The following is a 49,658-nucleotide window of genomic DNA, read 5'->3' as shown; positions in this document are numbered from 1 at the left end:
CTTTCCGGTTGCATCCGGTGTCCATTCGACGGAGTAGTTCTTTGTCTCGTCGACACCGAGGGGCTCGTCAACGACTTTCTGAGCCACCACGTCACCGCTCTGAGCATCAATGATTTCGATGGTGAATCCGCTGACGGCCTTGTTGCCCTCGTTGGTGACGTCGACACCGAAGGAGTAGGGCGCGTTGACATTTGCTGTGGCACTGCCCTGGACGTTCTTCAGACTGACGTCGGTGGCACTGTACTCACGGATGTTCACATCTTTAAGATATATCACGCCGCAGTCGGCATCGGAGCAGGCGAGGAATCCGACGTATCCGTCGCCGCTCTTAGGCTTGAACGTGCTCTTGCCATAGAGGTAGTTGCCACTGGCTGTGTGGAACTCTCCGAGGTCGTCGATCATTGTGTTCAGACCGGCTGCCGTAGCCTGCTGGCCATAGTAGACTTTCATCTTCTCCATTATCGGCGTATGGTCGTCGGCGGTCACCCAGTTGGACGAGTAGTAGGTGTAGCGCACCTGATACTGCTTGTTGCCGTCGAAGTTCATGGGCGGTGATACAAGGAAGTCGTTGGCTGCGCTGAGTGAGTAGTAATAGTTGGTTACCTTGTTGCCCTCGTCGAAGAACCATGTCGTGCCGTCGTTGTTGACATCGATGGCCTTCCATTCGTTGAATGCCGGCTTCGTGTTCAGCGAGTCGGTGTACGGGATCTCCACCGATGGACCGAACTGCTCGACCTTCGAGCTGACGGTGTCGCCGGTGCCTTGTGCGTTGGACGGTATGACCTGATAATAATATCCTGCATACTTCGACACATTATCGGTTACGGTGCTGTCGGCAGTAGCCTCGCTGACTACTTTTCCGTCGGGCTGACGGACGACCTTATAGCGCAGCGATGCCTTGTCGTACCATCCGTCGTTCAGGCCCTTCTCCGGACTGTTCCACGACAGTGTGGCTGTGTTGCCATTAGTGGCTAACGCAATGTTGCGCACCTTTCCCGGTTTGTCCTTGCCCACGAAGATGCGGGCTTCCTTGTATACACCGTCACCGGCAGTGTTGTAGCCCTGTACGCGGTAGGTGTAGTAGCCGGGTTCGCTGATAGTGTTGTCGGTGTAGGTCTGAGCAGTCTCTGCCACCGTTCCGTCAGCGGTGTGGATGAGGTTGCCGTCGCGGTAGACGCGTACTCCCGAGAGCTCGGTGAGGGCATCGCCCATATAGTCGGTCGAAGGGTTGACCCATGCGAGGGTAGCCTCGTTGCCGCCCTTGGGAGCCGCGGTGGCCGTGAACGACCGCGGATATGACGGTGCCGTGGCCTCTACCTGCTGGTAGGGGATGGCAAGTGACGTAATCTGTGCCTGCGAGTTGAAGAGATATTTCGACTTCAGCTTTCCTGTCTTGCAGTCGACCTCGGCGAGATAAGGATTGCCGCTGCTGCTCTGCGACAGCCACCATAAGCGATGGTTCGTGCGGTCGAACTCCATGCTCTGCTGGTAGTAGACGTTCACCCCGAGTTTGGTGTTCGCAGCTACGGGTGTTGCCGTTGTCCGGCCTGCTGCGATGGTGTCGGCGGGAATCTTCACGAGGAAGGAGTTGTTGTTGTCGGTACTCTCCACATTCATGTCGCGTGCAATGCCATAGAGGTTGCCGTCGACATCGGAGGCGATGGTGTAGAGCAGATAGCCGACCTGTCCGATGCTGTCGGTCTCGCCCGTTCCAGGGTCTATGCGGTACAGATTGGAATAGCTGTCGGCGGGCGACTCGGTATTCTCATTGAACTGTACGCCATAGATTTTTCTCGTCACCGGGTCGTAGGTCATATCGTTGATGAGCAGACCGGAGGCTACATTCACCGATCTTATCGGACTGAAGGCGCCGGTGAGTGGGTCGATGGTGCCGACGGCATAGGGTACGAGGGCTCCCGGACCGTAATAGGTGCAGGCATAGCCGTAGAGCGTGTTGCCGGCGAAGGTTGCTGCCGTGATGACCTTCGACACACCGAGCTCCTGACGATAGTCGTTGAGCATGGAGTAGGCGTCGGGGTTGTCGGTGGTGAAATCGACAACGGCGTTAGTGCGGTAGCGGTAGTCGAACTGGAGGAATCCCCACACCTTCGCTTGTCCGTCGGCTTGGTCGAAGAGCATGGTGGGTGCTGATGCCGGAGCGAACTTTACGGTTCCCGACTTCAGCAGAGGATTCTGGCATACCGCCGGGAGGTCGGCCGCAGCCGTAGCGTAGGGCATGGCCTTACCTTGCCGAGCTGTATTTCCCTCCTGGGCATGCATCTGTGCGGTGCCAAGGATTACGGCTGCTGACAAGAACATGATTGATGTTTTTCTTCTCATTGTTTTTGTTCTGTGTTGATAAAATAAAAGCGGGGAAAGCCGATGCCGGCAATCCCCGCGGTATGATTATGATTTATTTTGCGCTTTCGGTGATGGTCAGACCGCGGTGTGCCCAGCGGGCGTTCATCGTAGGAGCCTTTCCGTTGAATGTCATTGTAGTCTGCGCCTTTCTCGTAGCTATGCGCGGAGCCTTTGCCGATGTCGAGTTGCCCGATGTTGTCGTAAACTCAACCTTTGCGAGCGGACCCCATTCGTCGTTGATATTGCGTGCGATGGAACATGCCACATACTGTGTGTTGGGATCGGCATTCCATGTTGCGTTGTCAACACCATACTGATTCCAATAAGGATCCTTGCTGTTGTCGGCCTTCAGATAATCGATGACACCCTGCTCGCCCCACTGTGCGTAAGCCTCGGCGGTGATGAGCATGTCGCGGTGCAACGATGTCTGGTCGTTAGGAGTGTAGGTGACCTCCTGGTAGTTGCCGTTTTCGGTTGTGACATAGTTGCCGATGGTGATAGTCACCATGGCTGTGCCGGTGCCTCCCTGCTTGGCCGTCGAGGCGTGGGCGATGACCATTGGCGCATAGTTGCCGTTGGCATCCATGGGCAGAATGTACACCTCGTATTTCGTATCCGGTGCTAACTGGGTCCAGGTGTTAGTGTATTCAGTGGTATATGTCGTTCCGCTGAACTGCTTGATCATATCACCCATATTGACGAAACCGAACATCGGTGCCCACTGGTCGAACTGCTGCTGAGCCTGTCCGGCCTCGAAAAGGCAGATGGCGTAACCCTTACAGTCGGCGTTAGGCGTGAACTTCATCGACAGTGTCGTCGTTGTCGAATCGGTGGTCTGGCATGCCACGGTAGGACTGCCAATGAGTGCTGCCGCAGGAGTGGTGAAATCGGTCTTGGAAATCTTGCACGCTGTGTTGTACTTGTCGTAGGCCAGCGTGACGAGCGAATACTGTGATGCGGCCTCAAAGGGCTGGTCGAAACCGGTCATCTGTGCATTGGTGAATCCCTGATAATAGCGTGCCGCATTGATATTGTTGAGATAAGCATCGAGGGCTGCCGACGATGTGATGGCGTTGGCCCTTACTGTAGGCATGCAGGTGATGCGGTAGGAGGCACAGTCGGCAGTGGGCGTGACGGCCACCCAGAGGGTGTCGCCTGTTGATGATGTGCTTACCTTATTGACAGTCACTGTGGCAGCGACATCGTCACCGACATGATCGAAGTATATGCTGTCGACATTATCTATTGCGTAGCCCTGTGGGTTGCCCGACTTCGGCTGTACTATCAGTCGGTCGATATTCTGGGCACTGGCTCCTGCCACGGAGACAAGAGCGAGGAGTAGGGTAGTGATGGTTTTCATGACTTTCATTTTATGAATTTGAATGATTGGTTGTTGGCTTTAAGAATATACAGTCCCGGTGTCAGCTGTGTGGTGCTTATAGGTGTTCCGGTCCAGCGGCTGCCGCTTATGACGAGCGAGCCGTCGGCGGAGTAAACCGCGAAACGGCCTTCCCTTCCATTCCATCCGCTGACGGTTATCTGGTCACCATTGTTTGCGAATGACAGCTTTCCATCGGTCGACCGCAACTTCCCGATGCCTGTTGTGGCCGGAATGAATTTGATGCTCCGGATGTCGGAGAGGCTGATGGCCGACACCTTGCCGAGCCGTGACTTCACGTTGAGCACATCATCGGAGGGCATCAGCGATAAGATGCTCTCTACGCTGTCCTCCAACAGATGTTGTCCGCTATGGCCGTAGACCACCATCACCTTCTGGGCATGTGATGACAGCGGCAACAAAGCCGCTATGCCAAGGGCGATAAGTAATTTTTTCTTCATATTCCACAGTGTTTAGTTACATTGATTGGTTGTTAATTCTATTTCTGTTGTCTTATAAGAGGATTAATACTGTCTATCTGACGACATACTTGACGGTTGTTGTCCTCACACCGTCGGTGACCTTCACGAGGTAGAGACCCCGCTGCAAACCTTGGTTGTCCACCTCTTGGCCGGCCTGATTGTATACGGCTACGACCTTGAATCCGTTGGCAGTGGAGAATGCCTTGCCGTCGCAGAACACTGTCGGGCGCAGCTTTTGGACGGTCGTCTGATAGATGCCGTCGGTGATGCCAAGCTGGCACTGTGCTGAGTTGAACACCGAACAATTGAGCGGTTGACTGCTGTCGTAGTTGCTCAGGAAAGCAACGATGCGCATGTTGTTGACATTCCATGACGGATCGATGTCGAGGTTGGCCGTTATCGAGTCGGCATGGTTGCTGACATCGACTTGGTCGCCCCACGCTCCGTTGATGAACTTCCGCACGATGCCATTCTCCTTGTCGAGTCCGGGGGTTAGTTCCACGGAGTCCTCGACGGCGAGCAACGTCATACGCAGCGACTTCTGATGTGGCATCTCCCTAACCTGACTCTCCACCTTCGCCTTGATGTTTGCCACGGTGTGCGCGTCGTTGAGAGTGGCACTGACATCGACCGTGGCAAAAGTCGGGATGCCGGAGCACTGGTCGAGCAGATAGGTGAGCAGTTCGTTGTACTTTACGAAGTATGCCGGACCGCGGTTCTCCATGTCGGAAAACTCCTCCCTGTCAATCATCATTGCCGGAGTGAATGTGCCATCGCTGTCGAAGAACCACGAATAAGATGATACTCCCGGCACTGTCTTCTCCATGTGGTATTTCACCCAGATGACGTCGTCGCGGTCGCTGACGGCAATGTTGTAGACACTGTCGGCCAATAGCGACTCTCCATTCTTCGTTGTCGTGAACTCCTCAAGAAGAATCTTCCGTTCCTGCGCCTCAGCATTCTCCGGCACGATATATGCATAGGAGCTGCGCACATTGTCGGACGTGTCGGCGTCGGCACCTCCGTTGATGCCGGTGATATTCACCGTGAAGTCGTTGTTACCTTCGAGGGGGAATGTGAATCCGTCGATGTCGACCTTCTTCATCTCGTTGTGGGCCAGTGCCACACCGGAGACTTGTTTTGTGGCGAAGGTCTGCCCGTCTTTCCGAGCCTCAATGGTGAATCCGTCGACGGTGTCGAGACCGTAGTTCGTTATCTGTACGCTCATCGTCGTCGGCGTGTTCTGCCTCACCATATTATAATTGTCGATACGGTCGAGGCCGAGGTCGCGCGGCGGCTTGTTGTTGCCCTTGGCATAGGCACGGATGCAGAAATCGTAGTTGATGAGGTCGACTTTCGTTTTCCACCATTGTCCGTTCATCCCATACCAATCGACATCGGGTGTGCCTCCTGAGTTGAACTCCATGGTGAGAATCTCACTGTTGTCGGCCTCGATATGGTTTGGATAGGCCACGTAGCCGACATAGATTCCTTCCTCGCCGGTTATGACATACGGCTTTTTCAGTGTGATATTGTTCCATCCTGCGTGATGGTCCCTCACCGTCTGAACGATGCCCTGCTTGCTGTAGAGGTCGTTTTTGATGAATACGGTCATCGACGACCCTACCTTGTCGGTATTGGCATAGCTCACCTGATATATGGTGTCGCCGACATATTTCTTCAGTATGTCCTTCGAGATGTATATTGCGGCGCCAAGTTCGTTGTCGTCGGTCTCAGTGCCCTGGGCACGTATCGACGCCCCGAGCTTGTCGCCGTTGCAGAATCCGAGTCTCACATCCTGCGTCTGTGCCGACAGTCCAGCCGTTGAGAGGACTGCCGCCGCACAGAGCGAGATAGTGTTTAAAAGAGTTTTGTTCATTTACCAAGAACTATTTTAGCTGTTGAGACAGCACCATTTTCATTCTTCATTCTTACGAGGTAGAGTCCGCGGTTCACGTTGATGCCAACCATTCCGCTGACGTTGCTCATCGCGGCCACCTTGCGGCCGCTTGCATCGTAGACTTCGATGGTCTGCATCTTCTCGTTGAGAAGGAGTCCTCCAGGAACAACGACGAACTTCCGGTCTTTCCCTGTTACCACCTTTGCGATGCCGTTGGCGAAGTTGATGGAGAACAATGCCACCGGTTTTCCGCTGACGGGATAAGAGCTCTGAGTATAGTCGAACGGATCAGTACCGTTGTATCTCAGCATTCTGAGCTTCTGCCAGTTCTCGCCGCCATAGATGTCGAAGAGTGCCGGGAACATCTCTGTCGTTGTGCCTTCCTTCCATACCTGCACGAGCAGATTCTTCGTGTGGTCGTAGTTGAACGGAGTGGTGAAGATGAAGTCCATGAGCTGTGTGCCTCCGGTCTTCACGGTCTGCTGTCCGTCGTAGACAAGTGTGAGGTTGTCGGCGTTGACCCATCCGTCGGAGGTGGTATAGAGGTCCTCGCTGTCGGTTGTACCCATGTAGATCTTCACGTTGACCGGCTCCGTCTCGGCATAGAGGTCGTTAGGAGTATACTGGAAAGCCATTCCGTTGATCACTCCGTCGTCCTGTCCGAGTTCAGCAGAGGTGTATACCGTCTGTATCGTCGAGCAGGTCTTGAAGAACGTCATCGGCTCCGTCGTCGACTGGCTGAGGTCGTTGTTCTTGCATGTCACATTGTAGTCGAGACCGGTCTCCTTAACCTTTACCGTCACTGTATCGCTGATGTCGTTGCTGCTGTCCTCATCGCCGTCGAGGGTGACCTTAGCGTAGAGGCGCACGGTGCCGACCTTGTCGATGACTACCGGAACCTCGACATCCTTGTATGCCTGCGACTCTATTGTCTCGTCGACATCCTTCGAGCTGAGGACATCGCCGTCGGCATCGGCAACAGTCACTTTATACTTGTTCTGCACCTTCGATCCGGCGTTCATAACCTTCACGGTGACAGCAGCTTCCTTACCGCTGACAATCTCAGACGGCGGTGTGATGGCCGTCACAGTCAGGTCGTTGTCGTAGACTTTCTCAACCTTGAAGTTGCGCACGGCGAAATAAGAGCCGTACTGAGTCTTGGGACTCATACAATGGACTGAAAGATAATAGTCGCCGTCGGCAGCCGGTGTGAATACATCGGCGAACTCCTGGAGATCGTCGTTCTGAGTCGGGGTGATGTCGTCGTGGGTAGCTATCACCGTCTTCTGGGCGTCAGCAGTGGCAGCGGTGCCCATGGTGAATGCAAACTTGTGAGTCTCCTTGTCGCTGCCGAGCTTCGTGAGTGCCGAGACACGGTATGCATGACCACCGAGAAGATGCACCGGTGGACTGACAAGATAATCGTCGAGATCGTCATAGTAGGAGAGGTAAACGCGGAAGTCCTTGAAATACTCGTATCCACCGCCAGAATAAGCGAATGTCTTTCCGTCGTAATTGTTGTCGATGGTCTGCCATTTTGCAGCTTTGGCAGCATTGTCGAAATCCTCAAAGAATGTTGGCTCATAACCCTTTCCGGCGAGGAGCTGTGCCGATGTTGTGCTGTCGCCGACACCGGCTTTGTTCTTTGCCACCACGGTGTAGCTGTATTTGTCGAAGAAACCGAGGTTGTCGTCAACGTAGCTGTTGCCGGTGAGGTCGGATTTTATTGTCTCATTGCCCGGATTACGGATGATGTCGTATTTCAGCGAGGCCTTGTCGTAGCCCTTTCCCGTGTGACTGGCCGTCGGCTCGTCCCACGACAGAGCAACATTCTTGTCCTGCACTGATGCCGTGAGGTTGCCGACATTACCCGGAACGTCGCTGCCTACGAACACTTTCACGCTGTCGACGAGACCCTTCTCACCGCTCTGGCGGTAAGGAGTGAGATAATAGGTGACAACGCCTTTCTCTGGATTGTTGTCGGTCCAAGTGCATTTCTCTCCCGCCTTGCTCTCTATCGTCTTCACGACATTGTCGCGGCGGTCGCGGCTGACGGCCACCTCCTTGAACTCTTCGAGACTGTCGCCGCGCCAGTTCACGCTCGGGTTCGTCCATGACAGGCTCACCGTCTGCTCGTCATCGTCGGGAGCCACGGCCTTCAGGTCGGTCACCTTTCCTGCCGCGTCACGGCTGTCGGCACCCTCGAAAGGAATGTACAGTCCCACGACGATATCGTTGGGCAACGTGCTCTCTTTCGTTATCGAGCCCGTCACGGGGTTGATGGCGTAGACGCGCTGATAGGCATCGTTGCTTGTGCCGAGCCAGTAGAGGGTATTGGAGTTATGGTCGAACTCCATGGTGTGTACATAGTTTGATGATACCGGCTGTCCGTCGAGTTTCAGTTCCTTGCTCTCAACCTCGCTGAAAGAGTCGTTGGGGTCGAGTTGCGTGAGATACGACCCGGTGTTGTCGCTATTGCTCTTGATGACATACACGTTGCCGTCGTAGTCGGCGGCCATACACCAGGCATAGAAGTCGAGCGACGCCACCTTCTCCGATGATCCGTCGGTGAGGTTCACCTTGTAGACATCCGACAGGTTGTTGTCGTCGGGATTCGATGCCAGAGCCCAGCATGTATGACGACTGTAGTCGTATGTCATGTCGTAGATGAGGAAATCGTCGGTCGAACCGGAGTCATCGGTTATCGTCGTCACCTTTCCCGTCTTGAAGTCGATGGTGACGAAGGCCAACGGTCGGACGATATAGGTATACATCTTCACCTTGTAGCCATAATACTTGTCGCCGCAGAAAGCTCCGCAGCGCAGCCGGTTGATGTGTGCACCGTCGTCGGCAGAGTCGACATCGGCTATCCAGTGAATCTTGTCAGCATTCTTACTGTAGAACGAGACATAGGGAGCGGTCCATAGGCGTCCTGCCCTGTGGCTCCATACATCAGCACTCCCTTGTCCTCGTTGAGATTGACGCTCTTCAGCACGGTTTTTCCGGCGGGGGCGTCTTTTTTCGTTTCCGGCGGCAGCTGGTTGCGGTGCACCTGAGCCATAGCCGTCTGACTGATTAGGAAAAATCCTAAGCTATATATAATAAGGTGTAAGTAGTTTCTCATAAATGTTCGTGGTTGTTGGATCTTGCTTGCCGTCCGATTGGATTCTGTCCTTGTGGCGCAAAGCCTCCTGATGTTATGATGAGCACTGCCGGACGGCAGCGTGTTGTCCGGCCGACAGTGCTATAGAGTCTAAAATACCACTTTCACGGTATTGTCCTTAGTCTTCACGATGTAGGCACCGCTCTTCAGCGGGAGGGCCATGGTGCCGTCGACGGTGCGTCCGTTGTAGACCATCTTTCCGTCGATGGTATAAACGCTCACCGGTCCGTTGCCGTTGACCATCAGCTTACCGTTCTCCACGAGTACGGATGCCCGGCTCAGACCGACACTCTCGATGCCGCTGACGATGCCCACCTCCTCGGTGTCAGAGAATCTGCTCTCCTTGATCTGGTATGTGCTTGGATTCGTCTTCACTGCGCTAACCTTGTGGGTTATCGGGCAGCCGTAAGCCTTTGCCGGTACGGTGATGCTGTCGTCGGTAGTCTCGAGCCAGCGTCCGTAGACGAATGGGTCGACGAATGTCTCACCGGCTTTGTAGTTCTGACTGACAACGAGGTTCTTCATATACAGATGAGCTGGTGCCCATACAGCGTAGATGCCGATCTTCGAGCGTGCCGAACCCTTTGTGAGGTTGATGGTGTAGTCGCCGAAAGCCTCCGGCGAGATGCTGTCGGTGTACTGCAACTCAGCCTGACGGTAGTCGCCGATATTGTCGTCCCAGTTGAAGAGTGCCACGGCACAACGTGTGTAGCGTGTCTCCTTCGTTCCGTCGTTATACCATACGTCGCCCTTGTCGCCGCGCAGCTGTACCTTCACTTTCACCTTTCCGCCATCTTTCGAGAGGTCGAGGTCGGGCGATACGAGACCTGCGTCTTTGTGGTTGAAGATATACTGCCATCCGTCGACGCACACGCATCCCGGATACGGAATACCGTTCTTTGCGTCCCATCCGGCCTGCGACGAAGGTGTGATGAAATAATCGTCGTAAGAGTAGTAGGTAGGATCGTCGAACGACCATGTCACCTCTGATCCATCCTTCATCTGTAGACCGTCGAACGACTCGTTGGTCAGCGTGAACTCGCCGTCGCTGTCGGCCGTGCGGGTGAAGTAAGCCCAGTAGTTATAGCGTTCGGCGGTAGGCACGTCGCTCCACTTGGCAACGTATGTCGTGTCCTCGATTGTCGACTTCTCCAATACCGGAGCCTCAAGGTCGAAGACCTCATATTCCGGACTCTCAAACGACTCCTGACCCTCGGCGTTGACGGCGCGCACGGTGTAGTAGTATGTCTGCCCTGATGTAGTACCGCTGACGGTGGCTAAGGTGTCGCTGACATCCATGTCCTGCTTCAGGTAGTCCTTTGTCGTCTGGGTGCCGTCGTCGGACATCTCCTTCGAGTATACGTTCAGCTTGTAGCCCGTAGCGCCGTCCACCTTTGTCCAGTGAGCCACGAAACTCGAGCCTTTGTAGTCGGTGTAGGGCATTGCCGTCGGCATCTTGATATGCGGTTTGATGGTGTAAACCCTCACGTCGTCGATGTACACGCGGTGAACCTCGTCGTCCTGACTCATCTGCTGGCGCACTATATTAAATAAGGTGTAGTTGCCGGCACCGTAGAACGACACTGTGTAGGTCTGCCACTCAGGTGTAACGGTGACGGTTCCCGAACCGAGCATATCCCACGTCGGCGACATATTGTATGTCTCGGCAGCTTCGACGATGATCGGCTGGTCGGCCACGCCGTCGTCGGTGCGGGCCTTGAACTCGAGGAATACCACACCCTGCTGTTTTGAGCAGTCGAGCATCGGCGTGTTGAGGTTGCCGCCATCGTTGTCGGCTGTCGATACCACCTCACCGGCAGGATAGATGTTGTGGCCTCCCCATCCCGGTACGTGGGTGTAAACTGGAATCATGTTTATCCAGAACGGATACGACGACACCGTGTCGGAGGTGAGCTCCACCGATGTGTCTGGATTGCCGATACTTCCCTCGTACATATTTGAGAAGTCCTCATAGAGCACTGTCGTCGAGTCGCCGTAAGCTAACGGATTCTGCACGCGCATGACATTCTTCATAGTGGTCTTGGCCTTTGCGAAGTCCATGTGCTGTTCCGTGGCTGTCGTCTTCACGACACGCTTTGTGAGCTGCTGCGCCGTGGCCTGACCCGTGCCGGCCACGGCGGCGAGTCCCAGTGCGATAAGGGCTCACTGGATATTTTCCGTGGAATAATAGTGAGAGGAAATATAAATCTTTATACTGTCATTATCGCTCTGGCTTTTTCAAACGGAAAATGGAAAAGAAAATCATGTACAGGCTTACGCTCCATGGGGAGCTAAAGCTTGTACATGACTATTTTCCAAAAACTTATTCTCGATTCAGGGTGACGCATTGACGAAGTCAGGAATCTGAGAAGTCAGTGGGCGAGCAGAACACGCGCAGATTCCGCAGATGTTTCCTTTTGCGGTGCCTGCGTGATAATCCACTTTTGCGTCTTTGCTCTAATGAATCCTCGTTTAGGTTGATTTTATTCAGGTGCAAAGGTACAACATTTTTTTCCCGAATCCAAATTCTACAGGGTAGAAAGGGGGGTAGAATGAGGTATAGAAAGGGGTATAGCGTCGTCGGTCGTGAAGAATATTGGCAGATGATGGGAAATAATTGCTCTGAATGCTTGCACAGTTAATAGAATAGCATTATATTTGCAAATGGTAATGGCCATTACCGTAATGGCTATTACCATACGTGTGATAAATAAGAACAGATTATGAGATTCTATGACCGTGATGAGGAGATAGCAACTCTATCGCAGATAGTAAAGCAGAGCCGTGAGCAGTCGCGAATGACGGTGCTCGTGGGGCGACGCCGTATAGGTAAAACGGAGCTTGCCAAGCGGTGTGGCGACACACGGATACTGTATTTCTTTGTGGCGCGGAAAGCAGAGAGTCTGTTGTGCGAGGATTTTGCACGGGAGGCGGAAAATAAGTTGGGCATTCCTATAGGCCATTTTACCTCGGTAGCCGATCTCTTCGGTTATCTGCTCCAACTGTCGGAATATCAGCCTTTTACGATTATTATGGACGAGTTTCAGGATTTCTATCGCATCAATTCGGCAGTGTTCAGTGAGATCCAAAACCAATGGGACAGATATAAGGACCGTGCCCATTTGAACCTTATCATCAGTGGCAGCATCTTCACCATGATGAAGCACATCTTTGAGGATTCCAAAGAACCCTTGTTCGCGAGGGCTCAGAAGAGGATTACGGTAAGACCATTCAAGACATCCGTTCTGAAGAGCATTCTCAGCGACTACAACCCACAATACACCCCCGACGACCTGCTGACGCTGTATGCCATCACCGGTGGTGTGGCGTGGTATGTCACCCTGCTCATGGACGACGGCTGCTACGACCGCAGGAAGATGCTTGAGGCACTGACTGACCGTAACTCGCTGTTTGTCAATGAAGGACGAAATATTCTTGTTGAGGAGTTTGGTAAGGAATATACAACGTATTTCTCCATCCTCAGCTGTATTGCCGACGGTATGTACAGTCGCGGTGAGATTGAGACCCGACTGAATATGGATAATTTAGGGAGTTATCTGAAACGGCTGGAGGACGATTTCCAACTCATCAAGCGTCATGTGCCAATCTTCGAGACCGCCAGTTCGAAAAAGACACGTTATGAGTTGAACGATAACTTCCTCATCCTATGGTTCCGGTTCTTCTATAAATATCAGGCACTGGTCGAAAATGATGCTCTCGGACAGCTCGCCCGTATCATCGCGCGTGATTTCGACCAATTCTCTGGGTTCTGCCTCGAACGCTATTTCCGGCAAAAACTGCGTGAGACGGGACGCTACACGCGTATCGGCGGGTTCTGGAACAGAAGTGGAGAAAACGAAATCGACATCGTGGCCGTCAACGAGATTGACAATACTGCCGACATCTTCGAAGTGAAACGTCAGAAGAACCGCTACGATAGAGCGACGTTACAGGCCAAGGTCGACAATATGCTGAAGGTTTGCAAGCCTTTGCGCGGCATGACGATTACTATCGGCTGCCTGTCGATGGAGGATATGTAGGTATTCTGCGGCTGAGGTGTGGAATAGTCTTTGTATCAGTTCTCTAACAAATCTGACAATGTTTTCAATATAGAAGGAGAATTCATATTATACATGAAAATAGTCGTGAATGCTGTGTTCTTCGTGCACATCATGTGCTACTAAATTTCGTGAGAACAACTCGCATCTCTTGATTTTTTTCATCATTGGCTCAAGAATCAAATACGTATGAATTAGTTGTCTCCGCAATTTAGCTGCCTTGACTGCGGTACTGCGAATATTTGGTTCAAGGCAATATGAGAAAGTATCAGGATTCGATTGAAAGCTGTTATGCTCGATTGTTCTTTTAGGATAACATTCACTGTACTTATCCTTTTCATCTTCAATCATTGTGAGTTGAGACTATTTTGTTATTTACTCTCATAATGAGAGCGGGAAAGGAGCAAATTATCTCTATCTTTGTAAGAAAAGAAAACAGATGAAGTCAGCTATACAGAATGATGTCATTTTTCGTATCAGATCGTTGCGAGAGAAAAATGGCTACAGTCAATTGCGTATCGCAGAGCTGTTGGGACTTAGCAGTGGTCAGGTGGGAAATATTGAAACACCCAAGCAACCACATAAATACACCTTGGCGCAGCTTGAGGTGCTTAGTAATGAATTTCACATACCTATCGAGCAGTTGTTTTGCTCAACAGCTGAAGAGGCATCGAGAATAACGATAAAGGAATTAGTTCACAAGATTATTGAATATCAAAAATGAAAAAGACTATTACTAACCAGGAGGTGGCAGCTTTGTCCAACGCTTCTGTCTATCCTTTCCCCAAATACACCACGATGCTGATTAATCAGATCAACCAAACGGCGCAGGGTACCCGGCCGAAAGTAGTAGGACAGATGTCGGAATTGATTAAGGAGTTTGACGGACAGACTTTGGATGAATGGAAACGATGGTACGACAGTAGGCAACCGCAAGCCATTGACAAGGCTACTGCAAAAATTTACGCCCAATTCTTGAAACTGAAGGAGGCCATGAATCTGATAGACGAGAATCTGATTAGGGAATGGGTGAAGGATCTTGTTTATAACAAGACTTTCTGTGGATTGAGAGTTCAACAGGCTATCATTGCTTTTATCGCTGAGGAAGTCGGCAAAAAAGGGAAGTGGCGATTGGCTACCAAGGATGAGGAGGCAAAAGGCATAGACGGCTATATTGATGGAAAGCCAGTACAAGTCAAGTCCTCCACATATAAAACGGAATTCCAGTTGAGGGAAGTAATAAAAGCCCCTATCGTCTATTATGAGAAGAAGAAAAGCGGTTTGACGGTAGAATTCAACCCTGAAGATTTCAAATCATAGAAAATCACTGAGTGGGCGAATCTTAGCTCTGTAAGTGTTCCTGTCCTCCTTAAGTATTGGAAGATTTTTAAGGGGGACAGGACGATTGATGAAGTGCAGTACATAATAATAATCAGCATGGGACGGAGTGAACCCTAATTTTTGCAGGTCTTCTTTTTTCCATATCTGATACATTCCTTTTTTGCACAATTTGAACAGTTCGGCGTCGTCGCCGTTGGTGTGAAGCAACAAGTATTCAAGGCGTTCAAACCCCGACTGTATGAGCAATGAACCTTTTACGTCACCAGCCCTGAGATAGCATATTCCATTTTCTTTCATCAACAGTCTTGTAGATTTGCGTGCATGGTTTATCAATACCATAGGCTGTTCGATACTGATGAACTCTCCTTTTGTTGACAGTTCTTCTTTCATGGAGTGACCGATGCTTATTTTAGAGCCGTAGGTATTATTGCATCCGTCTTGTTTGTTGATTTTTATTGTATCAACAAACTTGTATGGCAGGCTGTCCAACATGTTTTCTCGATCTATGATGCTCCTGTCTTCAGCAATATCAAAAGTATCTCCACTTTGTAATTGGTCTATCACCTTTTCTTTGTAAAATACATAGAAATCTTTGTTGATTTCATATCCAATGGAATTTCTGCCACAGTTGGCGGCGGCCAAGGCTGTAGTGCCGCTGCCCATAAATGGGTCTAATACAGTGTCTTCGGTGAAAGAAAACATGCGTATGAGCCGTTTCGGCAGTTCCTCAGGGAATACAGCTATGTGCCTGTCCTGGCGCGCTCCGCTGAATGTCCAGTGCGAAGTGAAGTATTTGTCCCATTCTTCGGGTGATAATTTTGATGCCTCTCTCTGGCTACTTTTGACGGCCGGTGCCTTGCCTTGTTTTTTGAACAGCAGTATATGCTCAAAGTCTATCTTTACAATACCGTTTCTTGGATAAGGGTAGCTGCCCATAACCTTTTGACCGCCAGTAGTATGCATGTTGGTAGGTTTCTGCCAGATGATGTCGCCCATATAGTCGAGGCCCAAACACTCGCAGAATCTTATTATCTCTGCATGAATAGGGATAACCTTATAGCGGCCGTAATAAACCGACCTGGCGAATTGGTCACCGATATTGATGCACAACCGGCATCCGCTTTTAAGCACGCGAAAGCACTCTTTCCATACAAGGTTCAGGTTGTTGATATAGTCTTCGTATGTGTCGTTGTAGCCAATCTGGCGCGCGCTCCCATAGTCTTTCAACTGCCAGTATGGAGGAGAAGTTACGATGAGATCGATAGACGCATCTGACAATAGAGACATCTTTCTGCTGTCGCCAAAAATAAGTAAGTGTCTCGTGTTCATACGATTGCGGCAAACAAACCTTGTCTGATGGGTTGATAGTTTAAATTAGAATGATCCTCAACTTCCACTACCCAACTTTTACTCCCAGGCTGCAATGATATTCTTTTCAGATAGCATAACTCCATGGCTTCTTCCTGCTTAGTCATAACTTCAACATTCATTGGAATGTTAAAATGCTTGATTTCCTTACCGGAGGCCTTGCGCTCTTTAATGAAAGCCACGTGATTGTCAAATCTTTGTTTGATTAAATCATTGCATCTGTCAATATTCATGGATTTAATGCCAGAAACGGCAATATCACCCATGTGTTGGTCAATGTCATATCCGATGCTGTTGCGCCCTAACAGGACAGCGGCTTGCATTGTCGTGCCTGTACCTGCGAAGGGATCCAATACGGTGTCGCCTATCTGGGAGTACATGTTGACCAATCTGTATGGAATCTCAAAAGGGAAGGCTGCGCTGCGTTCGCGCGACTTTGACTGCTTTATACTTTGCTTAGTGCCTTTAACCTCCCAAATATCAGAGAACCAGACGTTTCGTTCCTCCCAGAAGAATGCACTTTTGCAGCGGTTCTCTCTGGCTCCTTTCTCCTTGAAGACGCGTTTGTCGCCCTTCCGAAAAATCAGTATCCATTCGTGTTCGAGAGTGACATAAGCTCCACATGGCAGCATGCCACTGCCCATGAATTTATTGGGTGCGTTGGTCTGCTTGCGCCAAATGATGTTGGGTAGCCCGATGAATCCCGTATCAAGGCAGGAACTGATGATTCGGCTGTGGTTGTTGTATAATTTAAACCGCCCGTTGATAGTCCGTGTCGCATCGCCAATATTAATACATAAGAAACCTCCTGGCTTTAAAACTCTAAAGCATTCCCCCCACACCTTGTCAAGTTCCTTGTGCATAAGTTCGAAAGCCTTGTCAGGGGCTGAAGTCAACAAACCTTTAATCTCCTCATTTTGATTTGCCATAATGTCATCCCACATCTCTATCATGGGATACGGCGGGGATGTCACAACAAGGTCGACAGCATTATCTGCTATTGCTGACATTTTAGATGAATTTCCTATATAATAATTATGGTATGTCTTCATATTACAACTTTTCTGCAAATATACGACCTTTTTTCGACTCCTACAACATCATACTGCGTTTTCTTTCCTATCCATCTGTAACAGTACAACATTTACAGGGTATCCCACAAAGCAGTCTTTAGGCAAATGGTTCAACATATTCTTTACATATTGTTCTTCCGCATTGATAATCGCCTAAAAAATTTGAAAGAACCATAGCCATAGAAATTTCCTTCAGACTAACGGCGACAATCTTTGTGGGTTAGCAGAAAATTGTTTTCTTTGCAGATTATAAGGAGAATCCGCGCCAAGGTAATAAATAGTGCGGATGCAGTGATAAATAATGCGGTAAAGTAACAATTCGTGTACACACGACTTACGAAACTGACGAACGGCTCGCGACGCTGACGGAAAGATTCGACGCTGGCGGATGGCCTATGTTGCTGAGGAAAGGCCTGCGACGCTGACGGATGGCCTACGGTGCTGGTGGACAGAATCGACGCTGACGGCTATTGGCTCGGGGTATCGGCTATTGGCTCGTGGCCTCGGCGTATGGCTTGCAACGTTGACTGATGTCTGGCCTTGCTGATGTCTGGTCTATTGTGTTGACTGACAGCGACTTGCGTTTGCCGTGGCGGCTGGCACTGGCTGTGCGGTTGCGGGCGGTGCATGGATTGTGACAATAAATGACGAAAGTAATGAGAACAGCAAGATATATAAGTACGGTAGTTCTGTGGCTGCTTATGGCGGTGGGGTGCGGATGCTATGCCGAGACATCGAACGGCGAGCTGCGGCGGATAGCGTCGATGAGCGATAAGGCCATTCTCGCTGAGGGTGAACGGATGATGGACAACGGCAACGAGGACGGGGCACTGCTGCGCTTCGAGTTGCTCATCGGCCGTGCCCAGCAGGATAAGCAGCTCTACGCCAAGAGCTTACACGATGCAGGACTCGTCTACTACAACCGGGCTGCCTACACGAAGGCGATGGAATATTATATGAAAAGTCTTGACATCTGTGAGCAGATGAGGCTGACAAAGGAGACGGCATATCTGTATAAGGACATCGCCAACGTCTACTCGATGTGCCACGACTACGCCCAGAGCAGCCGTCTCTACAAGACCACGCTCACGATGGCGAGGAAGATTGGCGACCGCTCGCTGGCCAACAATATCCTCAGCAATCTTGTCTTTGCCTATCAGCCGTCGACACCCATCAGCCAGTACCGCGCATGGTACAACGAGCTCCGCAGCCATCCCGACAGCCGTCCGCGCTACCCGCAGGACGTTCTGCTCGTCGGAGGAACGATTTACGGCTATGAAAAGAATTTTACGGCGGCCATCAACGAGTTCCGCAAGGCCGTGGCTATGGCTAAGAGCCGGCATCTGACACTCATCAACCTCGTGTCGGCAAACGCCTCGTTAGCCGATGCCTTCGAGGACAACGGACAGCTCGACTCGGCAATATACTACCAGAATCTAAACCTGAAGATTGCCGAGGAAAACAAAATCATCACTCTGAAAATCAACGCCTTGCAGTCGCTGTCGAATATCTACCAGTCCATCGACAGGGCCAAGGCTCTCAATTTCAAGGCGGAATACTTGCAACTCAACGACTCCATCTTCGGAGTCAATGCGCTCAACGAAATCCAGAGCACGTATTTCTACCACGAGATGAACAAGAAGGTGAGTACAATCGACAATCTGAGTCGCACGAACGAGGCGAATATGAAGCGCATAAGCATGCAGCAGAAGTGGATTATCACCCTCGTATTCTTCACCTTGCTCTTCCTCGTCCTCCTCGTAATAATCTTCCGACAGAACAGGAAACTCGACAGCGCATACAAATATCTCTTTGAGAAATCGCAGCGTACTATCTTCTTGAAACAGAAGGCGGTACGCGGACAGCATACTGCCGGCAAAACAGAAAAGGCAGATGAAAGAGCAGGGAAAAATGTGGTCGTGGAACCGGCAGCCGTTTCCGCCACGACAGAGAAAATCCGTCCGTCGGCAACCGACAGTGCGACAACAGAGGTAAAACGGGCTGACGATGACGTGCAGAAGCGGGTCAATACGGAGAAAACCGCCGAAGACAGAGAAAATACGTATAATCCCGACACGGCGAAGGATGATACGCTAACCGACGAGAAGGGTAAAGCCATTCTCACCGAGGACCAGAAGAAGGATATCATGACAGTCCTAACCGATATCATGGAGAACCGGGAGGACTTCTGCGAGCCCGACTTCAGTATCGATACGTTGGCCTCCATTGCCAATACTAACACGCGGTATGTCTCGCAGGTGATCAACGAGGTCTACGGCGAGAATTTCCGAACCTTCCTCAACAGCTACCGCATACAGAAGGCTATGGAACGAATGAACGACAGCGTCAACTACGGCAACTATACCATCAAGGCCATAGCACAGAGTGTGGGCTATAAGTCGCAGGCCAATTTCATCAATGTATTCACCAAGACCACGGGCCTTAAACCATCGACATATATGAAACTGCTCAAGGATCAGCAGGAAGCGTGAAACTTCTCAAGGGCAGAAGTTGTGAAAATGCTTAATGGCTGATAGAAGTTGTGAACCTGCTCAATGGCTAAAGTTGTGAATCTGCTAAACGGCTAAAGTTGTGAACCTGCTCAAGGGCTAATAGGAATTGTAGCCCCCCATTCCAAGAATATCAATGAATCTGATGTGTGCAGCGCATTAAATATCAATGTGTTGCACGCATCCGCCGCGTGGCAATTTCCCGTCGTGTGGCATTGTGACAATATGGTGCGGCGTATACGATGGAATGTGCCGCGTATACGAATGTTATGTCCTACGTATATTGTGGCTCTCAACTGTGGACGGCTTCGTTAAATCGCATGATGCGCTTCCGGCGGACTCTGCTGAGGTCAATCCAGCAACTCTTCCTCAATATCATATCTCGGGCGATGCTTCACCTCAATCTGAATGACATCACATCTGGAGTAATTGACCTGGGCAATAACAATGGCAATGGAATAAGTGATGATGATGCCAAGCAATAAGAGAGTGCGTGGAATCACTTAGAGGAAGTGCGACTATGGCATCTGATACGATTCAGGCTTTGGCAGACATTCTCCTTGAACCGGATGGCAAGCTCAAAGATCTCAGTGATAAGAAAGGAAGATTAAAACTGCTCGATGCGATTACGAATAATTGCGCAAAGCAGGATGAGACTAAAGTTCTCATGTTCAAACTCCCTCAAAGTATTGCAAAAGTCATCCCGGCAAAAGTAAATGCCGAACTCTGCGATGATGACCGCAAACGAATAGACAATTTACAGGCACATTATTTTAAAGTGTTCTTACTGGGTATAGCCTCCGCAATCCTCTTCGGCTTCCTTTTCGTTATCACGGTATATAAGTCATGGAAATTCAACGACGTCAAAGAGCAGCATGAGCTGTATTACAAGCACAAGCAGGAGATCATAGACTTTGGCAAGTATATAAAGAACCGTTACCCTGACACCTTCACTTCTTGGGAAGAAACAAGACAAAGAGCCACAGAGGATGGCGATAACTGATTTAGTGGAGATTTTACGCATACGTTGTTCCAGATAATGCATACACCCCCACATAATATATAATGTGGCGGTGTTGTTGTTTAAGTCCTCATATTCTCCGTTTTCGTACACAATTAATTTTCTTTTCACTTTTTTATCCAAACATTTGCAAGTTTCAAAAATTATGTTTTACTTTGCGATTGAGTTTGAAGTTCGAAAGAATTTATAACTCAAGACATCGATGGAATTGAGCCTTCAGGGCAATGACGTATGTATACGCTAACGTCTTTGGCTCAAGAAGGACGTTTACGAACGTTATCTTCTGGTCTCGAATCTCGCAAATTCATTTCCAGAGAAGATGGGGCGACGGAACGTCCACGTAAGGTGTATTGTCTGTATACCTATAATAGGTATATTGTATAATATTCTCTTGGCGTGGGCTCTCTACGTTGCTTATCCTCTGGAATGGCAATGCGAGAGCCTGAGACCGGGATAAGCAAGTACAGGTTCCCACGTCTTTTTTATTTCCAATAACTAAACACAATATTACTAACGCCAAATCCGGGGACTTATCGGCACAAATCATCACAACTACATATGCCTAATATTTTGTTTAAGAACATCACTGACGGACAGAGAAACATTGAGAATAAAATTTATACTCTTGCAAAAAACAAAGGATTGTCTTCTGAAGAGATTGAACCAATTCCTGATGGTGTTGGTGATATAAAAGCTTATTGTGAGTCTTCTCCTAGAATTATGTGGATACTAAAAGAAGCATACGATAATTATGTCGAAGATAAACCTGCAGGAGGAGAATGGAACCTCTATGACGAATTTGACAATGAGAATGTTTGGACTATACCTACATGGCAGGTCATAGCTTACATTGTCTATGGAGTGAGAAACGAAAAGCACTGGACAGATATGCCTTGGGTGAGTGAGAACACATCCATGGTTAAAGATTTAAAAAGTGTTGCCATATTGAATATGAGTAAAATGCCCGCATATTCCTCATCTCCAACAGACATGACACCTCAGTATGAAATATGGCGATCAATTCTTTTTGAACAAATAGAATTATACAAGCCCAATATAATTTGTTTTGGAGGTACATTCAAATACTTCAAGAAAGATCTTGGATTGTCGGACTCAGAGCCTATCGACGGAGCTAGAGTATATAAAAGAAAATCTCAACTTCTATTAGATTTGTATCATCCACAACAAAGAACTATAAGTCGTGGAGATTACGTTGATAACGTCATAGATTGCATTGCGAAATGGTATAACCATTAATGTGAGATAATAATTCATGTTCCGGACATATTACTTTTTTGTCATGATATAAAAAGCCATTATGCATAATAATATCTATAAACTATTTATAGTCGTGATTTGTGCTGTTGTAGTTGCTATAATCCCTATAGGATTACTAGACAATGACGATGACACGAAAATAGAGTCCAACACAACATCACAAAATGAGCAAGCAGAAACTTTAGAAGACAAATATAATAACTCTTCAAAAGGAACAGCTTGCAAAAGTTCAACTAAAAGTAGCGACAAAGATTCTACAGCGTATACTGACAAAACCTATGCGGAAGTTTGTGATCCGGATGGTTGGACAAATGTCAGAGCCCGACCTACTGTAAAATCAGATATACTGAACCGAATTGACAACGGAGAAAAGATAGAAGTATCTATTGTCTTTGTAAACGGGAAACAAAGTAATTGGTACTTTGTGCCTAGATATAACGGTTATGTATATAAAAGTAAGATAAAGATAGTTCACTAGAACTAAAGCATACTAAATAACGAAATTAATTCAATAGTATCTATGACAAATCTTCTATTTACCACCTCGCACAAGTATAAACATTACATTTCTTCAGTGCTAATGTTATTCATTGCCATACTTACAATAACGCCTTTGATTGGATGTTCTGACGGCAGAATTGCTAAAGAATTAGATGGCGCATGGCAGACACAATATATTTCTTCTTTCGATGATGGAGAAAAAGATTCAACAACAGAAGTCCTTACTTTCATCTATGATCAAGAAAGCTCAAAAGATAATGGTTCCTTCATCGAAAGTAGAAATTGTAAAACTAATGAACTTGATGAAGACAACTACACATATAAAATCCATTATATGAGCACGGTCTCGGGGCGATATAAAATAACTGGAGGTAATTTATATTTGAACTATAATTTGTCAACTTTAGATGTTAAGATTGATCGTAAAGATGTAAAAATTACTCCTAAAAGTTTGGAGAAGGCATATGACATGTTTAATCAAGCACTTACTGTTGGTGTACTAGGGGATGCAGCTGGAACAGACGATGACTGGAAGCAAATAGCTGAATCGTGCAAAAAAGAGACCTATAAGAATCTTTTCCATTTATACAAAGATATAACTTCTAATGAAAAACCATATGAGAATATTAAAATAGATGGGAACAATATGTCTTATGATACAGATGACGGGGCAGTGTACTACATAAAGATAAACGGGAAACGAAATAACAACAGAGAAAAAAATGATAGTTATACAAACACTGATACTATTTCTGTTGCTAAAAACAAAACGAATATTGATTCTTCTACATCATCATTTTCTCAGAAAATGGAATCAACAGAATGGGTAGATAAAGATGGCTTAAAGATACCTGCATTCATGAATAATTCTGACGCATTTGAAACTGATGAGGATGGGAATAACTATTATGTGTATTCGTATGACAGTGTCATACTTTCTTCTTCTCCACGTGTAGGGTGGACTGCTTATGATTTTCCTGATGATTCTAAAACAATATCTCCAGGCGTTTATATGAAGACCTTTACGTATAATTCAAAGAAGAATCTTATTTGGTCAGGTTATACGAATGACGGAAGGATTTTTTACACGGCTATGAAGGAATATCCAGAAGGTCAAGTAAAGAGTTCCTGTATTTGGTCTGTTATCTATCCTAAGGAAGAGCAAAATGCCGTCGAACCAATAATTCAGGAAATAGCGAAATGGGGTAAGGATTAAGATATATGATTATGCAGAAAGAAACAAAAATTTGTCCATATTGTGGAGAAGAGATAATGGCATCTGCAAAGAAATGTCGTTATTGTGGAGAATGGCTTGTTGACGACAGCCAACCTTCAGTAAACATAAAGGCTGATGCCTCTAGTGGCGGCAACATTAAAACCAATGAAGGAAACATACATACATTACAAGACTATCTGCCTTGCAGTAAATATATAGTGGATTTAATCTACGTTGTAGGTGTTATTGCCTCTATTATTTTGGCTGTAAGTTACATGGATGAAGTTCCTACATGGCTGGGGAAAATCAGAATAGTAGCAGAAGACATGAGTACAGGTGTAGAACAACTAGCAACAATCATAGACGGAATATGTTTCTGTGCATTGTTGTTTATATTAAAACAGACGTTGGTAAATTATGGCAAACCATTTAATGGAGGAATGTGGCTTTTAATATCGCTGTACGCATTGTCTTCCATAATGGACGTCGTATATCCTAATGTGTCTTTTATTTCTATAATTATAGTTTCGTTAATGGTAGTAGGATTTATAACCATAGGTCTTCTAATGATGAATAAATATAGCGGAGATCTCAAGAAACTTGGAGGTGTGTTTGTATTTGCGAACGTACTTTTCCCTTTTTTTATCATTGCTTCATACTCAATCTTCAAATCTCCTGACCTAGAGGGTGTACTATTCATCTTGTCAAGCTTATATACATTGAGTTTGTACAGTTCTATAGATATTGCTATTGGCAGCTAATTAACCCAAGTTTGACGCTCTAATGTTTTTTTTCAGAATTTTTTCCAGTGTTTATAGGGGTTTGCGTGGTCAAACTGCTCAAAATCGCAATGTAGAACACAGCAATGTCGTAGGGATTGCTTATCTTTGCGGCATGAATTTTACGTCCCAAATACGTTACAACCCACAGACGTGTAAAGACGAGAAGTATTACCGTCTGAAGGAGTCCTATCGCGATGCCAGCGGTAGGGTATGTACTTTGATATTGCTCAATGTCGGGTTTATACATGACCTATCCCCAGAGCAGATAAGAGATGTTGCGCGTGGACTGACGTATCTGTACAATCACCAGAAGGATGTCCAACTTTGGGATGAGAAACTGCAAGGTTACTCGGAAGTGGTTCGTGACAGAGTGCATGCGTACTGGGCCAGACTTGTCGAGGAGGAAAAACTTGATATTGTGGGCAACGCCTACGAGAGAAGCAAGTCCAAGGCCAGGAAACGGATAGATGTTGACACTATGAGGCATACAGACGCAAGGGAAGTCGGCTGCGAATGGCTATGCCTGCAAACGATTCGTAAACTTGGTCTGGATACATTTCTCCGTTCTTTGGGATGGTCTGAGGACAAGGTGAAGGTCACTTTGGCCCATCTTATTACGAGGGCGGCCTATACTCCGTCCGAATTAAAGTCAATATCCATTATAAAAGAGAACTCTGCAGTGTGCGAACTCCTTGACCTTCCTATGGCCAAAATAACTCCAAGGAGGATATATCGAGTTGCCGATGACCTTTATTCCATAAAGGATAAGCTTGAGAAGTATCTTTGCCACAAGACCGACGACCTCTTCAAACCGACCAACCGCATTATGCTCTTCGATCTCACCAACTTTTATTTTGAGGGACGCAAGACCGGCAGCAAGAAGGCTGCCTTTGGCCGTTCAAAGGAGAAACGCAGCGACTGCAAGCTGCTTGTCCTCGCGCTATGCATCAATACTGACGGCTTCATACGTTACAGTGCGGTACTGGAAGGCAATACCGCCGATCCAAAGTCACTTCCCAACATGGTGGACGAGCTTATTGCTGAGAATCCGGCCAAATGTCCCGATAACGAGGGAGTGCTTGTAGTCATTGACGCAGGTATCTCAACTGAAGATAACCTCAAGACTATAAGGGACAAAGGATACAACTATCTTTGTGTATCCCGCAAAGCTCTTACCGAATACACCACCCCCGAGAATGCTCCCAAAGTCACAGTTTGCGATTGCTTGAAGCGCGAGATAACGCTTCAACGCGTAACAACGGCCAAGAATGACGACTGTTACCTCAAAATAGACTCTCCTGCAAAAGCGTTGAAGGAAGAATCCATGAACCGCAAATTCCGTGAGCGTTTTGAGGAAGGGTTGAAAAAAATCAGAAAGAGTACCCAATCAAAACACGGGATAAAAAACTACGGCAAGGTACAAAACAGGATCGGTGCCCTGCAAGGAAAATATCCCTCTATAAGCCGATATTACAATATAAAAGTTGAGGATGACGGACACGACAAAGTCGCTTCTATGACATGGGAGGTCAACATCCCGGACAAGGTGGAATACGGAACATACTTCCTCAGAACCAATGTGAAGAAATTAGATGAGGAAACGACCTGGAACTACTATAATCTTATACGTGAAATAGAATGCTCCAACCGGCAGCTCAAAACCGACCTCAGCCTCAGGCCCATATACCACCAGACTGACAATAGGGCAGACGCACACCTTTTCTTAGGGCTGCTGGCTTACTGGATAGTAAACACCGTGCGCCATCAGATGAAGGTTGCCCGGCGAAAGCAAGGCAAGGATGAGCATGGGCGGGAGCGTTCGACACCGTACTGGTCGGAGATCATGCGGATCATGAAGACTCAAAAAGCAGTTACTACCACAGCAGTAAATGCGCTTGGAGAGGCTGTCGAGACCAGACTGTGCAGTGTGCCTACAGATAGTGCAGCTGAAATCTACGAGTTGTTGAAAATCAGTAAAGTGCCATTTAAAAAAATAAAAATCTGTAGAACACAGTAGGACTTTTTAAAAACACTAAATTGCTGATACAGAACAACTAAGCAAAATACGATGTCAAAGTTGGGTTAAAAAGACAATGGTAGAAAAAATAAAGACTTGCCCTTACTGTGGGGAGACAATTATGGCGAGTGCAAAGAAATGTCGGTCTTGTGGTTCTTGGCTTGATGGCGACAACAGCAGAATGATGTCATGTCCTGTTTGTGGAGAATCTATAGATAGGAATGCAGAAGTTTGTCCATATTGCAAAGAGCAGCTGTCCATTACGATACTTGTAGAAATTTTACTTCTCAATAGATTAAAAATGACTTAAGTATGGAAAAGAGAACAAAGATATGTCCATATTGTGGAGAAGAGATTATGGCATCCGCCATAAAATGCCGCTATTGTGGAGAGTGGCTTGTAGATAGAGATGAAGACCCCAATGAGTATTCAATTGATAAGAGCTCATACAATGATGGAAAAGTAGATAAAGGAGATAAGGCATCTTCTTCGCAGGCAAGTGAAGAAGTTCCGCATTCTGAGGGCTTGCCTATGTCTCCGATGCCTAGCAATCGGCCTAACCATGCAACAATTCCAAATAGTAGCAGTAACGTTCCGAGAGATGATTCTTCTATGTCTTTCTGGAATTCTGTAAAGATGTGCTTTTACAAATGGAACATATACGAAGGCCGTGCTAGCAGAGCCGAGTATTGGTATTTTGTTCTCTTCTGCATTATAGTTGGTATCTTATTCTCCATCATTATCGGTCTCTTAGAAGTTGGTTTTGTTATAGGACTAACAAAGGATGCCGTATGGTTATCGAAAGCCATATTGTATTTCGGGGTAGCATTATGTCTATCTTTTGGTCTAGTAATGGAACTTCCGAGTTTGGCTGTATCGACAAGACGTTTACATGATATAGGTAAAAGTGGTTGGTTCTTACTAATAGCTTTAATACCGTTTGTTGGACCTTTCATCTTACTTTACTTCTTTGCGCAAAGAAGTGACACTGTAAATAAATACGGAGAGCGACCTTCCGACATATCTGAACTAAAATATAAAATTAGTGCCACGAATAAAGATATTGGCATTACAATAGCTGCATGTGCTATTATTTTGCTATTATATCTTCTCTCTTATATTTCTATAAAAAGCGAATTAAAGGCTTTAGATGATCCCAATATAGAAGAAATCTTAGATGGTTTGAAAGAGAATTCAGGAGATGCTTATGCTGAAGATGAAAATACGTCTGCTGAGGAAAGTAATGATGGCGACTCAGATGTAGATTCAGAAGAGACTGATTTCAAGCCCGGAGTCTACGAGGGTAATATAGAAGGCTATCCCATTAAGATGGAGCTTGAAAAGAGTGGGAGTAATACTATATATGGCACTTACAAAAATTTAGACTATGGTACTACCATGAGTCTTAATGGTAGCATGGAAGGTGGCATTATTTCTTTGCAGGGTGAAGCTGATGGAACTACTTATTCTTTTATGCTTTCATATTCAGCAGATGGTGCAGGAGTAAAACTTAGCGGCACATGTGGGACGGTAAATGATGATTCTAAGAGTATTGAGTTGCATCTAACTGATAATAATTCAGCTAATGATCAAAGTGATGAGTATTACAACAACGAAGTAGCTTCTGATTCTGCTAGATAAATTATAATTGTCATATGGATAAGAAAACTAAAGTATGCCCTTATTGTGGAGAAACAATCATGGCATCTGCAATTAAGTGCCGTTATTGTGGAGAATGGCTAAACAAAGATGTTACCAAGACATCCTCCATAGAAGAAAATACTCAAAATAATGATGAAGATCAAACAGACGAAGAACGTATAGTTAATGGCGATAATGATATAGATACAGCTACTACTTCTATGTCATTTATTGAAGCAATAAAAACTTGTATTCATAAATGGCCTATATTCGAGGGTAGAGCAAGTAGACCCGAATTTTGGTATTTCTTCTTACTAACCCTTATTGCCAGTGTGATATTTTATGCTTTTCTTCTCATTTTTATGGTATTTGAAGCTAATAATTCCTCAGGATTCCTTTTTAAAGTCACTATGATTTGTATGGTATATAACCTCGTTATAGGCATACCTCTACTTTCTGCTGGTACTAGGCGTCTACATGACGTAGGCAAAGACGGAATACTCTGGTTTGTGTCTTTAATTCCAGTCATTGGCGTGGCTATATTGGCATATTTCTTGGCAAAAGAAAGTGATAAAGACAATTTATATGGCCCTTCTCAAGGTTATATAGAAGAACATAGTAATAATGTTACCAAGAAGGATATATGTATAGTTATAATTGCTGTTATTCTGACTATATTATTTTATGTTAGTGGATTTGTAAAGGTTCATAACACGTTGCAAAAAAGCAAAGAGAATGATACAGAAAATGTAGTCGGTGCTTTAGATAAGAATAGTCAGGATTCTAAGTCATCAAATTAGGCTGTCAAAAATTTAAGCCGTTTTTCGTTTCTTACTTTTGAGGTCCAACATTCTCCTTACTTGCCAATTGTCAAGCAGAGTCATTTCTTTCCAATCCTTTATATCAGCCATTCTCACGCATTCCATTTTCTCCTTGAAGTCAATCTTTCTTCTCTTTTTGCTGTCCGTAACTTTTCCGTACAGAGGCAAGGCCAGAACTATGGGCGTTATCCCACAGTGTTTGTTTTTCGGCTGTATGCTTTTATAAACGCCGAAAGTTGATTCTATGATATCCGACGTGATGTTGTGGCATTCGTCCTTTGATTTAAGAAGGGCGCACTCTTCATTTATGTAACGCCTTATGGCACGACCGACTCTTTTGCATCCTTCTGCTATTTCGTCCTTCCGCAACAGATTGATCCAGATGTAATCCTTGCAGTACTTTGCAGAGGTATGCGAAAGACCTTCTTTCTTTACTTTCGTGAATACAACGTCAACTGTTTCCATTACATGGTAGAGCTCTGTAACTAGCTCCTTATAGTCAAGCACAAACGTATAGGCAGCCTTCTGGCTTTCGCCAAGATCGTCATAGACTTGGAGTATGGCCCAAGCCCATTCCACCCACTTTGACATATTCATGAACCTCGATATGGTCCGTAACTTTGGCGGGAGCAGATATGCGTTAGCGGTAAGCTGATATGACAATCTCTTCTTGTTCATTATATCCATAAATTCCTTGAAATCAGTTCTTTCCTTGTATTCGTCCTCAAGAATAAGACCAATCGTGTGACTGATGTCTCGATGGCGCGGGACATCAGCTAACTCTGCTCCCTTCCTGAGATTATGCCCGTTGTCGCTGACAATATATTTTGGAGTCTTTCCGATTTTGTCCTTCAGTTTTATTATCTCCCTTTCTACGTCTCCGGCTTTCCATGATGACGATACAGCCATTGCCAGCACCTCGACATCCCCATGCTTCAATGTCTTGCCCTCGTGCTGTGCTGGAGCTGCGAGAATAACCAGCAACTTCTGACTTCCGACGGTGATACTCTCGTCTATAATGATAGAGTATTCCTTCCCTCTGAACTTATTACATGAGTCAAGATACTCTACGATACCAGCCTTGAGCAGCCAATTCTCAATTGTCTGGTGTGATGGTATTACACCGAGGGCACCGCCGAGAAAGTCATTGAATAACTCCAATCCGTTGACGATTGAACGAAATCCGCATCCCATGCGGATGTACATGCACACGGCCAAAGCTATCACTTCCGCCCAGAATGAGTGTCCTTTAACTGGCGTGAAAGCAAGTCGAACAATTCCTCCGTCGTGTTCAGACTCAAACGACGTTTTTTTTTGAGCTCTGTATCCTTGGCCTTGCTCTCCTTCTTCAACTCCTTGTACTTGTCTTTCCATTTTTTACTACTCTTGTCTTTAGCCATAATTGAAGCTTCTAATTTTTTAATCTTAGCCGATGCTGCCTTTTCCTTCTCGTTCTTCTTAGCGAGTAATGCTTCCAGTCTCTTTATTTTTGCACTTTCTTTTGTCATAATATTTTACTTTACATTGTTATATTTTCTATGTAAAGGTACTAATATTCAATGACTTATGCAAATTATTAAAGTTAATATATACTATGAAATATGTTTATATAAGTTAAGAATAAATCCTTGTAAATCAAAAGCAATTATGAGTATAAAAACTGACTAAATTTTTGACAGCCTATCATCAAATACTTATATTAATGACCAATCCGTGGAAGAGAATGAATCGAATACGGAAGCCACTAGTAATAATGAATCAGGGAACACTCAACAGCCTGATCCGTCAGCAAGCGAAGATTTATCTACTCAATCTTATAGTTCAGAAGAAATACCAATTTCTAATATTGGTGGAAGGTCATATTCACTTGTGCGAGATGAAACTGATAATAAGTCTATTATTTTGGCTAAAGACGAGGATGAAATTCTAAAAAAATATAAGACCGATGCCGTTATTGATGATATAGTTGACAAGAAACTTATCAATGGGAACCTATATTTTATAGGAGAGCAGAGTAATTGTGGAATAGGCTACATAATAAATATCGTCGTTTACCGTATCAATACTAGAAACAATAATATTTCTTGTGTTGTTGATGGATGTGCAGAAGCAAAATTTATAGGGAACACTCTGAAAGTTAATCATCCGTCAATCACGAATCAAAATACAGCCACATGCGACGCCGAATATAGGTATAAAGATCATTGGAGCTTACTACATTTGAAATAGTTAATGGTTCATTCGTACGGTTCTTTCATTTAAATTTAGACTGACATGGCATGATTGTTGCTCAGTCTCCGCTTTACCGCAGAAATGCTATTTGTAGTAAAGGTCTGATGACCAATGGATAAAGTATCCCCTACCCAAGCTGGATGTAGCTTAGGGCTTATTATATATCCCTCAAAATTAACGACCTCTACAGACTGAGAAGAGAAATAGCATAGGCCAAGCTGTTCTTGGCGTAAGATGCAATGGCTGAGAACTTGACTTTAAAGAGTTCTTTCCTCTTTCTGATGGTCTCTGGCAGGTGCTTTTTGGAGGCTATGGTGTAGATGATATAAACAAGCTTCTGGATCGAGTCCAAGTTTCTGGCCGACTTTGTTTCTTTTCTCTTTGTGCGGTCCTGGCGCATTCTTGCATCCAGCGTCCAATGGAGATTGTTCTCGATTCCCCAGTGCATGCGGCTGATTCGATCCAAAGTCTGTGCCCTTTCTTCCAAACTGGTTATATAGTACCTCGTCTGTTTTTGTTCCGTTCCGCTTTTCTTTTCAATCGTATGCGTGTCTATGGCAATCACAGCCTTGACATTGAGGAATTTTTCAAGCGCCTTGATACCGGATATGTCTGAATATACACGGCATCGGCGTTGGTACAGCCTCCCGTGGGCAAGTTCCCACTCCGTCTTCCATTCGTCGTTAGGATGCAGCGTAGGCACAGCGTCCTCTACCGACCATCTTGCTGCTTTCTGGTTGGCTTTCAGCGCAATAAGATAGTCAGCTCCCTTCCCGACGATGCCTTTGATGATAGAACTTTGGCACGACATGGCATCCGCAGTTATAACGCATCCATTCATGTAGTCAGCCCGCTCTATGATTTTGGGCACAGCCTTTATCTCATTGCTTTTCACCTCACACATTTCAGTGTCAAGCGGCAACCGGTCGGTCACGCTGAAAGCAGTCACAACATCAGGAGAGCGTCCGTCGCCAATTTCCGTACCCCGCATGAACTTGCCGTCAATTGCGATATGCCGTCTGTTTGTTCCATCATGCTCCGACATGTATTTTCGTGACAATGCCGAAACCAAAGAAGCCAAAGTAACGTCGTCAATCCCATCTTCCATCCTGCAAAGTGTGGGTTCTGACGGACATCCCTTAGCAAGAATGCCAAGGCGGTCTTGCAAGTAGCTCAAATGGACCGTTCCAAAGGTCACAATGTCTTTGCGGGTCTCGCAGCCGCATACCCTGGCCAAAATAACCAGTAGAAGCATGTCGGACAACTTGTGCTTACAGTTGCCTTTGTTCATCCTCCGATAATCTGGTACTGAGTTGATAAAATTTAACAAATCTCGGATCAGCAAATGCGGTTTTTCAACCGCCAGACTCTTAATCCCTTCTATGGAAGAAAAAGTTCCATACGAGATGATAAAAGTGCGTAATTATTTGGTTATTAGTGAATTATTTTGTACCTTTGTAGCGCAAAAAGAAGAGGGGGCATATAGTGCATTAATCTCACAAATACACCAAACCCCCTCTTCAAAAGTATAAAAATTATGACAGAAGGTATTAAGAGCTTGGCGGTTGAAAAACCGCCTTCGGGCGTTTATGCCTGCCGCCACATTCATTTAAATGGATTACATTGTGACATATTGTCTTCTATGCCGAGTTAAATGAAAGAGCCCTTGGTTCATTCGGAATTCTTTCTGTTTCATAGAATGACTATTTTGAATAATCGGAGAGTTAGTAATAACTTTGTTACTAATAAAGTTATTACTAACTTCGACTTCTCGAAAGCTATTCGGATTTAATCTTTTTAAAGCCTTTAGTAAGGAACTCGCGATGGTGAAAATGGGTTATCCAAAAGTCGTCACGAATAAAAACAAAAATTATGGCGCAGGGGGATTTTTCCGTGGATGTCCCTGCACTCGCCTAACTAAAATATAGTGAAACAGCGTTGCTGATGTCGGGAAACTATGTTACCTTTGCAGCATGGCAAAGAAACTATCGACATTCGACTACTCAACATTAGTCCGTTACATGCTGCCCGATGGCATCCTTGATTACTTCGAGATCACTAAGATCGACGAAGAAGTTACTAACGAGAAGGACGAAACAGGCACCGTCATCCGTATTCTTCACATCTACCTTGACGAGCGCGACCTGCGTGACAAGGTCTGGCATGACCTTCAGCCCAACGGTTTCACGGAGCCTCGCTTGTTCAATGACTTCCCACAACGCGAGCATAAAGTTCTGCTGCATGTCCGTCGCCGTCGTTGGTTGGACGGAGACGGTCACAACGTCGTCCTTGAAACCCTGCCTCTTGTGGCAGAGGGAACCTGCTACTCTGTAGAGTTTGCGGATTTCTTAAAAAAAATGGTTGGATGCCTTCCCAGTGACGGCCCAATGCGTGGGGCGCTTCTTCCGGACTGACGGGAAGTACCTCGGGCGTGCCTACAAGGAGCATCTGAGTGGCTTTACGGACTGGGACCAGAAGGAGCATGCCGGTGAGTGGGTGCTTCAAGAGAAGAACATGGGCGAGCGACTGTGCATAGACGAGACGATGCTTCACCATGACCTGATCACGTTCCTCTCCAACAGGGACGGACACTGCAAGAAGGGAACACTCATAGCTGCAGTCAAGGGCACGACCGTTGCTGACGTGACGAAGCATTTTGACGAGATACAAGAAGAGAGCCGAAATAAAGTCAAGGAGGTGTCGATGGACTTCTCCGACAGCATGATGGGCATTGTCAAGAAGTCCTTCCCACAGGCAGAGATAGTTATAGACCATTTCCATGTCATCCAGCTTTATACGACCAGGGGACTTGATGCGATGCGCATGAAGCTCAAGCGCACCAACACGACCGAGGTCAAGAGAGAGGAGCGGGAGTTCAGAAAGCAGCAAGAGAAGCGGGCCAAGGCAAGGGACAGGTACGCCGAGACCCATGAGGTCAAGAAGAGCAAGAACGGCAAACGCCTCGGCAGGCCGCGCAAGCGGAAGAATGAAAAGTTTGAGCCGAAGAAACTCAGCAATGGAGAGACCAAAGCCGACTTGCTGACGCACGTAAGATACCCGCTGACGAAAAACCACAATGACTGGACTGACTTCCAGAAGGAGGAAATGCGCCTGCTCTTTGAGATTGAGCCAAAGATGAAGGCTGCATACGGTCTGCTCTGCGCCCTGCGCAACATCTTCAGCAAGAAAAAGGACAGGAAGAGTGCAAAGAAAGCGCTCCATAAGTGGTACAAGAATGTCGGAAGAACCCGCATTCGGGAAATCATATCAGTACGTGACACCATCAAGGCCAAAGAGGAGTATGTGCTAAACTTCTTCAACAACAGGTCAACGAATGCGCCAGCCGAGTCGCTCAACTCAAAGATTAAGGGACTGCGTGCTCAGGTGCATGGGGTCAGTGACCTTCCCTTCTTCATGTTCCGCTGTTTCACGATATTTGGTTAGGCGAGTGCAGGGGGCATCCACGGAAAAATCCCCCTGCGCCAAAATTATTCGGTGTTATTCAAAAAAGAAATTGTATATTTACAACTATAAACTCAAAGCTAAAAAGTCATGAACGATAACAGTCTTCGGGAACTATGTGAAATGTCTGCTAACCGCTTGTTCGAACAGGCAGAAATAGCACATTATACTCCAAAAGAGCGTAAGGATTATGAAGACAGCTTAAAAGTATATCGTGAGTTTGATGCTGAAACTCGTCCAAAATCTAAGTTTTCGATATGATTTTGACTCAATTATATTATAAGACTAGTTGAGTTTAGTTATCTATTTTGGCAAGACAGGCATTTATATATGCGTAAGTTACATCAACTTTCTGTTTATTCTTGGCGCAATCTGCTAAAAAATGGCAGATTGCGCCAAAAACATAAGATAAATTTTGGCGCAATCTTAGTTTTTTGCTAACTTTGCGCCAAAAGCACAATAATATGATAGAAAAAATAATCGGAAGAAAAGAAGAAATAAAAAGACTGCAGAAGTATGTCTCGGACAGCAGATCTGAATTCATTGCAATTTACGGCCGCAGGCGTGTCGGCAAGACATTTCTGGTGAGAGAACTATTTGAAGGGCAAATGTCCTTCAGGATGACAGGCATAGAGGGTGCCACAACACAGGAACAACTTGCCAACTTCTGCAGCTCTCTACAGAACTTCACCCCTTCTGACACAAAGGCTGAAGATTGGAGTGAAGCTTTCCGCTTATTGGAAAGATATGTCGATGGTCTGCCGGACGGCCCGAAGATACTCTTTCTCGACGAGTTGCCGTGGATAGATACGCAGGGGTCTAACTTTCTCCGTGAGTTGGAGCATTTCTGGAATGACTGGGCATCCTACCGCAATGATATTAAGCTGATAGGCTGTGGCAGTGCCACTACATGGATGCTCGACAATCTGATAAACTCCCGGGGAGGCCTGCACAACAGGGTAACACATGAGATAGCCCTGGCTCCGTTCACTCTCTCAGAAACGGAGCAGTATTTCCACTCGCAGGGCTTCAGATATGAGCGGCCGGAAATCATAGAGTGCTATATGGCTGTCGGCGGAGTGGCGTACTATTTGTCTCTGTTTGAAAAGAGTCAGAGCGTAGCACAAAACATAGACCGATTATGCTTTACAAGGGGTGGTGAACTGTCCAATGAATTTGACAGGCTTTACAAGGCTCTGTTCAAGAAAGCCGATTCGTACATAGAAATTGTTACGGCCTTGGCAAAGAAGAGCAAGGGAATGACACGCCTTGAACTTCTTGCGGAGACCAAGTCTGTAAACAATGGCAACTTCACCTCAAAACTCTTAGAGTTAGAGGAGTGTGACTTTATCCGCAGCTATCAGCCATTCGGCAAGACGAAGAAAGAAACCGTATATCAGCTGATAGATCCTTTTTCCTTATTCTATTTCAAATTCATGGAGGGTCGTAAAGGATTTATGAGAGACTATTGGCTGAAAATGCAGTCGACTGAAGAGTACCGCAGCTGGTGTGGCTATGCCTTTGAGATTGTCTGTCTAAATCATGTAGAGCAGATTGTCCATGCTCTTGGGATTGACGGTAGTATAAACACAATCTGTTCTTGGAGCTACCGTCCTCCGAAGTCATTGCCAAAAGATGCTGATGAGGATTTAAAGCATGGCACACAGATTGACCTGCTTATTGACCGCTCCGACAATACCGTCAACGCATGTGAAATGAAATACAGTCTGACTGAATTTGAGATTGACAAAAGCTATTTCAATCTTATAGAGCGTCGGATGCGGATATTCAAAAAAATTACCAGAACACGTAAGAGCGTAGTCCCTGTATTCATAACCTCGCAAGGACTTTATGACAACATGTATTCGCGGCGCATTCCAAGAGAAATCAAAGGCGATGATCTCTTTGTTGATTGACAGATGATGCTATCGTTTGTTAAGGCGGATGTCATCGTCTCCAAATCCTTATTGATGTTTATCTATAATAGGTGGTATTTAACGAAAATTATGATCATTATTGCGACATGTTTTTTGATAAGCCGCTGATAATCAATGGAAAATTACATTCGAGGAGGGAAGTAAGTTGAGTGAGTTAGGTAAAGACTTATAAGATAAAAAATCCCACGCAACCTTTGTGGTTACGTGGGATTTTTGGTTCGACTGGCATGTATACCGGCTAACGGGTGTAAGTCCCTAACAGACCCTAATAGTGGGAACTGTCCAGCCAGAGAGACAAGGGTGTCCATCGCGAGATGGTATCTGTTTGGAAGAGTTCGCTCATTTGGGCTTGTGTCAGCCACACGGATGCTTATTTCAGAATTTGCAACACATTAGCAACATGCAGACGCAGATGTATTTGCTTACTTATCAAAGCTTTTCGAGAAGGTCAAGTAATGACAGAGTAATGTTTTAAGACAAAGTATGTTTTAAGACAGAGTAACAAAATAACATAATAAACGGGATGTAATCCATGTGGGTTGCATCCCGTTTTTCTATTCCCCTCAATTCCGCAACCCTACTAATAGTCTCAGGTCATTGCGGTCAAAACCGCCCAGAATGCAATTTCTCTTATTCAAACTGGCTTTTTGCCATATACTAACTGATATGAGCGCATAAAGCCCCCTTGCCCCCATTATGGATATTAAATTGTAATTCCTCCAAAACGTTTGGCTCATCCGTAGCTGGCGTTGAAAATGGTCCAGTAGTGCAACCATCTGTCCTTAGTGTAGATATTCAGAGTCCATTGCCTGGCGACACGGACCCATTTAGCCGGAACGACAATGAAGGCAAAGACAAAGCGCTTAAGGCGACTTTTCATGTCTATACCGGGAAAGATTGCGCTAACCTTTGACAACAAGTACTGATAGAAATTCTTCAGTATGGCGGTAAAGAGAAGGAACATTCTGCTCACGGGCGATGGTGTCAGAACTTGGTATCCTCGCATCGGGGGCAGTGCTCAGATACTTGTTCAATATGGTTGTAATATCCTCTATGTGGTCACCTCCGCATAGATATATGCAGAATAGCGCAAGCATAATATCGCTGTACTGGTAGCCATAGTTCTCGCAGCGGAGATTAAGCCGCCCGTCTACCAGTTTGTCCAGTCCTGCGCGTTTAAATTCGTTCATAGCATAAAAAATTCCGCCGTAGGGGACTATGTTATCATATTTTATTGCTACTTTTGCCATGTCATTTAGAATTGAACTATTTTTGTTTTGACACCATAAAGTTAGCGAAAATTCTGCAAATGGCAAAACTCTGGGGAACTTATTGTTCCTCAGAGACTTATAAAAAATATTAATAAAGAATTACGCAATTAGTTGCGGAATTAAGGGTCCAATAAATCCGTGTAATCGGTTAAATCCTTGCGAATAAAAACTCCCTTTGAATAATTCACACCGATTTCACAGATTGCCACAGATAAATTTTGTTCAATAAATCCGTGTAATCCATGAAATCCGTGCGAACATTTTCTTCTATTTTTTTATTATTGTATTCCTCAGCGCCTACGTGAATACTTGCCATACGAAATCAACACGAATGCGCAATGGTAGGTTGCAGGGGAGGGCGGGGGCTGCGGTACTGGTCTCCGAAATACAGGAGAGATTCGGCCAGACGATTGACCGGAGATCCCTTACCCTGCCTGCCTCCCCTGCAAGTGGATCATTATCGCGTACGCGATATGCAGACCGACGGCCACTGCGGATTAACTTACAATATTTGTAGACCTTGATGTTCCTGTACAAACCATTGATACTTAGGTGTTTGCAGCACTCAGCCGCCGTAGTTACTATGTTTGCATCGGCTAACGCCCTCACGTGCATCAGAACATGCTGCTTCGGCTTCTGTGTTTTTCATGGTTTTGAGATTACTTCTTTTCCTTGAGACTTCACATTCTGAGACGTTAATTCTGCAAAAAAAAGTAGGGCTAACCGAATAATTATCGTATCTTTGCAGAGATAAATAAAAAATAACAATAATTAAAACGGTATCACCCTATGAAATTGCAAAGTAACAAAATTTCCTTCAAAGGACAAAACATTTACGTAGGAATTGACGTACATTTAAAGACTTGGTCGGTAACCATTTTGCTGAAAGACAGCAATTACAAGAAGACTTTCACGCAGCCGGCGAGTCCGAAGGCACTCTTCGAGCACTTGAAGAAGAATTACCCAGGAGGTATTTACCACGCTGTCTACGAGTCAGGATTCAGCGGTTACTCAAGCTGCTACGAGCTTCGTGATCTTGGCGTTGACTGCATCATAACTCACGCCGCCGATGTGCCGACATCGCAGAAGGAACGGCTGTCGAAGACGGACGCGGTGGATTCTGCCAAGCTCGCACGTTCGTTAAGCAATGGCGAATTGAAAGCCGTTTACCTTCCGCCTAAGGATAAGCTCGGAGACAGGGAACTGATGCGGACCAGACAGACGATAATGAAGGACATCTGCCGTGTCAAGTGCCGCATAAAACACCTGCTGTATACCAACGGCGTCTCATACCCGGAACCGTTCGCCGCTTATCGCTCCCACTGGACACGGGCCTTCATCAAATGGCTTAGGGAGGAAGTCACTCTTCTATCAGGCAAAAGGATTGCCCTTGATATGATGATTGAAGAGCTTGAGTACTATAGAAAGCTGCTTCTCCGGGCCAACAGGGAGATAAGGATCCTGACGAAGAGCGAGGCCTACGCCGAGGCCTACAACCGCCTTATAGCTATTCCCGGCATAGGGATGATAACGGCGATGACTATCCTTACGGAAGCCGTTACGCCAGACCGTTTTACGGGATTGAGGAGATTCATAAGCTATCTCGGACTCGTTCCTACCATGGATGATTCTGGCGAGAACGAGAATGCTGGCGAGATAACGCCCCGTGGAAACCAAAAGATAAGAAGAATGATCGTTGAAAGTACATGGACCACCATACGCTATGACCGGGAAATGGCCTCAGCTTTCGGCAAGTACTGTCAGCGCATGAAGAAGAACCAGGCCGTAATACGCGTAGCCAGAAAACTTGCCACCAGGTTATGGCACGTGTTCAAGTACGGCGAAGATTACAAGGAATGCCAATAGGTTACATCATAAAGGAAATCCTAGAAAACACTTTCGATATAAGCGACTGCTACCCGCCCCTTGGTGAGCTAATGACTGCACTTTTCTCGTAGTTTGTGGCGCTTTTCCTGTCATTAATTGAGCAGTAAACCGTGAACCCGAATGGGTATCACTGATAGAAGTTGGTTTGATGGGATTTTTTAATGAATCTTACGCCTGATGACAACCGTTCTTTGGGCGTTCTCTTGATAGGACAGAAGTCACTATCCAAGGCTTCGTGTCCCTATACGAAAGTACAACAAATGCTAAAATGCTGATAATCAGAGTTAAAGAAAAATAAATAAAAGTCAATTGTTTGGTTTGCAACATAGAAGGGGCGGGGTTTATCCCCGTCCTACCAGCAGCGGACAAGATATAAAACAAATATAACGCAGCTGCGAGGACGTGGATAAACCCCGCCCATGCATGTGTTTTTTTGTGCAATACATTAATTATCAGTAAGTTGTATTGTATTCCCAACATTGTGAGGTTTATACACGCCCTACTGCCATAAAGGAATTATCCTTCAGCTACGGCCAGCCCCGACGGGGCTGAATCTTCAATAACCCCGGACTAAGCGAGCGATAGCGAGTGCAGTCCGGGGAATATGTAATCCGAAGGATATACATTCAGTGCCTCGAAGAGGCACAATAGCACGTAGTGCGCAAAACCATATTGCAGTGGTAATTCTGCGCGTTCCGCTATTCAACCTCTTCGAGGCTGGTAATGAATTTCTTTTGCCCACGTTAACCCCAGACTGCGGTCGCTGTGCTCCCTTAGTCTGGGGTTACTGATGATTAACCCACATTGCAGCTATATTTCAGCTAACCACCTGATTCCCAGGACTCGTTTTTTTTGATATCCGCTTTTTGGGTCCACACAAATTTTCTTGCCTTTATCGGAATATGATCCACCTTGAGCGTGTCGTATATCTGTAGTAAATCATCTTCCGGCTCGCTGCATTTTCTTACTGCAATCTTTTCTCCGTTGCTCAGACTGGCTGTGCTGGTGGCTACTATCTGCTTGTTCATGACAGGTCGTAGCGACCACCATTCCGACTTGATGCCTCCCTTGCGCAACATGTATCTTGCAGTGGATACGACCCAATAGGCGAGGATGGCCAGATGAAGATGGGCCTTGATGCCTTCATCGCTTTTGTGGTATACAGGTCTGATGTCCAGATCGTTTTTAAGGACTCTGAAAACGGTCTCGACTGTACGGATTACATTATAATAGTTCCAAATAGTTTCCTCGTCTTTCTCTGTGATATTCGTACGCACGATGTATTTTCCATGAAAGCTGTTTTGCTTCTCCACCCGTTCGGTCTTGCGTTTCCAGGTTATTGCCGTGGTTGTGTCGTGCTCGTCATATTCAAAGTGGATGTCGTAGTTGAGATGTGCCGTGCCGGTTTTCTGTTCCAAACGCCCGAGACGTTCGATGACTCTGTCCCGTTTCTTGGTGCCTCCTGCCTTATGGAGTCCTGCGTCTATGGCTTTCAGCCCCTCAACGAAGAGCGCATCGGTCCGGTCAGCCATACTCTTCTCTTTCAGGGCCTTGGCATAGCTGTCAACCTGGAGGAATGTGTCGCCTGTATAATCGTCCTTGTCTCCAGTCTTGGCATTTACGGCGGGCTTACGGTCAAGTTTGACAAGGCGGAGCTTTATATCCTGCTTTTTCTCGTCTTTCACCGTAACGACACGCTCGGACAGAGGGGTGCAGGCGCTGTCGCCGCGCATGACGGTAATGTATTTATAATGGTTGTCCTTCAGCCATTTGATGTTCTCAACACCTGACATCCCGGCATCCATCACAATGATAAGATTCTCTTTGTCAGTACCATCCTTGAGTGCGTCAATCATTGGTTGCATGCATTTGTAGTCGGCAGCGTTGCCTTCGAAGATGTCCGTACGCACAAGCAGTCCGTCGGTGTTTACCACTGCCCCGAATACGACCTGCTTGCAGTCAGTGCGCTTCTCCTTGCTGCGGCCGCGGGCCAAAAGGTCAGACAGTGTATAACGGCCCTCAAAATACGTGTTGCTCAGATCCAGGAGGTATATCTTTTCATGGATGTCGAACATGGTAACGACACGGTCATGCAGGAAGTCCTCAATCTCCTTGTGTATGCCGTAAAGCTTGCGGGCACTGCCGTAGAGGGTATCCTTGGTGATTTTCTCACTGTTGACGCCGGCCATCTCGCAAAGGGAGGATTCACTGCGTAAATACTTGGCCGTGCGGTATTCAGAACATGGGAAGATAACCCGAGCCGCAATCTGTACCAAAGCCACCATGGCCTCATCGCGGCTGAGGCCGTTGTCAATCAGACACTTTTCAAGTCCCAGCTTCTTCAGTATGGAAAGACATACATTCTCCATTCCGACCGAGCGCGCATTGGTAAGCTTTTGTCCGAAGAAACTTTCCGTTGTGACGTAGCCGCACTTGCGCTCATGTTCCTCACGGGCCTTCTCTGCCTTGGTCACATCACGGCTGTTGCTGATAATATTGTTGATCAGTCCTCTTGACTTCAATTCATTGTAGGTTTCATTGACTTTCGAGGACACGTTTTTATCATCACATATTATATATTCACCACGGAGAACCAGTGCATTGAGGCATCTCATGTACATGTCGCGCTGCTCAAATGTAGGAAGCTCAGGCAGATAGCCCAGGGCGAGCAACATGTGCTGCCGGGTCTTGCCGTTGCTGTCGCGGTAGGACTCGGTCAGGCGGTAGTACTTCTGTGTGAGGACCTTACCGCCGACATGCTTTTCTCGTCTGACGTACTTGAGATACATGCCGCAAAGGTCGTAAAATACTTTGAATCCTGCAAGACCGGTGGGTCCACACAGACACTGCCTCAACCTGACTTATTAAGAATATTTAATCAAAATGGCAAAAAATAGCACATAAACAGGCCTTTTCCATGTGCCGTATGTCTGAATTTAAGAAAATTTACACATAATAGCAGGGGTGAGTCGATGGTCTGCTGCAATGTGGGTTAAGTAACTGTATATATAGGCGGGGCTCTCTAAGTAGAGTCCCGTTTGGGTGTTCAACAACTTTTGATATATAGTAGAATTGTATATCTTGTCAAAAGCATCAATTGTAGAGAGATGGTAATCATCCTGAAGATATTTTACCATTTCTTCAACATCACTATTAATTATAGTATCATCCAAGCGTCCCTCCATTTCGCTTACAAACAACAATAAGGTCGTTTAGAGAATCTGACAGTGACATCTGGTGTTCAGCCTCATAGCACTTGTCTAAGAAATCCAAGCCCTTATATCGCTTTAGATAGTTGAATGCAATCTTGGTCGACATCTTGAACTTCTTAGCGAACTCAACAATACACATATTAATGTACCTTATTTTGTTCATAGTCACATATTTTCTTCTCGTTGCAAAATTACATTATTTTAATCAGAAAGTCAAATTTTAGTTATAAAACTTGCTATAAATAAAAAGGACCAAAATTTTACCAACAGATAATCGTAGAATGACCAAGCTGTGGTCATCCTATGACCAGGCTGCGGTCATCCTATGACCAGGCTGCGGTCATCCTATGACCACAGTGCGGTCAACAGAAGATCTATCCTGCCGTGGCTCAGATAACATGGAGTTTGGAGGACAAGGACAGAAATGTTATAGACTATGACTACTTCACGGATACCTTTTATATTGACTGTCGATAAGGTACTGGCTAAGATACGAATATGACCATGCGAGAGTTGCCCGGCGGCACGCTCTTTCCCGATACCATGATGCAGTATGACGAGTATACTATCCGCGAGGTGATGCATAATGCCATTGCCCATCATGACTACACCCTCCAACAACGAATATTCTTTGTTATGCAGATTTTTCAAACCTTTTTTGGCTTAACCCACAATGAGTACAGTGTGGACTTCCAACAGCCGATTAAGATAACTCGCACTTTTTGTTTACGTCGTAAAACGTAAAACTTACGGACGCACATTTTTTATAATATGAGTCTGTGAGTAATAGTATTAGTACTCTTGACCGTGCACATGCGCATGTATACCGATTCCATGCATAAAGTTAGGAAAAACATCTTTTTCTCTACAATATTAAAAATTTCTTGCTAATTTTTTAGTTTTTTCAATATTTCTTTGTAAATTTGCCCTTGTGAACCACGTCCGAAATCCTATCGGCTGATGCAGGGTGTGGCCCTCGTGGCCGTCCGCAATGCAGAAGCCATCCAGGTGGGGAAGGGCAGTCTAAGAGAGACCGTTTGACAGTGGGGAGCATATATATGATTAAGGCGTTTATCTGACGCTTTGTTCTTGACACTCAGAAATTCTGGCAGATTTCAATCCCGTCAAGATCGAAGTAACGATGAATGCCCATAGGTGTGTATTCACCAAGCCTTAGCTGTGTACCTTATTTTTATAAGGTATGCTCTAAGGTGTGATATACATACAGGCGTGGGCTTCAGAGTTACTCGTTCAACGGGATTAGGCGATGCCAGAAGCCTCTGAGTGTGGGACGAGTAACAGATTGAACTCCCACGCTTTTTTCGTGTATATACCTAAACTTTTATATTTTGACCGACAAGCAAGGGAGGTGCTTTGTCATAAAGAAATAATAATGAACATTAAATCTATTAATGTCAATTCTGATGAGAAAAGAAACAAAGGTATTGTAAGTGCACAAGTCGATGATCTTTCTCAAAGACAGACAGAAGAAACTATTATTAAGGAATCCTGCAAATCTCTTTCTGAAACAATGGAGAAAGGATGGCACGCAGAATGGAATGGAGGTCCTATAAAGACAGAATCGACTAAAAACGGTGAGATAAAAAGAGTTGAATTCGGATTTGATAAAGTTAGAGATCGGCAATAAACTTTATAGCGATGAATTTAGTATCTATTGTAGTTCCTTGTTTTAACGAGCAAGAGTCTCTGCCACACTTTTACGAAAGTGTTACGGAGATTATTGCCCCTTTGTCGCAATATCATTGGGAAATATTATTCATCGATGATGGAAGTCGTGACAAAACTTTGTCCATTATTAGGGATTTAGCTGATAAGGATGACAGAATTAGTTTTGTAAGCCTTTCAAGGAACTTTGGCAAAGAAAATGCCATGCTTGCAGGATTCGATTATGTAAAGGGAGACTGTATGGTTCTTATGGATGCAGACCTGCAAGATCCTCCATCGTTAATCCCTGATATGCTAAAATATTGGGAAGAAGGGTATGATGATGTCTATGCTAAAAGAAGAGACAGAGGGAAAGAGAGCTGGCTGAGAAGAAAACTATCTCTTCTCTTCTATTGGCTTTTAGATAAGAGTACACGTTTTGATGTTCTTAAGAATGTTGGTGATTTTCGCCTTCTTGATCACCGCTGTATAGAGGCTCTAAGACATCTAAGGGAACGTGAACGTTATACTAAGGGCTTGTTCTCTTGGATTGGTTATAGGAAGAAAGAAATCTTATTCGACAGACAAGATCGACAATATGGATCTACGCATTGGAACTTCTTTCAGTTGGCGGGATTGGCGATTGAAGGTCTTACTTCATTTACAACAGCTCCACTTAGATGGGCTACTTATTCTGGTATTCTTATAGGGTTTGCTGCAATGTGCTATTTAATATGGACGCTAATAAAAGTTAGTATATGGGGAGATCCTGTGGCAGGTTTCCCTACATTGATTTGCGTCATAGTTTTCCTTGGCGGAATACAATTGTTCTCTATAGGAGTGCTTGGTGAATATTTGGGAAAAGTCTTCAATGAAAGTAAACACAGACCCGTGTATTTGGTACAAGAATATCATTGTGGAAATAAAGACAAGCTGAAATGAGGTCTATCAAAGATTTATTAGGATTAACATTTAGCCGTTTTGTTATAGTAGGCATAATAAACACTATCGTCGGAACGACAATAATGTTTGTCTGCTATAATGCAATAGGGTTAAGCTATTGGATTTCATCAGCGCTAAATTATATACTAGCGAGTATCCTTAGCTATTTTCTAAATCGCAAATTTACGTTTCGTTATAAAGGTAGCTATAGAAAATCTGCTGTGAAATTCACTATAAATATAATTGCTTGTTATTTGGTCGCATATGGATTGGCAAAGCCGTTAATCGGAGCACTTTTAGATTCATATAGCACTACCTTAAAAGACAACATCGCTATGGCAGTAGGAGCAGTATTGTTTGTAATACTGAATTATTTCGGACAGAAACTTTGGGCATTTAAAGGAGATAATATCAATAATAATGGAAAAGAACAGTAATATATTAAGAAAAAGATCAACTAGATGGTTCCCTATATTCGTAGTTGTATGGGGAATTGTTCAACTTGCTTGTGTTATAGGTTGCTATAATAATGAAATGGGACCAGATGCTTTAGGCTACACAAGACATGCCATTCAATGTTACAACGAAGGTACATTCTATCCATCTATTAACAATCTGCATGATGTTTATGTCCAAGCCCCAGGTCTAGTGAATTTCCTAATTCCTATATATGCCGTTTTTGGAGATGTACGAATATTTCTCTTCCTTAACATTATAATGAACATCGCTATATTGCTTGAGACAGTTTACCTAGGAGAGAAATTCTTTAATAAGACTGTAGGATATATAGCCGGTGTGTGTTATGCAATTATATTGGCAAATATCTTTGCCCCAGTAGTACTGGGCAGTGAGATTTTATATTTATTCCTTGCTCTTACTGGTTTTGTCATAAGTTTAAAAGCGAAGCCAATACCATTGATTTCTGCCGGTATATTATATGCAGTTGCATATACCGTAAGGCCTTTAGTTTTAGCGTTCTTGGTTGCTTCAATCGTCTATTATATTTATGTAAAGAGAAAATGGCTTCGCAATTCTCTCATAACAATAGCTTGTTTTGCAATACCCTTAATTGCTTTGGGCGAAATAAACCAACAAAGGCTTGGAACGCCAATAGTCAGTTCTACAACTGGAGGATATAATTTGCTAATGACGGCCTATGATAAAGCCACACCACTACCAGAACATTCCATATTTTACAAGTCTGATGGAATAGGACATCCATATTTAAGCTCCAAATATACGTTTGCTGAGCGCGATTCAATTTGGATGAGTATGGCTGTGTCATGGATAAAAGAACATCCTTTTAGATATTTGGTTTTGTGTGGAGAAAGAGTCTTCATAATGTGGAACAAGGACGTTTGGTCTGTGCCTAATTTTCTACCTGACCATTTAGATAATCCAACATACGCCATTGCTTCTGGCAGCAAGACACGTATGATAGTGTGCCAAGCAATTCGAATGTGCTACAGCATTGTTTATTATGTGGTCTGTGTACTTTTCCTAATAAGCATCGTGAAGTATAGAAAAGAAATCCTTTCTGGGAAAGGAATAATGCTCTTGATTCTATTACTTGGCATAGGTGGTACTTGCTTGTTCCCAATGGAGCATCGGTATCACTATCCTTACATGTTTATCTTATGTATATGGGTAGCATACTATATTTCAAATAGACTTGAGAAAGGGAACAAATAAATCAGGTGGTCATTGCGGTGGGGGCACACCTCTTCCCATTTCGAACAGAGAAGTTAAGCCCATTTGCGCCGATGGTACTGCAATGTTTTGTGGGAGAGCAGGTAGCCGCCTTTGACAAGAGTCCAATGTTTAACCGGTCAGTAGCTCGATAGGGACTCCGAGCTTAAATCAACTGACTTTAATTTGTCGAGATTATGAAGAGTATATTTGTATTTTTCTAGTCTGGGCTAAAAAAGATAGCCCAGGCTTCATGGAGATTATTAGATAATCCGTATTTTACTAGTAGTATTTCGATATTACTGACTCTTGCGGGAATCTTCTGTCCTTAGTTCGCAATTCCAAGTATCTTGTTTGACGTGCTGTTATTATGGCATGCATGGAAAAAGGATAGACAAAGGATAAAAGCTTAAGGCTTCCCCAGCACCTTTTGGTGCTGGGTTCTTTTTGTGAGTTGTTATAATGATTGAACTTTTATAATCTTACCTTATATCTAATGATATTCATGTTTGTTTGACAAGATATTTGAAGATAGAACACTTGAACCAGGGTTAATAAATAAAATAAGATTTAAAGATTAAAAATAGCGTTTTGTTTTTCTCAGATTAATAAAATTGGTACCCTTGTAGAAAAATAAAAAGACATGTCTATAATAGGAAGGGAAAGAGAAATAAAGGAGCTAAAGCAGTTAGTAGACGTATCTTGCGAGTACTATCTCGAATATTGAAAAGACAGCCTCATAGAGGGTTTAGTTCCTCCTTTAACCCACATTGCAGCTATATTTCAGCTAACCCCCTGATTTCCAGGATTCGCTTTTTTTGAAATCCGCTTTTTGGGTCCACACAAATTTTCTTGCCTTTATCGGAATGTGGCCGACCTTGAGCGTGTCGTATATCTGTAGTAAATCATCTTCCGGCTCACTGCATTTTCTTACTGCAATCTTTTCTCCGTTGCTCAGACTGGCTGTGCTGGTGGCTACTATCTGCTTGTTCATGACAGGCCGCAGAGACCACCATTCCGCCTTGATACCTCCCCTGCGCAACATGTATCTTGCAGTGGATACGACCCAATAGGCGAGGATGGCCAGGTGAAGATGGGCCTTGATGCCTTCGTCGCTTTTGTGGTATACCGGTCTGATATCCAGATCGTTTTTAAGGACTCTGAATACGGTCTCGACAGTACGAATTACATTATAATAGTTCCAAATAGTTTCCTCGTCTTTCTCTGTGATATTCGTACGCACGATATATTTTCCATGAAAGCTGTTTTGCTTCTCCACCCGTTCGGCCTTGCGTTTCCAGGTGATTGCCGTGGTTGTGTCGTGCTCGTCATATTCAAAGTGGATGTCGTAGTTTAGATGTGCCGTGCCGGTTTTCTGTTCCAAACGCCCGAGGCGTTCGAGGACTCTGTCACGTTTCTTGGTGCCGCCTGCCTTGTGGAGTCCGGCGTCTATGGCTTTTAGTCCATCAACGAAGAGTGCATCGGTTCGGTCAGCCATACTCTTCTCTTTCAGAGCTTTGGCATAGCTGTCAACCTGGAGGAATGCGTCGCCAGTATAATCGTCCATGGCTCCTGTCTTGGCATTTACGGCGGGCTTACGGTCAAGTTTGACAAGGCGGAGCTTTATATCCTGCTTTTTCTCGTCCTTCACCGTAACTACACGCTCGGACAGAGGGGTGCAGGCGCTGTCGCCGCGCATGACGGTAATGTATTTATAATGGTTGTCCTTCAGCCATTTGATGTTCTCAACACCTGACATCCCGGCATCCATCACAATGATAAGATTCTCTTTGTCAGTACCATCTTTGAGGGCGTCAATCATTGGTTGCATGCATTTGTAGTCGGCAGCGTTGCCTTCGAAGATGTCCGTACGCACAAGCAGTCCGTCGGTGTTTACCACTGCCCCGAATACGACCTGCTTGCAGTCAGTGCGCTTCTCCTTGCTGCGGCCGCGGGCCAAAAGGTCAGACAGTGTATAACGGCCCTCAAAATACGTGTTGCTCAGATCCAGGAGGTATATCTTTTCATGGATGTCGAACATGGTAACGACACGGTCATGCAGGAAGTCCTCAATCTCCTTGTGTATGCCGTAAAGCTTGCGGGCACTGCCATAGAGCACGTCCTTGGTGATTTTCTCACTGTTGACTCCGACCATCTCGCAAAGGGAGGATTCATTACGTAAATACTTGGCCGTACGGTATTCAGAACATGGGAAGATAACCCGAGCCGCAACCTGTACCAAAGCCACACGGGCCTCATCGCGGCTGAGGCCGTTGTCAATCAGACACTTTTCAAGTCCCAGCTTCCTCAGTATGGAAAGACATACGTTCTCCATTCCGACCGAGCGCGCGTTGGTAAGCTTTTGGTCGAAGAAACTTTTCGTTGTGATATAGCCGCACTTGCGCTCATGTTCCTCACGGGCCTTCTCTGCCTTGGCCACATCACGGCTG

The 49,658-nt window shown here is 45.6% G+C and carries 39 protein-coding genes, 1 rRNA gene and 2 pseudogenes (2 of these 42 running past the window's edge); 26 read left to right on the top strand and 16 right to left on the bottom strand.

Annotated elements, in window-relative coordinates:
* The 7 genes from LDN30_RS15985 to LDN30_RS15955 form a co-directional block, all read right to left on the bottom strand.
* A protein-coding gene (locus tag LDN30_RS15985; RefSeq protein WP_223927220.1) for a CARDB domain-containing protein crosses the window boundary here: on the bottom strand, positions 1-2,340 show its 5' portion. 936 nt of this gene lie to the left of the window's left edge; 2,340 of the gene's 3,276 nt are visible here — the first part of the coding sequence; it begins with the start codon at positions 2,338-2,340; its stop codon lies off the left edge, out of view.
* 73 nt (positions 2,341-2,413) lie between these two features.
* Positions 2,414-3,730, bottom strand: coding sequence for a hypothetical protein (locus LDN30_RS15980; protein WP_223927219.1), 1,317 nt, complete (start codon positions 3,728-3,730; stop codon positions 2,414-2,416).
* Positions 3,727-4,200 carry a T9SS type A sorting domain-containing protein gene (locus LDN30_RS15975; protein WP_223930243.1) on the bottom strand — a complete coding sequence of 158 codons (474 nt, stop codon included), beginning with the start codon at positions 4,198-4,200 and terminating at the stop codon, positions 3,727-3,729. Before LDN30_RS15975 ends, LDN30_RS15980 begins: the two co-directional genes overlap by 4 nt.
* Positions 4,201-4,273: 73 nt before the next feature.
* Complete coding sequence (locus LDN30_RS15970; protein WP_223927217.1) at positions 4,274-6,100, bottom strand: CARDB domain-containing protein; 1,827 nt, start codon at positions 6,098-6,100, stop codon at positions 4,274-4,276.
* On the bottom strand, positions 6,097-8,895 hold the full coding sequence (locus tag LDN30_RS15965; protein ID WP_223930250.1) for a CARDB domain-containing protein: 2,799 nt from the start codon (positions 8,893-8,895) through the stop codon (positions 6,097-6,099). The genes LDN30_RS15970 and LDN30_RS15965 overlap by 4 nt, the downstream gene beginning before the upstream one ends.
* 92 nt (positions 8,896-8,987) lie before the next feature.
* A complete protein-coding gene (locus LDN30_RS15960; protein WP_223930242.1) occupies positions 8,988-9,245 on the bottom strand; it encodes a hypothetical protein in 258 nt (85 codons plus the stop codon).
* Positions 9,246-9,374: 129 nt separating this feature from the next.
* Positions 9,375-11,420, bottom strand: coding sequence for a fibronectin type III domain-containing protein (locus LDN30_RS15955; RefSeq protein WP_223930241.1), 2,046 nt, complete (start codon positions 11,418-11,420; stop codon positions 9,375-9,377).
* A 587-nt stretch (positions 11,421-12,007) separates the two neighbouring features.
* Here LDN30_RS15955 and LDN30_RS15950 point away from each other — a divergent pair.
* The 3 genes from LDN30_RS15950 (at position 12,008) to LDN30_RS15940 (ending at position 14,662) form a co-directional block, all read left to right on the top strand.
* Entirely contained in the window at positions 12,008-13,324 is a 1,317-nt protein-coding gene (locus LDN30_RS15950; RefSeq protein ID WP_223930240.1) for an ATP-binding protein, read from the top strand.
* A 457-nt stretch (positions 13,325-13,781) separates the two neighbouring features.
* Positions 13,782-14,066 carry a helix-turn-helix domain-containing protein gene (locus LDN30_RS15945; protein WP_223927209.1) on the top strand — a complete coding sequence of 95 codons (285 nt, stop codon included), beginning with the start codon at positions 13,782-13,784 and terminating at the stop codon, positions 14,064-14,066.
* Positions 14,063-14,662, top strand: a complete 600-nt coding sequence (locus tag LDN30_RS15940) for an MjaI family restriction endonuclease (RefSeq protein WP_223927208.1) — start codon at positions 14,063-14,065, stop codon at positions 14,660-14,662. Before LDN30_RS15945 ends, LDN30_RS15940 begins: the two co-directional genes overlap by 4 nt.
* Here LDN30_RS15940 and LDN30_RS15935 read toward each other — a convergent pair.
* Positions 14,657-16,012 (bottom strand): DNA-methyltransferase, encoded by a 1,356-nt coding sequence (locus LDN30_RS15935; protein WP_223930239.1) that lies wholly within the window; start codon positions 16,010-16,012, stop codon positions 14,657-14,659. The two genes, LDN30_RS15940 and LDN30_RS15935, sit on opposite strands and share 6 nt — an antisense overlap.
* Positions 16,009-17,103 carry a DNA-methyltransferase gene (locus LDN30_RS15930; RefSeq protein ID WP_223927205.1) on the bottom strand — a complete coding sequence of 365 codons (1,095 nt, stop codon included), beginning with the start codon at positions 17,101-17,103 and terminating at the stop codon, positions 16,009-16,011. Before LDN30_RS15930 ends, LDN30_RS15935 begins: the two co-directional genes overlap by 4 nt.
* 677 nt (positions 17,104-17,780) lie before the next feature.
* Between LDN30_RS15930 and LDN30_RS15925 the strand changes: the two genes are divergently transcribed.
* The 10 genes from LDN30_RS15925 (at position 17,781) to LDN30_RS15880 (ending at position 28,890) form a co-directional block, all read left to right on the top strand.
* Positions 17,781-19,616 carry an AraC family transcriptional regulator gene (locus tag LDN30_RS15925; RefSeq protein ID WP_223927204.1) on the top strand — a complete coding sequence of 612 codons (1,836 nt, stop codon included), beginning with the start codon at positions 17,781-17,783 and terminating at the stop codon, positions 19,614-19,616.
* A 511-nt stretch (positions 19,617-20,127) separates the two neighbouring features.
* Positions 20,128-20,637, top strand: coding sequence for a hypothetical protein (locus LDN30_RS15920; RefSeq protein ID WP_223930238.1), 510 nt, complete (start codon positions 20,128-20,130; stop codon positions 20,635-20,637).
* Positions 20,638-21,225: 588 nt separating this feature from the next.
* Entirely contained in the window at positions 21,226-21,912 is a 687-nt protein-coding gene (locus tag LDN30_RS15915; RefSeq protein WP_223930237.1) for a uracil-DNA glycosylase family protein, read from the top strand.
* A 61-nt stretch (positions 21,913-21,973) separates the two neighbouring features.
* Positions 21,974-22,411 (top strand): SH3 domain-containing protein, encoded by a 438-nt coding sequence (locus LDN30_RS15910; protein ID WP_223927201.1) that lies wholly within the window; start codon positions 21,974-21,976, stop codon positions 22,409-22,411.
* A gap of 42 nt (positions 22,412-22,453) precedes the next feature.
* The gene (locus LDN30_RS15905) at positions 22,454-23,650 is read left to right on the top strand and encodes a hypothetical protein (RefSeq protein ID WP_223927200.1); all 1,197 of its coding nucleotides are present in this window, start codon (positions 22,454-22,456) and stop codon (positions 23,648-23,650) included.
* 11 nt (positions 23,651-23,661) lie between these two features.
* Positions 23,662-24,411, top strand: coding sequence for a zinc ribbon domain-containing protein (locus LDN30_RS15900; RefSeq protein ID WP_223927199.1), 750 nt, complete (start codon positions 23,662-23,664; stop codon positions 24,409-24,411).
* Between the two features lie 133 nt (positions 24,412-24,544).
* On the top strand, positions 24,545-26,449 hold the full coding sequence (locus tag LDN30_RS15895; RefSeq protein WP_223925324.1) for an IS1634 family transposase: 1,905 nt from the start codon (positions 24,545-24,547) through the stop codon (positions 26,447-26,449).
* Positions 26,450-26,525: 76 nt separating this feature from the next.
* Positions 26,526-26,759, top strand: coding sequence for a zinc ribbon domain-containing protein (locus tag LDN30_RS15890; RefSeq protein ID WP_223927198.1), 234 nt, complete (start codon positions 26,526-26,528; stop codon positions 26,757-26,759).
* 2 nt (positions 26,760-26,761) lie between these two features.
* On the top strand, positions 26,762-28,090 hold the full coding sequence (locus LDN30_RS15885; RefSeq protein ID WP_223927197.1) for a DUF805 domain-containing protein: 1,329 nt from the start codon (positions 26,762-26,764) through the stop codon (positions 28,088-28,090).
* 14 nt (positions 28,091-28,104) lie between these two features.
* Positions 28,105-28,890, top strand: coding sequence for a DUF805 domain-containing protein (locus LDN30_RS15880; RefSeq protein ID WP_223930236.1), 786 nt, complete (start codon positions 28,105-28,107; stop codon positions 28,888-28,890).
* Between the two features lie 12 nt (positions 28,891-28,902).
* Here the strand turns inward: LDN30_RS15880 and LDN30_RS15875 are convergent, their stop codons facing one another.
* The gene (locus LDN30_RS15875) at positions 28,903-30,105 is read right to left on the bottom strand and encodes a hypothetical protein (protein WP_223927116.1); all 1,203 of its coding nucleotides are present in this window, start codon (positions 30,103-30,105) and stop codon (positions 28,903-28,905) included.
* A 29-nt stretch (positions 30,106-30,134) separates the two neighbouring features.
* Complete coding sequence (locus LDN30_RS15870; protein WP_223925384.1) at positions 30,135-30,419, bottom strand: hypothetical protein; 285 nt, start codon at positions 30,417-30,419, stop codon at positions 30,135-30,137.
* A gap of 205 nt (positions 30,420-30,624) precedes the next feature.
* Between LDN30_RS15870 and LDN30_RS15865 the strand changes: the two genes are divergently transcribed.
* Complete coding sequence (locus LDN30_RS15865) at positions 30,625-31,140, top strand: hypothetical protein (protein WP_223930235.1); 516 nt, start codon at positions 30,625-30,627, stop codon at positions 31,138-31,140.
* Between the two features lie 187 nt (positions 31,141-31,327).
* On the opposite strand, the gene LDN30_RS15860 is transcribed toward LDN30_RS15865, so the two are convergent.
* A complete protein-coding gene (locus tag LDN30_RS15860) occupies positions 31,328-32,473 on the bottom strand; it encodes an ISAs1 family transposase (RefSeq protein ID WP_223927195.1) in 1,146 nt (381 codons plus the stop codon).
* A 52-nt stretch (positions 32,474-32,525) separates the two neighbouring features.
* On the opposite strand from LDN30_RS15860, the gene LDN30_RS15855 reads away from it, so the two are divergent.
* The 5 genes from LDN30_RS15855 to LDN30_RS15835 all read left to right on the top strand — a co-directional run bounded on the left by LDN30_RS15855 (position 32,526) and on the right by LDN30_RS15835 (position 36,521).
* Entirely contained in the window at positions 32,526-32,675 is a 150-nt protein-coding gene (locus LDN30_RS15855) for a hypothetical protein (protein WP_223929345.1), read from the top strand.
* A gap of 441 nt (positions 32,676-33,116) precedes the next feature.
* On the top strand, positions 33,117-33,557 hold the full coding sequence (locus tag LDN30_RS15850; protein ID WP_223925203.1) for an ISAon1 family transposase N-terminal region protein: 441 nt from the start codon (positions 33,117-33,119) through the stop codon (positions 33,555-33,557).
* Positions 33,535-34,587: a transposase gene (locus LDN30_RS15845; protein WP_223925205.1), complete on the top strand. Its 1,053-nt coding sequence runs from the start codon at positions 33,535-33,537 to the stop codon at positions 34,585-34,587. The genes LDN30_RS15850 and LDN30_RS15845 overlap by 23 nt, the downstream gene beginning before the upstream one ends.
* A gap of 108 nt (positions 34,588-34,695) precedes the next feature.
* On the top strand, positions 34,696-34,866 hold the full coding sequence (locus tag LDN30_RS15840) for a hypothetical protein (RefSeq protein ID WP_223927194.1): 171 nt from the start codon (positions 34,696-34,698) through the stop codon (positions 34,864-34,866).
* 203 nt (positions 34,867-35,069) lie between these two features.
* Positions 35,070-36,521 (top strand): AAA family ATPase, encoded by a 1,452-nt coding sequence (locus tag LDN30_RS15835; RefSeq protein WP_223927193.1) that lies wholly within the window; start codon positions 35,070-35,072, stop codon positions 36,519-36,521.
* Between the two features lie 754 nt (positions 36,522-37,275).
* Here the strand turns inward: LDN30_RS15835 and LDN30_RS16600 are convergent.
* A pseudogene (locus LDN30_RS16600) lies at positions 37,276-37,792 on the bottom strand (hypothetical protein).
* A gap of 810 nt (positions 37,793-38,602) precedes the next feature.
* Here LDN30_RS16600 and LDN30_RS15820 point away from each other — a divergent pair.
* A complete protein-coding gene (locus tag LDN30_RS15820; RefSeq protein WP_223926469.1) occupies positions 38,603-39,679 on the top strand; it encodes an IS110 family RNA-guided transposase in 1,077 nt (358 codons plus the stop codon).
* An 842-nt stretch (positions 39,680-40,521) separates the two neighbouring features.
* Here the strand turns inward: LDN30_RS15820 and LDN30_RS15815 are convergent.
* Together LDN30_RS15815 and LDN30_RS15810 are read right to left on the bottom strand one after the other, a co-directional pair.
* The gene (locus LDN30_RS15815) at positions 40,522-42,489 is read right to left on the bottom strand and encodes an IS1634 family transposase (RefSeq protein WP_223927189.1); all 1,968 of its coding nucleotides are present in this window, start codon (positions 42,487-42,489) and stop codon (positions 40,522-40,524) included.
* Between the two features lie 376 nt (positions 42,490-42,865).
* Positions 42,866-43,051, bottom strand: coding sequence for a DUF3791 domain-containing protein (locus LDN30_RS15810; RefSeq protein WP_306432757.1), 186 nt, complete (start codon positions 43,049-43,051; stop codon positions 42,866-42,868).
* 230 nt (positions 43,052-43,281) lie between these two features.
* On the opposite strand from LDN30_RS15810, the pseudogene LDN30_RS15805 reads away from it, so the two are divergent.
* The 6 genes and pseudogenes from LDN30_RS15805 to rrf form a co-directional block, all read left to right on the top strand.
* Positions 43,282-43,548 (top strand): annotated as a pseudogene (locus tag LDN30_RS15805) (RNA-binding domain-containing protein); the annotation flags it as partial.
* A gap of 757 nt (positions 43,549-44,305) precedes the next feature.
* A complete protein-coding gene (locus LDN30_RS15800) occupies positions 44,306-44,560 on the top strand; it encodes a hypothetical protein (protein WP_223927187.1) in 255 nt (84 codons plus the stop codon).
* Positions 44,561-44,571: 11 nt separating this feature from the next.
* On the top strand, positions 44,572-45,519 hold the full coding sequence (locus LDN30_RS15795) for a glycosyltransferase family 2 protein (RefSeq protein ID WP_223927186.1): 948 nt from the start codon (positions 44,572-44,574) through the stop codon (positions 45,517-45,519).
* A complete protein-coding gene (locus LDN30_RS15790; RefSeq protein ID WP_223927185.1) occupies positions 45,516-45,956 on the top strand; it encodes a GtrA family protein in 441 nt (146 codons plus the stop codon). Before LDN30_RS15795 ends, LDN30_RS15790 begins: the two co-directional genes overlap by 4 nt.
* Entirely contained in the window at positions 45,940-47,211 is a 1,272-nt protein-coding gene (locus tag LDN30_RS15785) for a glycosyltransferase family protein (protein ID WP_223927184.1), read from the top strand. The genes LDN30_RS15790 and LDN30_RS15785 overlap by 17 nt, the downstream gene beginning before the upstream one ends.
* Before the next feature lies 1 nt (position 47,212).
* Positions 47,213-47,325, top strand: a 5S ribosomal RNA gene (gene rrf, locus LDN30_RS15780).
* Positions 47,326-47,995: 670 nt separating this feature from the next.
* On the opposite strand, the gene LDN30_RS15775 is transcribed toward rrf, so the two are convergent.
* On the bottom strand, positions 47,996-49,658 hold the 3' portion of the coding sequence (locus LDN30_RS15775) for an IS1634 family transposase (protein WP_223927183.1). Its footprint extends 305 nt past the window's final position; the window shows 1,663 of its 1,968 coding nt (coding positions 306-1,968); the start codon falls outside the window, past its right edge — the gene reads right to left on this strand; the stop codon is at positions 47,996-47,998.

Source organism: Prevotella lacticifex (genome assembly GCF_019973375.1).
Taxonomy (GTDB): domain Bacteria; phylum Bacteroidota; class Bacteroidia; order Bacteroidales; family Bacteroidaceae; genus Prevotella; species Prevotella lacticifex.
This window is presented reverse-complemented; position numbering and strand designations above follow the sequence as displayed.

What these genes read in the sequence shown, in the direction of transcription:
- LDN30_RS15850 (WP_223925203.1), top strand. Translation starts at nt 33,117, where the DNA reads ATGGCAAAGAAACTATCGACATTCGACTACTCAACATTAGTCCGTTAC.
- LDN30_RS15795 (WP_223927186.1), top strand. Translation starts at nt 44,572, where the DNA reads ATGAATTTAGTATCTATTGTAGTTCCTTGTTTTAACGAGCAAGAGTCT.
- LDN30_RS15945 (WP_223927209.1), top strand. Translation starts at nt 13,782, where the DNA reads ATGAAGTCAGCTATACAGAATGATGTCATTTTTCGTATCAGATCGTTG.
- LDN30_RS15835 (WP_223927193.1), top strand. Translation starts at nt 35,070, where the DNA reads ATGATAGAAAAAATAATCGGAAGAAAAGAAGAAATAAAAAGACTGCAG.
- LDN30_RS15980 (WP_223927219.1), bottom strand. Translation starts at nt 3,730, where the DNA reads ATGAAAGTCATGAAAACCATCACTACCCTACTCCTCGCTCTTGTCTCC.
- LDN30_RS15970 (WP_223927217.1), bottom strand. Translation starts at nt 6,100, where the DNA reads ATGAACAAAACTCTTTTAAACACTATCTCGCTCTGTGCGGCGGCAGTC.
- LDN30_RS15930 (WP_223927205.1), bottom strand. Translation starts at nt 17,103, where the DNA reads ATGAAGACATACCATAATTATTATATAGGAAATTCATCTAAAATGTCA.
- LDN30_RS15790 (WP_223927185.1), top strand. Translation starts at nt 45,516, where the DNA reads ATGAGGTCTATCAAAGATTTATTAGGATTAACATTTAGCCGTTTTGTT.
- LDN30_RS15810 (WP_306432757.1), bottom strand. Translation starts at nt 43,051, where the DNA reads ATGTGTATTGTTGAGTTCGCTAAGAAGTTCAAGATGTCGACCAAGATT.
- LDN30_RS15895 (WP_223925324.1), top strand. Translation starts at nt 24,545, where the DNA reads ATGAATTTTACGTCCCAAATACGTTACAACCCACAGACGTGTAAAGAC.
- LDN30_RS15840 (WP_223927194.1), top strand. Translation starts at nt 34,696, where the DNA reads ATGAACGATAACAGTCTTCGGGAACTATGTGAAATGTCTGCTAACCGC.
- LDN30_RS15880 (WP_223930236.1), top strand. Translation starts at nt 28,105, where the DNA reads ATGGATAAGAAAACTAAAGTATGCCCTTATTGTGGAGAAACAATCATG.
- LDN30_RS15885 (WP_223927197.1), top strand. Translation starts at nt 26,762, where the DNA reads ATGGAAAAGAGAACAAAGATATGTCCATATTGTGGAGAAGAGATTATG.
- LDN30_RS15965 (WP_223930250.1), bottom strand. Translation starts at nt 8,895, where the DNA reads ATGTATACCTATATCGTCCGACCGTTGGCCTTCGTCACCATCGACTTC.
- LDN30_RS15890 (WP_223927198.1), top strand. Translation starts at nt 26,526, where the DNA reads ATGGTAGAAAAAATAAAGACTTGCCCTTACTGTGGGGAGACAATTATG.
- LDN30_RS15900 (WP_223927199.1), top strand. Translation starts at nt 23,662, where the DNA reads ATGCAGAAAGAAACAAAAATTTGTCCATATTGTGGAGAAGAGATAATG.
- LDN30_RS15910 (WP_223927201.1), top strand. Translation starts at nt 21,974, where the DNA reads ATGCATAATAATATCTATAAACTATTTATAGTCGTGATTTGTGCTGTT.
- LDN30_RS15940 (WP_223927208.1), top strand. Translation starts at nt 14,063, where the DNA reads ATGAAAAAGACTATTACTAACCAGGAGGTGGCAGCTTTGTCCAACGCT.
- LDN30_RS15925 (WP_223927204.1), top strand. Translation starts at nt 17,781, where the DNA reads ATGAGAACAGCAAGATATATAAGTACGGTAGTTCTGTGGCTGCTTATG.
- LDN30_RS15870 (WP_223925384.1), bottom strand. Translation starts at nt 30,419, where the DNA reads ATGACAAAAGAAAGTGCAAAAATAAAGAGACTGGAAGCATTACTCGCT.
- LDN30_RS15815 (WP_223927189.1), bottom strand. Translation starts at nt 42,489, where the DNA reads ATGTATCTCAAGTACGTCAGACGAGAAAAGCATGTCGGCGGTAAGGTC.
- LDN30_RS15935 (WP_223930239.1), bottom strand. Translation starts at nt 16,012, where the DNA reads ATGAACACGAGACACTTACTTATTTTTGGCGACAGCAGAAAGATGTCT.
- LDN30_RS15800 (WP_223927187.1), top strand. Translation starts at nt 44,306, where the DNA reads ATGAACATTAAATCTATTAATGTCAATTCTGATGAGAAAAGAAACAAA.
- LDN30_RS15855 (WP_223929345.1), top strand. Translation starts at nt 32,526, where the DNA reads ATGGAAGAAAAAGTTCCATACGAGATGATAAAAGTGCGTAATTATTTG.
- LDN30_RS15960 (WP_223930242.1), bottom strand. Translation starts at nt 9,245, where the DNA reads ATGAGAAACTACTTACACCTTATTATATATAGCTTAGGATTTTTCCTA.
- LDN30_RS15820 (WP_223926469.1), top strand. Translation starts at nt 38,603, where the DNA reads ATGAAATTGCAAAGTAACAAAATTTCCTTCAAAGGACAAAACATTTAC.
- LDN30_RS15785 (WP_223927184.1), top strand. Translation starts at nt 45,940, where the DNA reads ATGGAAAAGAACAGTAATATATTAAGAAAAAGATCAACTAGATGGTTC.
- LDN30_RS15975 (WP_223930243.1), bottom strand. Translation starts at nt 4,200, where the DNA reads ATGAAGAAAAAATTACTTATCGCCCTTGGCATAGCGGCTTTGTTGCCG.
- LDN30_RS15950 (WP_223930240.1), top strand. Translation starts at nt 12,008, where the DNA reads ATGAGATTCTATGACCGTGATGAGGAGATAGCAACTCTATCGCAGATA.
- LDN30_RS15875 (WP_223927116.1), bottom strand. Translation starts at nt 30,105, where the DNA reads ATGGGATGCGGATTTCGTTCAATCGTCAACGGATTGGAGTTATTCAAT.
- LDN30_RS15905 (WP_223927200.1), top strand. Translation starts at nt 22,454, where the DNA reads ATGACAAATCTTCTATTTACCACCTCGCACAAGTATAAACATTACATT.